This window comes from Nocardia sp. CA-290969 (genome assembly GCF_050936135.1).
In the GTDB taxonomy this organism is placed as follows: domain Bacteria; phylum Actinomycetota; class Actinomycetes; order Mycobacteriales; family Mycobacteriaceae; genus Nocardia.
Window position 1 is genome coordinate 52,828 of record NZ_JBNJNJ010000001.1, and the last position, 56,765, is coordinate 109,592.

General features: G+C 66.8%; 57 protein-coding genes (2 of these 57 only partly in view). 31 read left to right on the forward strand and 26 right to left on the reverse strand.

The features are described from left to right. Both ACQEVO_RS00365 and ACQEVO_RS00370 read right to left on the reverse strand, forming a co-directional pair. On the reverse strand, positions 1-75 hold the beginning of the coding sequence (locus ACQEVO_RS00365; protein ID WP_432907465.1) for an SGNH/GDSL hydrolase family protein. 798 nt of this gene lie to the left of the window's left edge; the window shows 75 of its 873 coding nt (coding positions 1-75); its start codon is at positions 73-75; its stop codon lies beyond the left edge, outside the window. Between the two features lie 110 nt (positions 76-185). Beyond that, positions 186-647 carry a hypothetical protein gene (locus ACQEVO_RS00370; protein ID WP_432907468.1) on the reverse strand — a complete coding sequence of 154 codons (462 nt, stop codon included), beginning with the start codon at positions 645-647 and terminating at the stop codon, positions 186-188. Between the two features lie 115 nt (positions 648-762). Between ACQEVO_RS00370 and ACQEVO_RS00375 the strand changes: the two genes are divergently transcribed. After that, positions 763-2,154: a cystathionine beta-synthase gene (locus ACQEVO_RS00375; RefSeq protein WP_432907471.1), complete on the forward strand. Its 1,392-nt coding sequence runs from the start codon at positions 763-765 to the stop codon at positions 2,152-2,154. 106 nt (positions 2,155-2,260) lie between these two features. Then, positions 2,261-3,199 (forward strand): mechanosensitive ion channel family protein, encoded by a 939-nt coding sequence (locus ACQEVO_RS00380; protein WP_432907473.1) that lies wholly within the window; start codon positions 2,261-2,263, stop codon positions 3,197-3,199. A 142-nt stretch (positions 3,200-3,341) separates the two neighbouring features. Here the strand turns inward: ACQEVO_RS00380 and ACQEVO_RS00385 are convergent, their stop codons facing one another. The 3 genes from ACQEVO_RS00385 to ACQEVO_RS00395 all read right to left on the reverse strand — a co-directional run bounded on the left by ACQEVO_RS00385 (position 3,342) and on the right by ACQEVO_RS00395 (position 5,660). Next, a complete protein-coding gene (locus ACQEVO_RS00385) occupies positions 3,342-3,665 on the reverse strand; it encodes a DUF6401 family natural product biosynthesis protein (protein ID WP_432907474.1) in 324 nt (107 codons plus the stop codon). A 78-nt stretch (positions 3,666-3,743) separates the two neighbouring features. After that, on the reverse strand, positions 3,744-4,265 hold the full coding sequence (locus ACQEVO_RS00390) for a DUF4254 domain-containing protein (protein ID WP_432907480.1): 522 nt from the start codon (positions 4,263-4,265) through the stop codon (positions 3,744-3,746). A gap of 219 nt (positions 4,266-4,484) precedes the next feature. Further along, entirely contained in the window at positions 4,485-5,660 is a 1,176-nt protein-coding gene (locus ACQEVO_RS00395; protein WP_432907483.1) for an acyl-CoA dehydrogenase family protein, read from the reverse strand. A 171-nt stretch (positions 5,661-5,831) separates the two neighbouring features. Between ACQEVO_RS00395 and ACQEVO_RS00400 the strand changes: the two genes are divergently transcribed. Further along, the gene (locus tag ACQEVO_RS00400) at positions 5,832-6,974 is read left to right on the forward strand and encodes a cystathionine gamma-synthase (RefSeq protein ID WP_432907486.1); all 1,143 of its coding nucleotides are present in this window, start codon (positions 5,832-5,834) and stop codon (positions 6,972-6,974) included. Positions 6,975-7,071: 97 nt separating this feature from the next. Here ACQEVO_RS00400 and greA read toward each other — a convergent pair whose 3' ends face one another. Next, positions 7,072-7,566, reverse strand: a complete 495-nt coding sequence (gene greA / locus ACQEVO_RS00405; RefSeq protein WP_280402730.1) for a transcription elongation factor GreA — start codon at positions 7,564-7,566, stop codon at positions 7,072-7,074. 321 nt (positions 7,567-7,887) lie between these two features. Beyond that, positions 7,888-8,394, reverse strand: coding sequence for a DUF4307 domain-containing protein (locus ACQEVO_RS00410; RefSeq protein WP_432907489.1), 507 nt, complete (start codon positions 8,392-8,394; stop codon positions 7,888-7,890). A 121-nt stretch (positions 8,395-8,515) separates the two neighbouring features. On the opposite strand from ACQEVO_RS00410, the gene mca reads away from it, so the two are divergent. Together mca and ACQEVO_RS00420 are read left to right on the forward strand one after the other, a co-directional pair. After that, entirely contained in the window at positions 8,516-9,382 is an 867-nt protein-coding gene (gene mca / locus ACQEVO_RS00415) for a mycothiol conjugate amidase Mca (RefSeq protein WP_432922180.1), read from the forward strand. Continuing rightward, positions 9,382-9,684, forward strand: a complete 303-nt coding sequence (locus ACQEVO_RS00420; protein ID WP_432907492.1) for a hypothetical protein — start codon at positions 9,382-9,384, stop codon at positions 9,682-9,684. Before mca ends, ACQEVO_RS00420 begins: the two co-directional genes overlap by 1 nt. 69 nt (positions 9,685-9,753) lie before the next feature. On the opposite strand, the gene ACQEVO_RS00425 is transcribed toward ACQEVO_RS00420, so the two are convergent. Next, positions 9,754-10,152: an NUDIX hydrolase gene (locus tag ACQEVO_RS00425; RefSeq protein WP_432907495.1), complete on the reverse strand. Its 399-nt coding sequence runs from the start codon at positions 10,150-10,152 to the stop codon at positions 9,754-9,756. A gap of 36 nt (positions 10,153-10,188) precedes the next feature. Then, positions 10,189-11,430: a lipase family protein gene (locus ACQEVO_RS00430; RefSeq protein ID WP_432907498.1), complete on the reverse strand. Its 1,242-nt coding sequence runs from the start codon at positions 11,428-11,430 to the stop codon at positions 10,189-10,191. A gap of 382 nt (positions 11,431-11,812) precedes the next feature. Between ACQEVO_RS00430 and ACQEVO_RS00435 the strand changes: the two genes are divergently transcribed. Further along, a complete protein-coding gene (locus tag ACQEVO_RS00435; protein WP_432907500.1) occupies positions 11,813-13,213 on the forward strand; it encodes a lipase family protein in 1,401 nt (466 codons plus the stop codon). An 82-nt stretch (positions 13,214-13,295) separates the two neighbouring features. Continuing rightward, positions 13,296-15,353: a thioredoxin domain-containing protein gene (locus tag ACQEVO_RS00440; RefSeq protein WP_432907503.1), complete on the forward strand. Its 2,058-nt coding sequence runs from the start codon at positions 13,296-13,298 to the stop codon at positions 15,351-15,353. 74 nt (positions 15,354-15,427) lie between these two features. Here ACQEVO_RS00440 and ACQEVO_RS00445 read toward each other — a convergent pair whose 3' ends face one another. Beyond that, positions 15,428-16,954 (reverse strand): adenylate/guanylate cyclase domain-containing protein, encoded by a 1,527-nt coding sequence (locus ACQEVO_RS00445; protein WP_432907506.1) that lies wholly within the window; start codon positions 16,952-16,954, stop codon positions 15,428-15,430. Positions 16,955-17,084: 130 nt separating this feature from the next. Beyond that, positions 17,085-17,771, reverse strand: coding sequence for a PAQR family membrane homeostasis protein TrhA (gene trhA, locus ACQEVO_RS00450; RefSeq protein WP_432922183.1), 687 nt, complete (start codon positions 17,769-17,771; stop codon positions 17,085-17,087). A gap of 466 nt (positions 17,772-18,237) precedes the next feature. Between trhA and ACQEVO_RS00455 the strand changes: the two genes are divergently transcribed. Beyond that, positions 18,238-19,050 (forward strand): isoprenyl transferase, encoded by an 813-nt coding sequence (locus ACQEVO_RS00455; RefSeq protein ID WP_432907509.1) that lies wholly within the window; start codon positions 18,238-18,240, stop codon positions 19,048-19,050. 7 nt (positions 19,051-19,057) lie between these two features. On the opposite strand, the gene coaA is transcribed toward ACQEVO_RS00455, so the two are convergent. Continuing rightward, a complete protein-coding gene (coaA, locus tag ACQEVO_RS00460) occupies positions 19,058-19,990 on the reverse strand; it encodes a type I pantothenate kinase (protein ID WP_432907511.1) in 933 nt (310 codons plus the stop codon). Between the two features lie 266 nt (positions 19,991-20,256). Here coaA and ACQEVO_RS00465 point away from each other — a divergent pair, with 266 nt between their 5' ends. From ACQEVO_RS00465 to ACQEVO_RS00475, 3 genes are all read left to right on the forward strand, one after another. After that, the gene (locus ACQEVO_RS00465) at positions 20,257-21,447 is read left to right on the forward strand and encodes a DUF885 domain-containing protein (protein ID WP_432907513.1); all 1,191 of its coding nucleotides are present in this window, start codon (positions 20,257-20,259) and stop codon (positions 21,445-21,447) included. Positions 21,448-21,536: 89 nt separating this feature from the next. Further along, positions 21,537-22,832 carry a serine hydroxymethyltransferase gene (gene glyA, locus ACQEVO_RS00470; RefSeq protein ID WP_432907516.1) on the forward strand — a complete coding sequence of 432 codons (1,296 nt, stop codon included), beginning with the start codon at positions 21,537-21,539 and terminating at the stop codon, positions 22,830-22,832. Positions 22,833-22,918: 86 nt separating this feature from the next. Beyond that, on the forward strand, positions 22,919-23,332 hold the full coding sequence (locus ACQEVO_RS00475; protein WP_432907519.1) for a limonene-1,2-epoxide hydrolase family protein: 414 nt from the start codon (positions 22,919-22,921) through the stop codon (positions 23,330-23,332). Positions 23,333-23,512: 180 nt separating this feature from the next. Here ACQEVO_RS00475 and ACQEVO_RS00480 read toward each other — a convergent pair whose 3' ends face one another. Then, positions 23,513-24,862 carry a PhoH family protein gene (locus ACQEVO_RS00480; protein WP_432907522.1) on the reverse strand — a complete coding sequence of 450 codons (1,350 nt, stop codon included), beginning with the start codon at positions 24,860-24,862 and terminating at the stop codon, positions 23,513-23,515. A 459-nt stretch (positions 24,863-25,321) separates the two neighbouring features. Next, entirely contained in the window at positions 25,322-25,705 is a 384-nt protein-coding gene (locus ACQEVO_RS00485; RefSeq protein ID WP_432907525.1) for a DUF488 domain-containing protein, read from the reverse strand. A gap of 105 nt (positions 25,706-25,810) precedes the next feature. On the opposite strand from ACQEVO_RS00485, the gene ACQEVO_RS00490 reads away from it, so the two are divergent. Then, positions 25,811-26,083 carry a hypothetical protein gene (locus ACQEVO_RS00490; protein ID WP_432907528.1) on the forward strand — a complete coding sequence of 91 codons (273 nt, stop codon included), beginning with the start codon at positions 25,811-25,813 and terminating at the stop codon, positions 26,081-26,083. Between the two features lie 5 nt (positions 26,084-26,088). Here the strand turns inward: ACQEVO_RS00490 and ACQEVO_RS00495 are convergent, their stop codons facing one another. Together ACQEVO_RS00495 and adh are read right to left on the reverse strand one after the other, a co-directional pair. Next, positions 26,089-26,490, reverse strand: a complete 402-nt coding sequence (locus ACQEVO_RS00495) for a DUF779 domain-containing protein (RefSeq protein ID WP_432907531.1) — start codon at positions 26,488-26,490, stop codon at positions 26,089-26,091. After that, positions 26,490-28,007 (reverse strand): aldehyde dehydrogenase, encoded by a 1,518-nt coding sequence (gene adh, locus ACQEVO_RS00500; protein ID WP_432907534.1) that lies wholly within the window; start codon positions 28,005-28,007, stop codon positions 26,490-26,492. The genes ACQEVO_RS00495 and adh overlap by 1 nt, the downstream gene beginning before the upstream one ends. A gap of 306 nt (positions 28,008-28,313) precedes the next feature. On the opposite strand from adh, the gene ACQEVO_RS00505 reads away from it, so the two are divergent. From ACQEVO_RS00505 to ACQEVO_RS00535, 7 genes are all read left to right on the forward strand, one after another. Next, entirely contained in the window at positions 28,314-29,510 is a 1,197-nt protein-coding gene (locus tag ACQEVO_RS00505) for a Fic family protein (protein WP_432907537.1), read from the forward strand. 383 nt (positions 29,511-29,893) lie between these two features. After that, the gene (locus tag ACQEVO_RS00510; protein ID WP_432907539.1) at positions 29,894-30,262 is read left to right on the forward strand and encodes a hypothetical protein; all 369 of its coding nucleotides are present in this window, start codon (positions 29,894-29,896) and stop codon (positions 30,260-30,262) included. Then, positions 30,259-30,891 (forward strand): DUF3558 domain-containing protein, encoded by a 633-nt coding sequence (locus tag ACQEVO_RS00515; protein ID WP_432907542.1) that lies wholly within the window; start codon positions 30,259-30,261, stop codon positions 30,889-30,891. Before ACQEVO_RS00510 ends, ACQEVO_RS00515 begins: the two co-directional genes overlap by 4 nt. 3 nt (positions 30,892-30,894) lie before the next feature. Continuing rightward, entirely contained in the window at positions 30,895-32,238 is a 1,344-nt protein-coding gene (locus ACQEVO_RS00520; protein ID WP_432907544.1) for a hypothetical protein, read from the forward strand. Beyond that, positions 32,235-32,960, forward strand: coding sequence for an ESX secretion-associated protein EspG (locus ACQEVO_RS00525; protein WP_432907547.1), 726 nt, complete (start codon positions 32,235-32,237; stop codon positions 32,958-32,960). Before ACQEVO_RS00520 ends, ACQEVO_RS00525 begins: the two co-directional genes overlap by 4 nt. Before the next feature lie 312 nt (positions 32,961-33,272). Beyond that, positions 33,273-34,133 (forward strand): helix-turn-helix domain-containing protein, encoded by an 861-nt coding sequence (locus ACQEVO_RS00530; protein WP_432907550.1) that lies wholly within the window; start codon positions 33,273-33,275, stop codon positions 34,131-34,133. A 4-nt stretch (positions 34,134-34,137) separates the two neighbouring features. After that, positions 34,138-34,335, forward strand: a complete 198-nt coding sequence (locus ACQEVO_RS00535; protein WP_432907553.1) for a DUF397 domain-containing protein — start codon at positions 34,138-34,140, stop codon at positions 34,333-34,335. Between the two features lie 142 nt (positions 34,336-34,477). Here ACQEVO_RS00535 and ACQEVO_RS00540 read toward each other — a convergent pair whose 3' ends face one another. Both ACQEVO_RS00540 and ACQEVO_RS00545 read right to left on the reverse strand, forming a co-directional pair. Next, positions 34,478-35,320, reverse strand: coding sequence for a hypothetical protein (locus ACQEVO_RS00540; protein WP_432907556.1), 843 nt, complete (start codon positions 35,318-35,320; stop codon positions 34,478-34,480). Between the two features lie 4 nt (positions 35,321-35,324). After that, positions 35,325-35,642 (reverse strand): hypothetical protein, encoded by a 318-nt coding sequence (locus tag ACQEVO_RS00545; RefSeq protein WP_432907559.1) that lies wholly within the window; start codon positions 35,640-35,642, stop codon positions 35,325-35,327. Between the two features lie 210 nt (positions 35,643-35,852). Between ACQEVO_RS00545 and ACQEVO_RS00550 the strand changes: the two genes are divergently transcribed. The 8 genes from ACQEVO_RS00550 to ACQEVO_RS00585 all read left to right on the forward strand — a co-directional run bounded on the left by ACQEVO_RS00550 (position 35,853) and on the right by ACQEVO_RS00585 (position 43,129). Beyond that, entirely contained in the window at positions 35,853-36,173 is a 321-nt protein-coding gene (locus ACQEVO_RS00550) for a hypothetical protein (protein WP_432907560.1), read from the forward strand. Next, a complete protein-coding gene (locus ACQEVO_RS00555) occupies positions 36,166-38,592 on the forward strand; it encodes a hypothetical protein (RefSeq protein ID WP_432907562.1) in 2,427 nt (808 codons plus the stop codon). Before ACQEVO_RS00550 ends, ACQEVO_RS00555 begins: the two co-directional genes overlap by 8 nt. A gap of 93 nt (positions 38,593-38,685) precedes the next feature. Next, a complete protein-coding gene (locus ACQEVO_RS00560) occupies positions 38,686-39,282 on the forward strand; it encodes a DUF3558 family protein (RefSeq protein ID WP_432907565.1) in 597 nt (198 codons plus the stop codon). A 261-nt stretch (positions 39,283-39,543) separates the two neighbouring features. Continuing rightward, positions 39,544-40,530: a hypothetical protein gene (locus ACQEVO_RS00565; protein WP_432907568.1), complete on the forward strand. Its 987-nt coding sequence runs from the start codon at positions 39,544-39,546 to the stop codon at positions 40,528-40,530. A 50-nt stretch (positions 40,531-40,580) separates the two neighbouring features. Further along, on the forward strand, positions 40,581-40,805 hold the full coding sequence (locus ACQEVO_RS00570) for a type II toxin-antitoxin system VapB family antitoxin (RefSeq protein ID WP_432907571.1): 225 nt from the start codon (positions 40,581-40,583) through the stop codon (positions 40,803-40,805). Between the two features lie 171 nt (positions 40,806-40,976). After that, positions 40,977-41,225, forward strand: a complete 249-nt coding sequence (locus ACQEVO_RS00575) for a type II toxin-antitoxin system VapB family antitoxin (RefSeq protein ID WP_432907573.1) — start codon at positions 40,977-40,979, stop codon at positions 41,223-41,225. After that, positions 41,222-41,650, forward strand: coding sequence for a PIN domain-containing protein (locus ACQEVO_RS00580; protein ID WP_432907575.1), 429 nt, complete (start codon positions 41,222-41,224; stop codon positions 41,648-41,650). The genes ACQEVO_RS00575 and ACQEVO_RS00580 overlap by 4 nt, the downstream gene beginning before the upstream one ends. 78 nt (positions 41,651-41,728) lie before the next feature. Beyond that, a complete protein-coding gene (locus ACQEVO_RS00585; RefSeq protein ID WP_432907578.1) occupies positions 41,729-43,129 on the forward strand; it encodes a class II fumarate hydratase in 1,401 nt (466 codons plus the stop codon). A gap of 171 nt (positions 43,130-43,300) precedes the next feature. Here the strand turns inward: ACQEVO_RS00585 and ACQEVO_RS00590 are convergent, their stop codons facing one another. The 3 genes from ACQEVO_RS00590 to glpX form a co-directional block, all read right to left on the reverse strand. Continuing rightward, entirely contained in the window at positions 43,301-44,158 is an 858-nt protein-coding gene (locus ACQEVO_RS00590) for an acyl-ACP desaturase (protein ID WP_432907580.1), read from the reverse strand. A gap of 224 nt (positions 44,159-44,382) precedes the next feature. Beyond that, positions 44,383-45,009, reverse strand: coding sequence for an LGFP repeat-containing protein (locus ACQEVO_RS00595; protein ID WP_432907583.1), 627 nt, complete (start codon positions 45,007-45,009; stop codon positions 44,383-44,385). Between the two features lie 217 nt (positions 45,010-45,226). Continuing rightward, on the reverse strand, positions 45,227-46,270 hold the full coding sequence (gene glpX, locus ACQEVO_RS00600) for a class II fructose-bisphosphatase (protein ID WP_432907586.1): 1,044 nt from the start codon (positions 46,268-46,270) through the stop codon (positions 45,227-45,229). A gap of 131 nt (positions 46,271-46,401) precedes the next feature. On the opposite strand from glpX, the gene ACQEVO_RS00605 reads away from it, so the two are divergent. Next, positions 46,402-46,962, forward strand: coding sequence for a DUF4245 domain-containing protein (locus ACQEVO_RS00605; protein WP_432907589.1), 561 nt, complete (start codon positions 46,402-46,404; stop codon positions 46,960-46,962). A 10-nt stretch (positions 46,963-46,972) separates the two neighbouring features. Here the strand turns inward: ACQEVO_RS00605 and ACQEVO_RS00610 are convergent, their stop codons facing one another. From ACQEVO_RS00610 to ACQEVO_RS00620, 3 genes are read right to left on the reverse strand one after another with little or no spacing between them, the layout of a single operon-like run. Continuing rightward, positions 46,973-47,206, reverse strand: a complete 234-nt coding sequence (locus tag ACQEVO_RS00610; RefSeq protein ID WP_432907591.1) for an exodeoxyribonuclease VII small subunit — start codon at positions 47,204-47,206, stop codon at positions 46,973-46,975. Positions 47,207-47,209: 3 nt separating this feature from the next. Next, a complete protein-coding gene (xseA, locus tag ACQEVO_RS00615) occupies positions 47,210-48,559 on the reverse strand; it encodes an exodeoxyribonuclease VII large subunit (RefSeq protein WP_432907594.1) in 1,350 nt (449 codons plus the stop codon). Further along, positions 48,556-49,311, reverse strand: coding sequence for a lipid droplet-associated protein (locus tag ACQEVO_RS00620; protein WP_432907596.1), 756 nt, complete (start codon positions 49,309-49,311; stop codon positions 48,556-48,558). Before ACQEVO_RS00620 ends, xseA begins: the two co-directional genes overlap by 4 nt. Before the next feature lie 237 nt (positions 49,312-49,548). Between ACQEVO_RS00620 and ACQEVO_RS00625 the strand changes: the two genes are divergently transcribed. Continuing rightward, positions 49,549-50,556 carry a 4-hydroxy-3-methylbut-2-enyl diphosphate reductase gene (locus ACQEVO_RS00625; protein WP_432907599.1) on the forward strand — a complete coding sequence of 336 codons (1,008 nt, stop codon included), beginning with the start codon at positions 49,549-49,551 and terminating at the stop codon, positions 50,554-50,556. A gap of 16 nt (positions 50,557-50,572) precedes the next feature. Here ACQEVO_RS00625 and ACQEVO_RS00630 read toward each other — a convergent pair whose 3' ends face one another. After that, positions 50,573-51,544 (reverse strand): DUF6542 domain-containing protein, encoded by a 972-nt coding sequence (locus tag ACQEVO_RS00630; protein ID WP_432907602.1) that lies wholly within the window; start codon positions 51,542-51,544, stop codon positions 50,573-50,575. 290 nt (positions 51,545-51,834) lie between these two features. Between ACQEVO_RS00630 and ACQEVO_RS00635 the strand changes: the two genes are divergently transcribed. Both ACQEVO_RS00635 and ACQEVO_RS00640 read left to right on the forward strand, forming a co-directional pair. Continuing rightward, entirely contained in the window at positions 51,835-53,025 is a 1,191-nt protein-coding gene (locus tag ACQEVO_RS00635) for an exonuclease SbcCD subunit D (RefSeq protein ID WP_432907604.1), read from the forward strand. Continuing rightward, complete coding sequence (locus ACQEVO_RS00640; RefSeq protein ID WP_432907607.1) at positions 53,022-56,666, forward strand: AAA family ATPase; 3,645 nt, start codon at positions 53,022-53,024, stop codon at positions 56,664-56,666. The genes ACQEVO_RS00635 and ACQEVO_RS00640 overlap by 4 nt, the downstream gene beginning before the upstream one ends. Before the next feature lie 88 nt (positions 56,667-56,754). Here the strand turns inward: ACQEVO_RS00640 and ACQEVO_RS00645 are convergent, their stop codons facing one another. Continuing rightward, positions 56,755-56,765: the 3' end of a methylated-DNA--[protein]-cysteine S-methyltransferase gene (locus ACQEVO_RS00645; RefSeq protein WP_432907610.1), read on the reverse strand. 529 nt of this gene lie beyond the right edge of the window; 11 of the gene's 540 nt are visible here — the last part of the coding sequence; the start codon falls outside the window, past its right edge; its stop codon occupies positions 56,755-56,757.

The following is a 56,765-nucleotide window of genomic DNA, read 5'->3' on the forward strand; positions in this document are numbered from 1 at the left end:
CGCCCCGGAACCGAACGCCACCGTGGCGGCCCCGGCCACCGCGGCCGTGCGCCATCCGATCCGAGTCTCGCCCATGTGCAGCGATTTTATTCGGGCGCCCGGCCTCGTGCGAGTGCGCGCGTACGTCGAGGGACGCGTCGTTCACGGTGGCGCGGCCGCGGGGCCCTGCCTCGGCACGCGGCGCGCTATGCCGGGACGACGAAACTGCCGTGGGCGGGGATGCTCGCGTGATTCGTGGTGACGATCACGGCCACGCGGCCGGGGCCGGTGTCCTGGAACAGGGAGTACTGGATGCTGCCGTAGATACCGGTGACCACGTTGTTGACGTAGGTTCCGGTGGCCCCGGTGTCCAGGTTGCGCCAGGACACCGTGGTCAGCACCTCGCACAGCGGAGCGAAGGGGTACGAACCGGTGCCCACGCCGAGGACGGGGTTCGCGCGGACATTGATCACCGCCCGGCCCGGCCATTGAGGGCTGGTGTCCGCCCAGGTCCGGATGCTGGTGCCGCACAGCCCGCCGTAGGCCAGGGTGGGGACGTCCGGGAACGACTGGGTCGTGGCGCCGGCCGGGGCGCCGGGCGCGGCGATCAGCGCGAACACCGATCCGGCCAGGATCACGGTGGTGCGCGCGAACTTCGGCAGCCTCATAGCTCCGAGATCCTAGATGCTCGGGCGCGTGGTCGCCGGATTTACCGACCGCGACCGGGGTGCCGCGGCGGACCACGCCGAGGCCGCCGGCAACGCCTCTGCAACGATGGGGGGTATGCGCATCGCGGATCATGTCGTGGACCTCATCGGCAACACCCCGCTGGTCCGGTTGAACTCGGTGGTTCCCTCGGGTGCCGGGCTGGTGGCGGCCAAGATCGAGTACCTGAACCCGGGCGGGAGCTCCAAGGACCGCATCGCGGTGAAGATGATCGAGGCGGCCGAGAAGTCGGGCGACCTGCGGCCCGGCGGGACCATCGTCGAACCGACCTCCGGCAATACCGGCGTCGGCCTGGCCCTGGTGGCGCAGCAGCGCGGCTACCACTGTGTTTTCGTCTGCCCGGACAAGGTGAGCGAGGACAAGCGCAATGTGTTGCGCGCCTACGGCGCCGAAGTGGTGGTGTGCCCGACCGCGGTGCCGCCGGAGCACCCGGACAGCTACTACAGCGTGTCCGACCGGCTGGTGCAGGAGATCGACGGCGCCTGGAAACCGGATCAGTACTCCAACCCGGGCGGCCCGGACAGTCACTACGAGACCACCGGCCCGGAGATCTGGCGCGATACCGAGGGCACGGTGACCCATTTCGTCGCCGGTGTCGGTACCGGCGGCACCATCACCGGCGCGGGGCGCTACCTCAAGGAGATGTCCGGCGGAAAGGTGCAGGTCATCGGCGCCGATCCGGAGGGTTCGGTGTACTCCGGCGGCACCGGCCGGCCGTATCTGGTCGAGGGCGTCGGTGAGGATTTCTGGCCGTCGGCCTACGATCCGGCGATCCCCGACGAGATCATCGCCGTCTCCGACGCGGACTCGTTCGATATGACCCGGCGCCTGGCCCGGGAGGAGGGCCTGCTGGTCGGCGGTTCCTGCGGGATGGCCGTGGTGGCGGCGCTCGAGGTCGCCCGGCGCGATCCGGACGCCGTGGTGGTCGTCTTGCTGCCCGACGGCGGGCGCGGCTATATGTCGAAGATCTTCAACGACCGGTGGATGAGCTCCTACGGGTTCCTGCGCACGCCGCTCGACGGGTCCACCACCGAAACCCTGGTCGGGGATGTGCTCCGCGGTAAGTCCGGGGAACTGCCCGATCTGGTGCACACCCATCCCTCGGAGACCCTGCGCGATGCCATCGAGATCCTGCGCGAGTACGGGGTGTCGCAGATGCCGGTGGTGGGCGCCGAACCGCCGGTGATGGCCGGGGAGGTCGCGGGCAGTGTGTCCGAGCGGGATCTGCTGTCGGCGGTGTTCTCCGGACGCGCGCAGCTCACCGATTCGGTCGCCCAGCATATGAGCGCGTCGTTCCCGCTGATCGGATCCGGGGAGCCGATCTCGGCGGCCACCAAGGCGCTGTCGGATACCGATGCGCTGATGGTTGTCGAGGACGGTAAACCGGTCGGTGTGATCACCCGCCACGACCTGCTGGGCTTTGTGAGCACCGGCCGGGCGGCCCATTAGCAATTATTCCGCAATCGCAGGTTCAACCAGCTCCGGAGGGGTATAACGAGACCGACACCGTTCGTGGCAACTGCCACGTTCGTTCGGAGAGCGAAGGGAAGGGCTTGTGCGAACCTCGAGTTTGGCAATCGATTTCCAGCAGGGTTTCTCTGACGCGTGGAGTTCGGTCGCGACCTTCGTCCCGAAGCTCGCCGGCTTCCTGGTCATCCTGCTCATCGGCTGGATCATCGCCAGAGTGGTCGCGAAGATCGTCGACAAGGTGCTGGAGCGGGTAGGTTTCGATCGGCTGGTCGAGCGGGGCGGGATCGAGCGGATGCTCTCGCGCAGTAAATACGACGCCTCGGACCTGCTGGCGAAGGTCGCGTACTACGCGATCCTGCTGATCACCCTGCAACTCGGCTTCGGGGTGTTCGGCCCGAACCCGGTGAGCGATGTGATCGACGGAATCGTCGGCTGGCTGCCCAGTCTTGCGGTCGCGATCCTGATCATCTGCATCGCGGGTGCGATCGCGCACGCGGTGAGCGATCTGGTGACCAACGCGCTCGGCGGTCTCAGCTACGGCCCGATGATCGGCCGGATCGCCACCGTGTTCATCTGGGGTATCGGCATCATCGCCGCGTTGAACCAGATCGGGGTGGCCACCGCGGTCACCACGCCCATCCTGATCGCGGTCCTGGCCACCCTCGGCGGGATCCTGGTGGTCGGCGTCGGTGGTGGTCTGGTGCGGCCCATGCAGCAGCGCTGGGAGTCGTGGCTCGGCGGCCTGGAACAGGAGTTGCCCGCGATGCGCGGCCACGCCGAGGCCTATCAGCGCGGTCGCGAGGACGCGTCCCGGGAACGGGAGCGGATGGCCGGCCGACAGCCGGCGCCGGGGGCCCGGAATCCGCAGTGGGACCAGCCGCAGCCCGCGCAGGGCGGTTTCCGCGGTGAACCCGGTGAGTTCGGACAGCAGATGCCCCCCACCGATTACCGCCAGCAGTACGGCAACCCCCCATACGGTGGTCAGCCGCCCTACGGTGGAGGCGAACCACGCCACCTGCGGTAACGGCACACGTGCGTCCACATCCGATGGTTCGGGGCCCGTCTCGTTCTGGAGCGACGGAGCGGGGGAGCGAAGCGGAGGAGCGGAGGAGTGAAGAACGAGACCAAGGGGGCCCCGAACCCCGCGCCGCCGGAGGCGGCGCAAATCAACACAGCAGGCAGGCGCCGGCGAGGCGCAGATGCAACCACTCGGCGGTGGCCCAATCGGCGGGCTCGGCAAGCGGCACGGTCAGTTCGTCCATCAGGCCGCGCATATACCCGGCCACGAGAACGGTCGAGGAGACCTGCCCCGCCGAGTCGATACCGAGGTCGAGGATGTCGCGGACCGCGGCGGCATGCTGATCGAGTACTGCCGACAAGCCCGGAAGCGCCGCGGCCGCGGCGCGCGCCGGGGCCCCGTGGGTCCGGTGGACACCCTCCAGGAAACGGCGGGCGGAAACTTCGAACACACGGGGACCCAGGGCGAACATGTCCCAATGGTAACAACGCGCCGCTATATATCGAATTGTGATATACAGCGCATTTGTGCAGGTAGAGCCGCTGAAAGATCAGGTTCTGCGGTGCACGGGCTCGGCGCCGGTGACCAGGTCCGTCCATTCGTCGGCCAGTAGCGCCAACCGGTACCACGCGGCGTGTACCCGGTCGTCGGATACGCGCTCGCAATGATGCAGCAGATGGTTCGCGTGCACATGTGCGGCGGCCATCCGGTCGATTGTCGTTCCGAGCGAACCCGCCCGCGGCCGGCGGGCGCGCGCCGCGGTGGCCCGGTCGCCGACCCAGCGGTCGATCAATTCGACGACTTCGGCGCGGCGGCAATCTATTCCGGCCGTCGACAGCGGATCGCCGTGCCGGCGGCGGTGCAGATGAGCCAGGGTGTTCGCCCAGGCCAGCAGCGGCTGACCGGTCTGCGGATGCTCGGCCGCGGTGAAGGCGGCGACGAGTTCGCGCTGATCGGGTAATCGTAGGGCGGTAGCGCGGTCGCGCGAATTCCGCGCGACTTTCGAAGCGGCGGCGGATTTCGCCGCGATAGCCGGTCGCCGATTGCCCGGTCCGGGCGACTGCGAGTTCATAACGCACCTCCGTGTACTTCACCCGGGACGCTTTCCCGACCCGCCCCGGGTGCGCATATCAGAGTGCGCCGTCTGCCCGGCTCATGGGTGACACGAAGATGGCTCGAGGATGACAGTTGGTAACAATGTCCTCCGCACGCGCGGAACGCGTTGTGAGGCAGTGTATTCACCGGTAACCGCGAGTGGACCGAGATGAAATGGCAAGTGGCTCCGGCGCGCTCAGCGAAATGCCGCGCTGCCCGTCAATGCCTTGCCCAGTACCAGTTGATGGACCTCGGCGGTGCCCTCGTAGGTGAGTACCGATTCGAGATTGTTCGCGTGCCGCAGCACCGGATAGTCGAGGGTTATTCCGTTGGCGCCCAATATCGTGCGGCATTCCCGGGCTATCGCGATCGCCTCGCGGGTGCTGTTCAGCTTTCCCGCGCTCACCTGTTGCGGCGTGAGTTCGCCACGATCCTTCAAACGCCCGAGATGCAATGCCAGCAGCTGGCCCTTACCCCATTCCACGGCCATATCCGCCAATTTCGCCTGCGTCAGTTGATACGCGGCCAAGGGTTTGTCGAAAACCTCGCGGGTGCGGGCGTAGTCGATCGCCGCCTGCAAACAGTCCCGGGCCGCGCCCAGGGCGCCGAAAATGATGCCGAACCGGGCTTCGCTCAGGCAGGACAGCGGTGCCGAGAGCCCTTCGGAGCCGGGCAGGACCGCCGTGGCGGGCAGCCGGACCTCGTCCAGCGTCAGTTCGGCCGTGATCGAGGCGCGCAGCGAGAGCTTCCGGGTCATCTCCCGGGCCGTGAAACCGGGGGTGCCGGCCGGTACCAGGAACCCCCGGACGACCTCTTTGCCCTCGACATCCACCTTCGCCCACACCACGGCTATATCGGCCACCGAACCGTTGGTGATCCACATTTTCGACCCGTTGAGCACCCAGTCGTCGCCGTCGCGTCGCGCCCGGGTGCGCATACCGCCCGGGTCGGACCCGAAATCCGGTTCGGTGAGCCCGAAACATCCCAGCATGCGGCCGGCGGCCATCTCCGGGAGCCATTCGGTTCTCTGCTCCTCGGAGCCGAACTTGTGGATCGCGGTCATCGCCAGCGACCCCTGCACCGATACCAGCGAGCGCAGCCCGGAATCGGCCGCCTCCAATTCCTGGCAGGCCAGGCCGTAAGCGGTCGCCGGGAGTCCGGCGCAGCCGTAACCCTCCAGATGCATCCCCAGCACACCCAGTTTCCCGAGTTCCGGTGCGATCTCGCGCACCGGGAACGTGCCGGCCTCGAACCATTCCGCGATATTCGGCCGCACCCGGCGTTCGGTGAACGCCGCGACGGTATCGCGGATCTCCCGTTCCTCGCCGGTGAGCAGGGTGTCTGTCGCGAAAAGTTCGGCCACGGTCTGCATGCGCCCAGCGTAATCCGAGCCGGGCGGACCGACCGTTTCCTCGATGCCGCTCCGGACCTGCGTCACGCGGCGGAACCGGGCATCCCGCCGCGGCCCCCGAAACGACCGGCGACCCGGCCGGACAAGCGACCGGCGTGCAACGATCCGGAACCCGACGTTTATGGTGGGGCTATGAGCGAACTGGGATTCACCACCAGGGCTGTCCACGCCGGTTACGATCCCGATCCGCGCACCGGCGCGGTGAACGTTCCCATCTACGCCAGTTCCACCTTCGCCCAGGACGGCGTGGGCGGGCTGCGTGGCGGGTACGAATACGCCCGGACCGGCAACCCCACCCGCACGGTTCTGGAAGCCAACTTGGCCGCCCTCGAGAACGGCCGGTACGGCCGCGCGTTCGCCTCCGGGATGGCCGCCACCGACTGTGCGCTGCGCGCGATGCTGCGGCCCGGCGACCATATCGTCATCCCGGACGACGCCTACGGCGGTACCTTCCGGCTGATCGACAAGGTCTTCACCGGCTGGGGTATCAGCTATACGGCGGCCGCCGTCGCCGATATCGACGCGATGCGTGCCGCCATCCGGCCCGAAACCAAGCTGATCTGGGTGGAAACGCCCACCAACCCGCTGCTCAATATCGGTGACATCCCCGCGCTGGCCGATATCGCGCACACCTCGGGCGCCAAACTGGTGGTCGACAACACCTTCGCCACCCCGTACCTGCAGCAGCCGCTGCTGCTCGGCGCCGATGTGGTGCTGCATTCCACCACCAAGTATCTGGGTGGTCATTCCGACGTGATCGGCGGTGCGCTGATCACCGACGACGCCGAACTCGACGCCGCCTTCGCGTTCCTGCAGAACGGCGCGGGCGCGGTACCCGGCCCGTTCGACGCTTTCCTAACCCTGCGCGGCACCAAAACCCTGGCGCTGCGGATGGACCGCCACTGCGACAACGCCGAAACGCTCGCCGAGTTCCTGTCCCGGAATCCGGCGATCAGCAAGGTCATCTACCCCGGTATGCCGGAGCATCCCGGCCATGCCGTGGCCGATAAGCAGATGCGGCGGTTCGGCGGGATGATCTCGGTGCGGCTGGCCGGCGGATTGGAAGCCGCCCGCGACCTGTGCTCGCGCACCGAGGTGTTCACCCTCGCCGAATCGCTCGGCGGCATCGAATCGCTGATCGAACATCCCGCGGCCATGACCCACGCCTCCACCGCAGGGTCCGACCTGGAGGTGCCGGCGGATCTGGTGCGGCTCTCGGTGGGGATCGAGGACATCAGCGATCTGCTGTCCGACCTCGAGCAGGCACTGAGCTGAGCGACCGGGAATGAACGAGCGGCCGTATCCGGGAAGTCGGATGCGGCCGCTCGTGTCTTCGTCCGGCTGCCCGGCGCGAGGCGCCGGGGCCGTCACATCAGCTGTGGTAGGGCTCGGCGCTGACCAGCGTCACTTTCATGGTGTTGCCGTTGGGCAGGGTGTATTCGCGGGTCTCGCCGACCTTCGCGTCGATCAGCGCGCCGCCCAGCGGAGAGCTGGGGGAGTAGGTCTCGAGATCGGGGTTGCCCAGGCCCTCCTCGCGGGTCGCGATGAGGAAGGTCTCGGTGTCGTCCTCGTCACCGTCGTAGTAGACCTTCACGACAGACCCCGGCAGCGCGACACCGGACTTGGTGGGCGCCACGCCGACCTTGGCGTTGTTCAGCAGTTCCTGCAGCTGCCGGATCCGGGCCTCCTGCTGGCCCTGTTCCTCGCGCGCCGCGTGGTAGCCGCCGTTCTCCTTGAGGTCGCCCTCTTCGCGGCGCTCGTTGATCTCGGCGGCGATGACCGGACGATTGGCGATGAGCGCGTCGAGTTCGCTCTTGAGCCTGTCATGCGACTCCGGGGTCAGCCAGGTCACTTGGGTCTCAGTCATCTCGATCACTCCCTAGTAGTTGTCCCCGGCAGGCCGGGATTCCTGATCACTGCCGCACGACCCACCCGCGGGCAGGCATGCTTCAGCCGACGGCTATCGCGATCTGCGGGAAGTTCGAATCACCCCGACAGCCTGATGCCGGACCCTTTCGACTACCCGGCATCGACCGCGTCGGCCGCCAATGCAGCAAACACGGCTCCGTGCCCCGGAACCGTGTGTGAAGCCATTTTAGCATGAATCACAAAAATGCAGGTCGGGCTAGTTTTTACCCGCGGGTCTGTAATTTTGGAGACGCTGCGCGTCGCACTGGGTGATGGGACTTTATTCGGTTCGCAGGTATCCGGGGACGCTGTCGGTGCAGGTGTAGATCGCGGCCGAGGACGGGCGTTCACTGGCCTCGATTACGGTGCTGATCCGGACCGTTTCCTCGGCACCCGAGGGCTGGATCAAGACTTCGCGGCGGCCTACTTCGGTGAGGTCACGGGACATGGCGCGGACCACGCAGACCACCGGCACCGAGGGGTCCGCGCGGGTGAGCAGGATGCGCAACTCGACCGAGGAATCGTCGAGCACGGTGTAGCCGAGCTGTTCGGATTCGATGTCCTTCGGCCCGAAATTCTTCCAGCCCACGTAGGCGATGCCGATACCGGCCAGCACCACCACACCGGTGAGCAGCGCACCCCACCGGCGCCATCGTTTCGGGCCAGGCGTGCGGCCGTAGCGGTCGGCGTAGCGGTCGGTTCCGGAGCCCGGGCCGGCCGCCCCGGAGGGCGCGTCGGCGGACCCTGCCGCCACGGTGTGCCCGGGTTCCGGCGTGGGCTCGGTCATGATCTGGTGCTCCCGGGGGGTAGGTCGGAACAGAATGGGTCCGGATGGAACTATAGGTAATGAAGTCCGAACACCCGCGACCGAGAGCGACGGTGAACGAGAAGTGAGTGGCCTTCGCCTCATGGCGGTGCATGCCCACCCCGACGACGAATCCAGCAAAGGCGGTGCGACCACCGCCCGCTATGCCGACGAGGGCCATGACGTCCTCGTCGTCACGCTGACCGGCGGGGAACGCGGCAGCATACTCAACCCGGCCATGGATACCCCCGGGGTGCTCGAGCGTATGGACGAGATCCGGCGCGAGGAGATGGCCGCCGCGGCCGCCGCGCTGGGCGTGCGGCAGACCTGGCTCGGGTTCATCGACTCCGGGCTGCCCGAGGGCGACCCGCTGCCCCCGCTGCCCGAGGATTCGTTCGCGCTCGTCCCGCTCGAGGTGGCCACCGAGGCGCTGGTGCGGGTCGTGCGCGAGTTCAAACCGCATGTGATGACCACCTACGACGAGATGGGTGGCTATCCGCATCCCGACCACATCCGCTGCCACGAGGTCTCGGTGGCGGCGTTCGAGGCCGCGGGCGACCCGGAGAAATTCCCGGATGCCGGGGAACCCTGGACGCCGCTCAAGCTGTACTACGACCACGGGTTCTCGATCCGGCGGATGGAGGTTTTCGCCGAGGAGTTCGCCCGGATGGGTGAACCGTTCCCGCTGCAGGAATGGCTGGACCGCTCCCGTAAGTACGCGGTGGAACGCGGCGACATCATGGCCCGGGTCACCACCCAGATCGAATGCGGTAAGTACTTCCCGCGCCGCGACGACGCGCTGCGCGCCCACGCCACCCAGGTAGACCCCAACGGCGCATTCTTCGCCATCCCGCTGGAAATGCAGCAACGGCTGTGGCCGACCGAGGAGTTCGAACTGGCCCGCACCCGGGTAAGCACCGATATCCCGGAAACCGACCTGTTCGCCGGCATCACCGATGAGCACCGCTGATGATCATGACGCAGCTCTCCGTCTACGCCTCCGGGCTGCTGGCGCAGACCCCCGGCACCCCGACCGGCCCGGAATTCGGTAAGGCCTCCCCGCTCGGCCTGGCGGTGGTCCTGATTCTGCTCGCCGGGACATTCCTGCTGGTCCGTTCGATGAACAAACATCTGAAAAACCTGCCGGAAACCTTCGAACCGGATCATCCGGAACCGGACCAGGAGGCCGACGAGGGCACCGACCCCGGCACGGTCCGCCGTGCGGAGGGATCCGCGAGCCCCACCGCCGACGGTTCCGAGCGGCCTTCGTAGCCGACGGCCCGGTGTGTGCCGCTGACCGCCGGATCGTGGGCAGCGCTGTTCGGCGGAAGCGGCGGCGGATCACCAGTCGATCAGGCCGAGCCGGTGCAGTTGCCGGAAAACCAGCAAAGAACCCGGGGCGACCTCCGGCATGGCGGCGTACTCCCCGCCGGTGAAATACCGGAACTCGGCGATTTCGCCTGCCGGAGCCGGTTCGGCGGTGACCTCACCCAGGAAACAGGTCATATGCAGCTGGGTACCGGCCGCGTGCCCGTACGCCTCGGCCTCGAAAACACCCAGCCGGCTGACCCCGGTGACGCCGACACCCAGCTCCTCCCGGACCTCCCGGTGCAGTGCCTGCAGGGCCGTCTCCCCGGCATCGATCTTCCCACCGGCCATATAGAACACGGTCTTGCCGGTCGACCGGGTCTGGATCAGCCGGCGATCACGAATATGGGCCAGGGCAGCGGTTCTGATCACGGGTCCACGATAGGAGGCCGCTCCCCGGCCGGCCGTTCAGCATTCGTTCGGCGCGGGTTCGCCGCGTAGCCGCGCGTCGATCCAGCCGCTGAGCTCGGGATAGCCGCTGACGTAGCCGAGCAGGTGCTCACCGCCTACGACACGGAAGACACCGGGGACGCCGCGGTCGCACTGTTGCCGATACATGTTCTGGGCGTCGTCGAGCGGAATCCACGGATCGTGCAAGCCGTGGTAGATGAACAGCGGTACGGCCGAGGTCCGGCCTTTCAGGTCCAGCTGCTCGAAGGTCCGCGCGGCGAACGGGGTGTCGAGCGCGTTCGCGGTATTCGCCGCGACATCGATCGGAATACCGACCACACCGAGCGGCCCCGAGGAGTCGCCGCAGATATCGCGTAGCGGCGAGGACGCCACCCATTGCCCGAGATGGTTCATGTACTGCAAGATCTCGGGACGTTCGCGCGAAACCGCCAGCGCCACCGTCAACAGGATCCCGGAGGAGATATTGCCGTTGAACTGGTGGGCCACGCTCGAATTGTCGGTGACCAGGCCACCGGCCGCCGCGCCCACCAGCGAATCCGACAGCTCCGGCGCGTACTCGTCGAGCAGCATGGCCGTCGCGTAGGCGGCGATCGCGCCCCCGGAATAGCCGACGGCCACATATCGGCTGTCACCGAATTCGGCCGGTGCGAAGGCGCGGACCGCGCGAATCGAATCGAGCATGACGTGTCCGGCGATATTCGGTTCGGCGTAGGCCATCAGCGGGCCCTCGTGATCCGGCATGAGGACCGCGTAACCCTTGCTCAGCGCCAACCAGACCGACGGCAGGAAAACCGGGAAATCGCCGTTGGGCCGGTCCAAGAGGTCGTGCGACAACTGGAAACCGGGGGTGCAGTGCGTTCCGAGTGAATTGATCGGCATCGCGTTCACCTCCACCGGCCGGGGACCCGGGCCGGGCCATTCGGCCGCCGGCACGATCAGGGTCGCGGTGCCGAAGGTCGGTGCACCGGTGGCGGAGGTGGACCGGAATTTCAGCAATGTCGCGCGCGCGATGGGGGTGGCCATGCGCACGGCGGTGGTCGCCGTGATGTCTCGTGTTTCGATGATCTGACCGGGTGCGCGCTCCGCGAGGCCGGCGGGCCACGAGTCGAAGATCGGGTCGCCGACCGCCGAGGGCAACACCCCGCGCCACAGCGCCTCGTCCGGTGCGCTGTCCCCGAACTGTGGGGGAGCCGGGATCGTATTGTCGATCCACTCCTGCAACGGGGACGGATTCGACACGTCCGGCTCGGTGGCGGGCTCCGCGTACGCACGGGGCAATTGCCCGACCGATGCCGCACAACCCACAAGCAACGTAACCATGATCGCCCGGAACGGCTTCATGCGGACCCTCACCCTCTGTTCACCACGTTCTCCCGAGTATTGGCAGCCACTGTCGGCGATCCGCAAACCGGAGCGGAAGATCGGTGCAATGTCACATGAATAGTGTTCATGCACTGTGGTTTTCGCCACGATACCGCTCGATCATGATCAGTAGAATGGCGACGCTGTTCGAAACGCACAGTGCGTCATAGCGTTCGGCGATGAGACGGCATCGGTCAACAAGGCTCCCTCACCCTGCTTGTTGCCACGGACCTGTTCACCGATTGCTGAAGGAACCGGAATGAACGATCGACATGCGCGGCTGTCCCGCGGATGGTTACCACGTATCGTGCTGATCACGAGCACGATCAGCTGTCTGCTGCTCACCGGACAACCTCTTGCCGCTCAGGTACACGCCGAACCGGCGGCGCCCTCCGACCTGCAGCAACAGATCGACGACGCGATACCCGCACCGCCCATACCGCCGGCAGCCGCACCGCCGCACGCCGAGATGTCCCCCGAACTCGCCGCCCTGTGGCGTGCGGTGCAATCCTCGCCGACCGGCGATCCGATCTTCGATACCTGGCCGGAGCGGCTGGCCGATTCGGCACCCGGCGATATCCTCGAGCAGCGTGATGTGACAGCCACAGCGGCCGAGGTGCTGGCGACGCCGGTCGGCCGCGCGCAGTTGCTGAAATACCGTTCGACCTCCGCGAACGGCGAACCCTCCTACGGCACGGCGACCCTGGTCACTCCGCCCACCGCGTGGCCGGGGCCCGGCGCGCGGCCGGTACTGGTCGACGCGCGGCCGATCAACTCCCTGGGCAAGCGGTGCACGCCCGGTTATGTGCTGGCACATGGGATGCTCAGCGGCGGCAACGTCAGCGGCAGCAGCGCCACCGACGCGTTCCCGCCGACCGCCGCCTCCGCGCTGAACCGGGGCTACGCGGTTCTGATCCCCGATCACGAAGGCCCGTGGATGGCCTACGCGGAACCCAATGTCGCGGGGCAGGTCATCCTCGACGGGATGCGCGCCGTGCGGTCGCTGCCCGGCGCCGAATTCGGTGACAGCCGTTTCGCCGTCGGCGGCTACTCCGGCGGCGGTATCGCCTCCTACGCGACGGCCATGCTGCTCGACGAATACGCGCCGGAGCTCTCCGAGGTCGTCGTCGGCGTGAGTACCGGCGGACTCGTCACCGACAACCGTGATATCGCCGACCGGTTCAACGGCAATTTCGCCTCCGGGGTCCTGCTGGTGGTCGTACTCGCGATGGCGCGGGAGCATCCGGAGATCCTCGGGCACCTGAACAACCTGGCCCAATGGGCGGCGACCTCTCCTCTCAAGGACGCCTGCGGGGAGATCGCCGGCCCGATGGGGGTGATCGGCATACCGATCGAGGTCACCGCGAATATCACCGACCCGCTCGACAGCGATGTCGCCGAACAGGTCTTCACGGCGACGGACCTGAGCGGCCGTACCTCCGGGGCGCCGCTGTACATCTACCATGCGGCCCACGACCTGTGGATCCCGATCGAAGGAGCTCGCGAACTCTTCCGGCAGCAGTGCGCCCGCGGTGTCACCGCGGTGTTCCGCAGCGAGCCCGGCGAGCACGTGACCGGGCTCGGCACCGGCTTCCCCGGTTCCTTCGCCTGGCTCGACGCCCGGTTGCGCGGGGAACCCGCTCCCGACGAATGTCACTGATCGGGTGTGCCCGGCCCGGCCCGGTCTCATGGGGCTGTGTGGCTCGGAGCGGCTCCCGGGCGGGTGTGGAAGGCTGGAGAGTATGAACCGATTGGCCGGTGCGACTTCGCCATATCTGCGCCAGCACGCGGACAATCCCGTCCACTGGCGGGAATGGGATGCCGATGCGCTGGCGGAAGCCGCCGCGCGCGATGTGCCGATTCTGCTGTCAGTGGGGTACGCCAGTTGTCACTGGTGTCATGTGATGGCGCACGAATCGTTCGAGGACGAGCGGACGGCGGCGCAGATGAACGACGAATTCGTCTGTATCAAGGTCGACCGGGAGGAACGGCCGGACCTGGACGCCGTGTACATGAACGCCACCGTCGCGATGACCGGGCAGGGCGGGTGGCCGATGACCTGTTTCCTCACCCCGGCCGGCGAGCCGTTCTACTGCGGTACCTACTACCCGAAGATGCCCCGCGGCGGGATGCCGTCCTTCACCCAGTTGCTCACCGCGATCACCGATACCTGGCGTAACCGGCGCGCCGATGTCGACACCGCGGCCGATCAGGTTGCCGAGGCACTGCGGGCGCAGGCGAGCGGGCTGCCGAAGAGCGAACTCGAGATAACCCCCGAACTGCTGGATCATGCCGTCGCCGCGGTGCTCCGCGATTTCGACGAGGTGCACGGTGGTTTCGGCGGCGCTCCGAAGTTTCCGCCTGCGGCACTGCTGGAGGGGCTGCTGCGCAGCTGGGAACGTACCGGCGACCCCGAGGTGCGCACGGTGGTGGACCGTACGGCCGAGGCGATGGCCCGCGGCGGTATCTACGACCAGCTGCGGGGCGGTTTCGCCCGCTACTCGGTGGATGCCGCGTGGGTCGTCCCGCATTTCGAGAAGATGCTCTACGACAACGCCGGTCTGCTGCGCTTCTACGCACACCTGGCCCGGCGCACCCCCGGCGATCCGCTACCTCGCCGGATCACCGAGGAACTGGTCGGATTCCTGTTCGACGATCTGGCCACCGCGAACGGTTTCGCCTCCGCTCTCGACGCCGACACCCAGGTCGAACCGGGTGCGCCCGGGATGGAGGGCGCGACTTACGTATGGAACCCCGCCGAGCTGGTGGGCGAACTGGGCCCGGTCGACGGCGCCTGGGCGGGGGAGATCTTCGGGGTCACCACGGCCGGCAATTTCGAACAGGGCAGTTCGGTACTCACCCGGCTGCACGATCCCGAGGACACCGAACGTTTCGAGCGCGTCCGGACCGCTCTGCGCGCGGCGCGCGACCGGCGCCCGCAACCCGAGCGGGACGACAAAATGGTCACCGCCTGGAACTGTATGGCCATCACCGCGCTCTGCGAGGCCGCCCGCGCGCTGGACCGCCGCGACTGGTTCGACGCGGCCTACGAACTCTCCCGGGTGATCCTCGATGTCCATATGACCGGCGACCGGGTGCTACGCGCCTCGCTCGGCGGGGTGGCCGGGACCGCGCCCGGCGTGCTCGAGGACTACGCCTGGCTGGCGACCGCGCTGCTGGCCCTGCACCAGTACTCGGGTTCGGCCGGCTGGCTGCCCGATATCCACCGAGTCCTGGACGCGGCGATCACACATTTCGCCGACCCGGACGAACCCGGCAGCTGGTTCGATACCGCCGACGACGCCGAGACCCTGATCGCGCGTCCCCGGGACCCGATCGACGGCGCCACCCCGGCCGGTGCCTCGGTGCTCGCCGAAGCGCTGCTCACCGCCTCCGCGGTGGTCGAACCCGAGCATGCCGCGCGCTACCGGGAACTGGCCGACCAGACGCTGGCCCGCGGTGCCGTGGTGCTGGCCAGAGCGCCGCGTTCGGCGGGGCAATGGCTGACGGTCGCCGAAGCCGCGTTGCAGGGGCCGCTGCAGATCGCGATATCCACCACCGGATATGTCCCGGTGGGCGATGTGGAGTTGCTGGAGGTCGCCCGGGATCACGCGCCCGGCGGGGCGATCATCGTGCGGGCCACCGCGGACACCATCCCGTTGCTCGCCGATCGCCCCGCGATAGAGGGCACCGCCGCGGCCTACGTCTGCCGCGGCACGGTCTGCGATCTGCCGGTGACCACACCGGAGGCCCTGCGTGCCGCGCTCACCCGGGTATCCGCCGGGCGCCCGGCCGAGTGACCGGGCGTGCCCCGTGTCGGGCCACGGGCTCCGGCCTCGAGGGACGCGCAGTTCCCGGGACCGGTCGGCTCCGCCTACGGTGCCGTTTCGGGTTCCCGGTCGGTCCACGAGGACGTGGGCTCGTTGATACCCCGCAGTGCGACGGCGCCGTACTTCACCCAGTTCGCCCGCTCGTCCGCCGCGGCGGCGTCGATCACGCTCTGCGACACCAGGATGCGCCGCGGGACTTCCTTGGCGCGGGTGGTGAGCCGGGCCGCGGCGTTCACCGCGTCGCCGATCACGGTGTACTCGCGGCGGGTGTCGGTGCCGAGGTCACCGGCGAATACCCGGCCCATCGCCACGCCGATGCCGATATCGAGTTCCCCGGCCGCCGCGACCTCGTCGCGGATCCGCCGTGCCGCCCGTAACGCCGGTGTGGCGTTGTCCGCCAGCGCGATCGGGGCGCCGAAAATGCACAGCGCCGCATCGCCTTCGAACTTGTTGACCAGGCCGTCGTTGTCCTCGGTGGCCGCCACCACGGTGGCCATCAGCCGGTTGAGTTTGGCGACGAACTCCTGGGGCGGCAACCCGGTGGAGATCGCCACCGACCCGGTGACGTCCACGAACAGTGCCGTGACCTCCCGCACATCGCCGGTGAGGTCGATACCGCCCGACAGCGCGCGTTCGGCGACCTCTTCGCCGACGTGCCGGCCGAACACATCGCGCATCCGCAGCCGTTCGCGCAGATTCGCCGACATCTCGTTGACCGAATGTTCCAACCGGCCGATCTCGCTGGCGCTGCCCACCGGCACCCGCACGTCCAGGTCGCCCCGGGTGATCCGGTCGACCGCCTTCCGCAATGTCCGCAGCGGGGTGGCGACGGCCCGCGCCAGTGCCCAGGTGGCCGCCGCGCCGACCACCAGGCTGATCGCCGCGAGGTAGATCCCGGTGCGGATGCGATGGTCCTCGGTACTGGCCGGATCGGCCAGCACCACGATCAACGCGCTCAGCGGCATCGCGCCGGATACCGCCCAGGCCAGTGCGACCCGGACGAATACCGAGGAACTCCAGTGCATGGTCGCGCCCAGCACCCCGGCCACGATGGGTACGACCGGCCGGATCACCCGGTCGACGACGAGGTAGGTGAGCCCGGCCGATTCGAGCCCGCCGATGGTGAACATGGCGAGCAGGACGACGAAATCGTTCTCCTCGGTGAGCCGGGCCAGCAGGATCGCCGAGACCAGTACCCCCGGTGCCCACATGGCGATCGCCCGGAGCGCGACGGCGATGGGCAGGTGCAGCAGCCGGCGCGCCTCGCCGGGGGTGGGTTTCCGCGATTGGTCGAGCCAGCCGAAATAGGCCATCCGGTCGCGGACCGCGAGACCGATCCCCGCCAGTATCGCCAGCGCCGGGTAGATCGTGACGGCGGCCATCCCGCCCAACTGGTCGGCGCCCACCCGGCTCGGGAAGCCGATGAGCCACAGCTCGGTGACGATTACGGCGAGACCGGCGAAATGCGCGGCGATAACCATCACCGACAGGCCCCAGCGGGCGCGGACGCTCCACAGCATCAGCCGGGAGATCGCTCCGGGCCGACGCCGGACCGGGCTGGCGTCGCTCATCGCCGGACTATCCGCGGCAGCCGCGGTCGCGTGGGCGGCCGGTATGGGAGGACACGAGTAAGCAGCCTAATCGACATATCCGGTCGTCCGCCCGCGATCGGCCCGTGAACCGGCGCACGGCGGCGGCCGGTCAATCCAGCAGCACCAGCCAGATCGCCACGTAGTGGCACAGCGCCGCGAGCACGGTCGCGGCGTGGAAGAACTCGTGGTGGCCGAAGGTGGTGGGCCACGGGTTCGGCCATTTGGTGGCGTAGAGCACCGCGCCGATGCTGTAGGCAAGACCGCCCGCCACCAGTAGCAGCACCGCGGGCAGGCCCACCGATCGGTAGAGGTCGCCGCCTACCGGCACGACCGCCCAGCCGAGCAGCAGATACAGCGGTACCCCCACCCAGCGCGGGGCATGCGGCCACAGCACTTTCAGCGCGACCCCGGCCAGCGCACCCGACCACACGACCGCCAGCAGTATCGAACCGGTCGGGTCGGGCAGTCCGAGCAGGGCGAACGGGGTGTAGGTGCCGGCGATGAAGAGGAAGATCATCGAATGGTCGGCGCGTTTCATCCGGACCCGGGCGCGCACGGTGGTCCAGGTGATCCGGTGGTAGACGGCGCTGATCCCGAACAGGGCGCAGATGGTGAGGCCGTATACCGCGGTCGCGACCACGGCGGTCGTCGAAACGGTGGTGGCGGCGGCGACCAGCGCGATCACCGCCACTGCCGCGACGGCGGCCGCCCAGGTGTGGATCCAGCCGCGCATCCGCGGCTTGACCAGCGCGACCAGCGATTCGGCGGGGTTGGGTACCGGATCTTCGGGATCGATGCGGGGTTCCCCTGGGTGGTCCTCGACGAAGGTGCGGCCGAGGTCCCCGGCGGGCGTGAACTGCCCGCTGCGGCCGGAACCGGGCGGCCGGCTGTCGCCGGGAATCGGCGGTTCACTCCGGGCGGACGCGGAACTCGTGTTCTCGGTGGGCGTGGCCGCCCGGCGGTTGCCGGTGGTTTCGCGCGGCCCGCCGGCGCGCGGCTTCGACGGCTTGTTGTCGCCGGGTCTCGGATCTGCCGAGTCGAACACGGAACCTCCTGGATCGGCTGGGCACGGCGACGTCGCCACGGCGCCGGCTCGGACTGCTGTTCACGCAGGGCCTCGGTGGTTCGCCACCCTGGACCGCCGAGCAGTCCTTGACTCGCGGGTAACCTACGACAGCGTAGGTTGCACTTGTTGTTACTGTACCGGTTTCGTCGCGAACGCGGGCGGCTGTGGCCGGGCACACGTCCGGCGGCAAGTGCGGATGACTGCGGGAACAGGCGTACTGTTGGTCGTCGTGGAATTTCCGAGTCGGCTGCGGGGCTTTCCTTATCGCATCTACGAGGCCCGTCTGGCCAAGCAGCTTGCGGGTAAACAGCATCCGCGCCACGTCGCGGTGGTGTGTGACGGCAACCGCCGCTGGGCCCGGGAGAACGGGTTCACCGATATCACCCATGGGCACCGCGTCGGTGCCCTCAAAGTCGCGGAATTGGTCAGTTGGTGTGAAGCCGAAGGCATCGAACTGGTCACCGTGTATCTGCTCTCCACCGAGAATCTGCGCCGCGGTCAGGAAGAGCTGGAAACCCTGTTCGAGGTCATCACCGATGTCGTCGAGGAGCTGGCCGCCCCCGAGCAGAACTGGCGGGTCCGCATCGTCGGTGCCCTCGACGGCCTGCCCGACCTCGTCGCCAAACGGATGCGCACCGCCACCGAACGCACTCGCGAACGTACCGGAACCCACGTCAACGTCGCCATCGGCTACGGCGGCCGCCAGGAGATCGCCGACGCGGTTCGCCAGCTGGTCCGGCAGGAGATCGCCGCCGGCGAAACGGGCGAAGACCTGGTCCAGTCGATCACGGTCAATGCCATCGGCCAGCACCTCTACACCTCCGGCCAGCCCGACCCCGACCTGGTGATCCGCACCTCCGGCGAACAGCGCCTCTCCGGTTTCCTGCTCTGGCAGAGCGCCTATTCCGAGATCTGGTTCACCGAGGTCTACTGGCCCGAATTCCGGCGCGTCGATTTCCTGCGTGCGCTGCGCGACTACGCCGCCCGCCACCGGCGCTACGGGACCTGATCGAGCGCTACAGCTTCCGCAGCCGCAGGCGGTTGATGCTGTGGTCGGAATCCTTGCGCAGCACCAGGGTCGCGCGCGGACGCGTGGGCAGAATATTGTCCACCAGATTGGGACGGTTGGTGGAATGCCAGATATCCTTCGCCGCGGCGGTCGCCTCGGCGTCGGAGAACTTCGCGTAGTGGTGGAAATGGGCTTTCGGGTCGGCGAAACCGGTGGCGCGCAGGCTCAGGAACCGCCGCACATACCAGTTCTCGATATCCTCGAGCCGGGCATCCACGTAGATCGAGAAATCGAACAGATCCGACACCATCAGGCGCGGGCCGGTCTGTAAAACGTTCAGGCCTTCGACGATCAGGATGTCGGGCTGGCGGACGCAATGGAATTCGCCCGGCACGATGTCGTAGGAGATATGCGAATACACCGGCGCGCACACTTCTTCGGCACCCGATTTGACCTCGGTGACGAAACGCAGCAGTTTGCGCCGGTCATAGCTTTCCGGGAAACCCTTGCGATGCATGATGCCGCGGCGGGTGAGTTCGGCGGTGGGATAGAGGAATCCGTCGGTGGTCACCAGATCGACCCGCGGATGGTGATCCCACCGAGCCAGTAGCGCCTGCAGGACGCGGGCGGTGGTGGATTTGCCGACGGCCACACTGCCGGCCACCCCGATCACGAACGGCACCTGTTTGTCCGGGTGCGCTTCCCCGAGGAAGGTGGCGGTCGCGGCGAACAGCCGCTGTTTCGCGGCAACCTGCAGGTGGATGAGTCGCGCGAGCGGCAGATAGACCTCCGCGACCTCCTCCAGGTCGATCTGCTCGCCCAGGCCGCGCAGCCCGATCAGTTCCTCTTCGGTGAGCACCAGCGGAGTCGATTTGCGTAGTTCGCGCCATTGCTTCCGGTCGAATTCCACATACGGACTGGGCTCGCTCGCCTTGGCCATCTACTCAGCGCTCCACTCTGCCGGACACTCGTATCCGCGGTGCCGTACCCGTGAAATGCCGTGCTCACGGTGACCTCGACTGCGGTCGGTCCGGCGCTCTGGCTGTGCCCTCATGGCTGAATTCTGCCCCTCCGGTACGAGCACACCGACGAGGGGGTCCATTACGAGTCGGTATAACCACAGCGTTCCGGGGCTATCCGAACCGGTAGCCGGGCGTGCGCCGGGCGGGCCCGCGCACGACCTCGTTCGCGGCTATCGTCGGAGAGATGCAAGCCCATCCTCTGGTAACGGAATACCTGCGGCTCGGATTGGCATTCGACCGGCTCGAAGAGGGATTCGTCGACGCCTACACCGGCGCTCCGCAGTTGCGCCGCGACGTCGAGAACGCGCCCCGGCCCGAACCGCGGGAACTGGCCCGTACCGCGACCCGGTTACGTGCCGAACTCCTGGCCGCCGGATTGGGTCCCCGGCGCACCGCGTTCCTAGACGCGCACCTGCGCGCACTGGAATGCTCGGCGCGCAAATTCGCGGGGGAGGAGATCGGCTTCGTAGACGAGGTCAGCAGATATTTCGACGTGGATATCGCGCCCGGCGACCCGGCCGAATACCAGGAGGCGCACCAGAAGATCGACCAGGTGCTGGAGGGTACGGGTCCACTCGCGGAACGGATGGCTGCCCACCGCAAAGCCGACGAGATCCCGCCCGAGCGGCTCGAGGACTGCGTGCACGCGTTCTCCGGGGCGCTGCGCGAACTGGTGCGTGCGCGCTACCCGCTGCCCGACCACGAACACGTCACCTACGAGGTGGTCGGTGACAAACCGTGGTCGGGTTTCAACTACTACCTGGGCAACTACCGCTCGAAGGTCGCGATCAACTCCGATCTGCCCCAGCACATGGCGGTACTGCCGAAGCTCATCGCGCACGAGGCCTACCCCGGGCATCACACCGAACACTGCCGCAAGGAAGCCGGGCTGGTCGCCGCCGGACACGGCGAGCAGACGATCTTCCTGGTGAATACCCCGCAATGCCTGATGGCCGAAGGCCTCGCCGATCTGGCGTTGCAGTCGATCATCGGCCCGGGCTGGGGGAAATGGGCGCAGGAGATCTACGCGGATCTGGGTCTGCGTTTCGACGGCGAACGCGCTGAACGGCTGTCCGAGGCGTCGGCGCAGCTGCTCGGCGTACGCCAGGACGCGGCGCTCATGCTGCACGATCAGGGCAAGGACGCCGACGAGGTGGCCGGTTTCCTGGAACGCTGGTCGCTGACCACACCCGACCGGGCCCGCCAGTCGCTGCGTTTCCTGTCGTCTCCGCTGTGGCGGGCCTACATCAGCACGTACGTCGAGGGCTACAAACTGCTCGGCGGCTGGCTGGACCGCGCTGCGGACGCGGATGAGCGGGCCGACCGGTTCCGCCGGTTGCTGGACGAGCCCCTTATCCCGTCTGCCCTCCGGTGAAGTAGCGGCGTGCCGCCGTGGTTGCGTGCGAATTTCGGGCGTCCTACCCCGGGACGCCGGAGGCGGCACCAGGAACATAGACTGGCGCCGTGACGCAGACGACCGCCTCTGTCAATACCCAATCTCTCGGTGAGCTCGATCCGGAGCTCGCCGCCGCGATGGCGGGTGAGCTCGCCCGTGAGCGCGACACCCTGGAGATGATCGCGTCGGAGAATTTCGTGCCGCGCGCGGTGCTGCAGGCGCAGGGCAGTGTGCTCACCAACAAGTACGCCGAGGGTTACCCCGGTCGCCGCTATTACGGCGGTTGTGAGCATGTGGATGTGGTGGAGAATCTGGCCCGCGAGCGCGCGAAGGCCCTGTTCGGCGCCGATTTCGCCAATGTGCAGCCGCATTCGGGCGCGCAGGCCAACGCCGCGGTGCTCATGTCGCTGCTGGACCCGGGCGACCGGCTGCTCGGCCTCGATCTCGCCCACGGCGGCCACCTCACGCACGGTATGCGGCTGAACTTCTCCGGCAAGCTGTACGACGTCCACTCCTACGGTGTGTCCAAAGAGGATCACCGCGTGGATATGGACAACGTCCGGGCGATCGCGCGCGAATCGCGGCCGAAAGTGATCGTGGCCGGCTGGTCGGCGTATCCGCGGCACCAGGATTTCGCGGCGTTCCGGGAGATCGCCGACGAGGTCGGCGCCTACCTGTGGGTGGATATGGCGCATTTCGCCGGGCTGGTCGCGGCCGGGCTGCACCCTTCGCCCGTCCCGTACGCCGATGTCGTCTCCTCCACCGTGCACAAGACCCTCGGCGGGCCGCGGTCCGGCCTGATCCTGGCGAAGCAGGACTACGCCAAGAAGCTGAACAGCTCCGTGTTCCCGGGCCAGCAGGGTGGCCCGCTCATGCATGTCATCGCCGCCAAAGCGGTCGCCTTCAAGATCGCGGGCACCCCGGAGTTCGCCGAACGGCAGCAGCGCACGATCTCCGGCGCGAAGATCCTCGCCGAACGGCTCACCGGCGCTGATGTCGCGGGTAACGGGGTCAGCGTGCTCACCGGCGGCACCGATGTGCACCTGGTGCTCGTCGACCTGCGCAACTCCGATATCGACGGCCAGCAGGGTGAGGATCTGCTGCACGAAATCGGTATCACCGTGAACCGCAACGCCGTCCCGTTCGACCCCCGCCCGCCGATGGTCACCTCCGGCCTGCGCATCGGCACCGCCGCCCTGGCCACCCGCGGCTTCGGCGATACCGAGTTCACCGAGGTCGCCGATATCATCGGCACCGCCCTCGCCGGCAACGCCGACCTCGACGCCCTGCGCGCCCGGGTGACGAAACTGGCCCAGGATTTCCCGCTGTACCAGGACCTGGAGGACTGGAACCTCCTCGGCTGAGGACGTCGCGCACCGAACCGGCTCGGGCATACGACGTCCGAGCCGGTGGGGTAGGCACGCGGGCCGCAACGACCTAGGCTCGGGTGATGGATACCGAGTTGAACCAGGATGCCGTCACCACGGTCCGCGAGTTCTTCAACGCCATGGAGATCGGCGCGATCGACGAAGCGCTGGAGCTGGTGCATCCCGATATCGTCTGGAAGAACACCTCGCTACCGGATGTGCGGGGTGCGCGGCGGGTCGGGAAGCTGCTGCGCGGGCTGGACCGGGACAACTTCGGGTTCTCCGCGACCATGCACCATATCGCCGCCGACGGTGCGATCGTGCTCACCGATCGCACCGATTTCCTGCGTTTCGGGCCCGTGACCATCGAGTTCTGGGTGATGGGCACCTTCGAACTCGTGGACGGCCGGATCATCCTGTGGCACGACCACTTCAGCTGGGAGAACTTCCTGCGGGGTACCGCGGTGGGCATCGGCAAGGCGCTGCTCGGCCGCTGAACCCGGCCGCTCCGCTCGCCGGGTGGCTTCCGCGGCGGATGCCCGACGCTGAGGTCGGCCGTTCGAGGGCGCCTCGTGGGCAACCCTCGAACGGCCTGGTCAGGTGGTTTTTCGCCGGGCCGGCCGGTGCTCTCCCGTGCGCCGTCCACGGTCAGGGAAGGCACCGGCCGGCTTCGGCACTCACGCGTTGGGCGCGTATTCCTCCAGCATCTCGGTGACCAGCGCCGCGATCGGCGAGCGTTCGCTGCGGGTCAGCGTGATATGGGCGAACAACGGATGCCCCTTCAATTTCTCGATCACCGCCGCGACCCCGTCGTGCCGGCCGACGCGTAGGTTGTCGCGTTGCGCCACATCGTGGGTGAGCACCACCCGGGAACCGCTACCCAACCGGCTGAGGACGGTGAGCAGCACATTGCGTTCCAGCGATTGGGCTTCGTCCACGATCACGAACGAATCGTGCAGCGACCGGCCGCGGATATGGGTCAGCGGAAGGACTTCGAGCATATCGCGGCTGAGGACCTCCTCCATCACCTCGCGACTGGCCAGCCCGTCCAGGGTGTCGAAAACGGCCTGCGCCCACGGGCCCATTTTCTCGTGCTCGGTACCGGGAAGATAGCCGAGTTCCTGCCCGCCTACCGCGTACAGGGGCCGGAACACCACGACCTTGCGCTGAGTGCGCTTCTCCAGCACCGCTTCCAGACCGGCGGTGAGCGCCAGCGCCGATTTGCCGGTGCCCGCGCGGCCACCGAGCGAGACGATCCCGACGCTTTCGTCGAGCAGCAGATCCAGCGCGACCCGCTGTTCCGCGGACCGGCCGTGCAGCCCGAACGCCTCGCGTTCGCGCACCAGCTGTACCCGTTTGTCCGCGGTCACCCGGCCGAGGGCGCTCGAACTGTTGCCGAGCAGCCGAACCCCGGTGTGGCAGGGCAGTTCCCGGGCCTCGTCGAGATCGACCACGGATTCGCTGTAGAGCTGGTCGACGATTTCGGAGGCGGTATCGATCTCGACCATGCCCGACCAGCCGGAGGTCACCACGTCCTGTGCGTGATATTCCTCCGCGCGCAGACCTACCGCGCTGGCCTTCACCCGCATCGGGATGTCCTTGGATACCAGCACCACGTGCCGGCCGTCCGCCGCGAGGTTCAGCGCGCAGGCCAGGATGCGGGAATCATTGCTCTCGGTGCGGAAGCCGACCGGTAACACCGTGGGATCGGTGTGGTTCAGTTCCACCTGGATCGTGCCGCCGTCGGTGCCGATCGGCAGCGGTTCGTCCAGCCGGCCGTGTGCCAGGCGCAGATCGTCGAGCATGCGCAGGGCTTCACGGGCGAACCAGCCGAGTTCGTGGTGGTGCCGTTTACCTTCGAGTTCGCTGATCACGACCAGCGGTAACACCACGTGATGTTCGCCGAACCGGGTCACGGCCCAGGGGTCGGACAACAGCACGGAGGTGTCGATGACGAAGGTCTTCAAACCTTTCTGAATGGAGCGAGAAGTCGCCGAGGGGGCGGATACGGAGCGATTATCAGTCACGGTAGGCTCCTATGGTCTGCGCGGCACCCACACAGACAGTCTCGCTGGGCCGGTAGGTCCGGATGACGGCTGGCGCAGTGCGTCAGCGGCCACGAGGACCGGGTGCCGGCCCCCTCGTACTGAGTTTCTCAGTCACGGTCAGGACCTCCCGAGCGAGCCGCAACGCGCGACCCGCCATCTCGAAGCTACCCCGTACCAGGCCCTTCGCGCTCGAAGAAATGCGGGAGGGTTTGATGAATTCGGTGTGAACGCACCCTGTGAACACACTGTTTTCGCAGGTAGAACGCGGTATTCGACGGTTCGGACCGATATTGATCGGGTATCGCCGTCGCAGGTTGGCCGAGGGCCGGGTTCGCTCCGTGTTCGCCTCGATCGACACCGGTCGCTCGATCGGGGTCCCGTGGCGCGACCGGCGCCGGCCATGCGCGGGGATTGCTCCCGCGAGCTCCTGGGTGACGGCTATTCGCCCAGCGCCTGCATCAGCACGGGGATATGGCTTCTGCCCGGATCTTTGACCGCGGTAACGAGTGTGACCGGCGGTTTGGTCCGCGCCAGCCCACGCAGCCGTACTAGTGTTACCCGGGACGCCGTGACGGCCAGCTCTTCGCGGTAGCGGTCCGCGAATTCGTCGCGACGGCCTTCCGGGTCTTCGTGGAACCAGCGGCGCAGCTCGGTCGACGGCGTGATCTCCTTGGCCCATTCATCGATATGGGCCGCTTCCTTGGTCACGCCGCGGGGCCACATCCGGTCGGCCAGTACTCGATAACCGTCGTCCGGCTCCGGTGCCTCGTATGCCCGTTTGACCTGGAATCCGCTGGGGATGGTGAAGTCGTCGGTCACCACGCCATCGCATCATGCGGGCGGGCGGTCCGGCAGGCGCCACGCGGTGACGGCCGCCGCGCCCGGAAAGGCGGACGGCGCCCCCCGCGCGCGATTAGAGTCGGCGGTATGAGCACGAACGAGGAGTTGGAAAGTCTCTCGTCGAAGGAACTGCACGACCGTGCGGTCAAGCTCGCGGTACGGCACGGTGATATCCGTTTCCTCTGGCAGCTGCTCACCCGGATACCCGCCGCAGAGGCCACGGCGGGCCGGGCCGGGGAGAGCGAAGCCGATATCAAATGGGTGGTGCCCATGCTCGACGATTACATCCACGCCGGTGACGGCGACCTCGCCGAGGCGTTGCGCGGCTTCTATCTGGACTACCTGCGCAAGCATTCCTGACGGGCTCAGTCGTCGATATCGACGCCCGTCTTCGGCGCGGGCGCCGCTTCGAGCCGCAGGAATTCCTCGTCGGTCAGCAGGCGGGAGCGGATCAGGAAACGCAGCCCCTCGGGCGCTTCCAAGGAGAAACCGCTACCGCGGCCCGGCACCACATCGACCGTCAGATGAGTGTGTTTCCAGTACTCGTACTGGTCGGCGCTCATCCAGAACGGGGTGTCCGTATCGACATGCCCGAGCAGCACGTCCTGCCCACCGACCCGGAACTCGCCGCGCGGGTAACACATGGGCGCGCTGCCGTCGCAGCAGCCGCCGGACTGGTGGAACATCACCGGGCCGTGCCGCTCGATCAGTGTGTGCAGCAGATCGGCGGCGGCCGCGGTGAGTTCCACCCGGTTCGGGTCCGGCATCAGAAGAATCCGAGCTTCTGCGGTGAGTAGCTCACCAGCAGGTTCTTGGTCTGCTGGTAGTGGTCCAGCATCTGGGCGTGGTTCTCCCGCCCGATACCCGATTTCTTGTAGCCGCCGAACGCCGCGTGCGCGGGGTAGGCGTGATAGCAGTTCGTCCAGACCCGTCCCGCCTTGATACCGCGGCCGAGGCGGTAGGCGGTGTTGGCGTCGCGGGTCCATACGCCGGCGCCCAGGCCGTAGAGGGTGTCGTTGGCGAGTTTCAGCGCTTCCTCGGTGGAATCGAAAGTCGTGACCGAGACGACCGGGCCGAAGATCTCCTCCTGGAAGATCCGCATATCGTTGCTGCCCTTGAAGATTGTGGGCTCCACGTAGTAACCGTTCGGGTACCCGGCCACCGACCGCGGGCCGCCGCCGGTCAGGATTTCGGCGCCCTCCTTCTTGCCGATATCGATATAGGACATGATCTTCTCGAACTGGTCGTTACTGGCCTGCGCGCCGATCATGGTGGCGTCGTCGAGCGGGTCGCCGCTGACGATCGCTTTTGTCCGCTCCAGGCAGCGGGCCATGAATTCGTCGTAGATCGAGGAATGGATCAGCGCCCGCGACGGGCAGGTGCACACCTCGCCCTGGTTCAGCGCGAACATCACGAAACCCTCGACAGCCTTGTCCAGGAAATCGTCATCGGCCGCGGTGACATCGGGCAGGAAGATATTCGGGCTCTTCCCGCCCAGCTCCAGCGTCACCGGGATGATGTTCTCGCTGGCGTACTGCATGATCAACCGCCCGGTGGTGGTCTCCCCGGTGAACGCCACCTTCGCCACCCGCGGGCTCGACGCCAGCGGTTTCCCGGTTTCCACCCCGAACCCGTTCACCACGTTCAGCACCCCCGGCGGCAGCAGATCCGCGATCAGCTCGACCACTTTCATGATCGACGCCGGAGTCTGCTCGGCCGGTTTCAGTACCACCGCGTTACCCGCCGCCAGCGCGGGCGCCAGTTTCCAGGTGGCCATCAGGATCGGGAAATTCCACGGAATGATCTGCCCGACCACCCCCAGCGGCTCGTGGAAGTGATAGGCAACCGTATCGGCGTCGATCTCACTTATCCCGCCCTCCTGCGCCCGGATCGCCCCCGCGAAATACCGGAAATGATCGACCGCTAGCGGCAGATCGGCCGCCTTGGTCTCGCGGACCGGTTTCCCGTTCTCCCAGGTCTCCGCGACGGCCAGCGCCTCCAGATTCTCCTCGATCCGGTCGGCGATCTTGTTGAGAATATTCGCGCGCTCAGTGGTGGAGGTTGCGCCCCAGCCGTCGGCGGCGGCATGCGCGGCATCCAACGCCAGCTCGACATCGGGCGCGGTGGACCGCGCCACTTCACAGAAGGTTTCGCCGTCGACCGGGGACGGATTGTCGAAGTACTTCCCCTCGACAGGCGCCGTCCACTCACCACCGATGAAATTGTCGTACCGATTCGCATAGCTGACGATGCTGCCGTCGGCACCGGGCTTGGCGTAGGTCATGACGAGCTCCTCGTTCGATGCGGGCGCAGTAATACACACCTGGATTGCAGGGTGATGTAACTCACTATGCCGCTCCTGGGCGATGGGTGCACGGGGTTCTCCCGTAATGGGAGGTCGGGTCATCCGCCATCGGTTGGCGCCGCGACGCCGGCGCCCGCTACCGCGTCCCGGTCATCTCGCCGATCAACCGACCTACTCGGAATGCGGCCGCCCGTGCCTCGGTAAGTCGGATTAGTCCACTCACTATTCCGAGTTTAGGATGAAACTCGGAATAAGAACCGTCTTGTTCCGAGTTTCGGAGGAGCTATGGCAGACGCAGGCTGGCCCCCGCACGAGCGCCAGGTGGTCCCGTGGCACCAGCAGTTCAGGGGCGGGACCCGCGACGATCGGACAATGCGGGAGGTGAAGGTCAGCCTGCCCCCGTTCATTGCAGGCTCCGACGTTCGACTGTCCTCGCGCCTCTCCACCGAGATGGAAGCGGCGTTGCAGGAAATCACCGCACTCGACGCCGAGCATCCCGCAGTGCTCGGCGCCCTCGGGACCCTACTGCTGCGCACCGAGTGCGTCGCCTCGTCTCGGATCGAGGAGATCGACGCCGCGGTCGACGACTATGCGCGAGCCCTGCACGGCGTGAAAGCCAACCCGTCGGCCACATTGATGGTCGCCGCGACGACCGCCACCGACGTACTTCTGACCAAGGTCACCACCACCCGGAGAATCGAACTGGCCGACCTGACGGCAGCCCACCGCGAACTCATGCGGGACGACCCGACGGACGGCGACTACGCCGGACGCGTTCGCGACATGCAGAACTGGATCGGCGGCAGCAAGTACTCGCCGCGCGACGCCCTGTACGTTCCTCCGCCGCCGGAAACCGTCGACGAATACCTCCAAGATCTCATCCGGTACGCCAACCGGGACGACATCCCCGCACTGGCTCAAGCCGCGATCGCCCATGCCCAGTTCGAATCCATCCACCCGTTCACCGATGGCAACGGCCGTATCGGTCGAGCGCTCATCAACAGTGTGCTCCGGCGGCGAGCTGTGACGAACACCGTTGTGGTCCCGTTGGCCTCGGCACTTGTAGCCCACCGGGACCGCTACTTCGACGATCTGTCCGCCTACCGCAGGGGCGATCCGGAGCCGCTGATGCACTCGTTCACAGCCGGTTCACGTATAGCTGCTTCCCAATCCCGCAGGACCGCGCGTCATCTAGCCGGCATCCCAGAACAGTGGCGCGAGTTGACCGGTCCGGTACGCAGCCACAGCGCGGCCGCCAAGATCATGGCGTCGTTGATCGCCATGCCCGTCATCACCGCAGAAGACGTCTCGGACCGGCTCCAGCTCAGCACGAGCAGTGCCTACGCTGCCATCGATCGGCTGCACGAGGCGGGAGTGCTGCGCCCCCTGACGAACCGGAAGAGGGAACAAGTATGGGGCGCCGGTCTCGTCCTCGACGAACTGGACGCACTCGGCGCGCGGATCAAAAAGGCCGCCACCTGAACCATTGCTGCGTGCGGCAGAGCTATCGCACCAAGACGAGCTCCTCGGTGGTGAGGCAACTCGTCACGCCGCCCCGCCGGGTGTGGGGTGGACGGGGTTCTGATGGAGGACCGGTCACTGATTTGGCGCGGCAGTGGGCTTCCGCTGGGTGGCCGGAAATCTTGGCTCGGCGGTGCGGCGAGCGCTGACGGGTGGTCTTGCCGGACCTGGCATCGGCTGCCGCGGATAGTGGCTGCGGGTGGGTAGTCGAAGGTTTCGGCGGCCGTGCGGTGAGCCTGAGGAGCCGGGGCGATCGAGTCCAGCAGGGCAGCCGAGGGAACCAGGATGTGCCGAGATGCGTCCAGTAGGGTGAGTGCAGTTTTACGAAGGGTGGGCCGAGCGCTATGGATGTGGGGCAGGAAACCGCGAACGGGCTGTATCAGCAGGCGGTAGCGGGGACGTTCCGAATGGAGCGGGGAGCGGCGGAACGGTGCGCGGCGGTGTACACCAGGTTGGTGGACACCTGCCTGGACAAACAGATCACGAACTCCAAACGTCTGCAGGAACTCTCAGGCTTCGGGGGATTCGACTCGGCACAGGAGCTCCAGGGAAAGTTCGTAGAGAAAGGGGCTTCGGCGACCGAAGCGCTTCTGGGGATCAAGGAAGCCGCGTTACGTATGGCTGCCGCTTACCTGCATGCCGGTGGCGCGTTCGAGGAAGCAGATGCGATGAACAGCCGCGCGCTGACTGTTGCAGGAGAGGCTGGGGAATGAATCCTTGGAAGCTGGGCGTGGTGGTGATTGCTGCGACGGGCGTTCTCGGAAGCCTGGTGGCATGTTCGACCACTACGGAGCCGAGTGGGACGGGCGCGGCTGAATCGACGCAGCAGGAATCGGCTCAAACGAGTTCGTCGCGGACGACCCTGACCGAATCCCGGTTGCAGCCGCCGGAGCAGCAGAACGAGTACACAACCAGGGGGCGACCGGAAGTAGTGTTCGATCCCTGCACCTGGATCAGTGACGCGGCTGTCGAGAAGGCAGGCCTAGATCCGACTACTCGCCGCCGAGGGCAAGACATTGTCGCGGAGTACACGTTCTTGACCTGTGATTTCGAGGGCAATCTCCGAGACCTGTCGGTGAACTCGGGCAACGTGACGTGGGAAGAGGACCTGCAGAAGAACGGCGGGCACAGCGAGGCGATGACTGTGAACGGCCGCGAAGCGCTTCTCGTGCAGGATCCGGCGCTGGAAAGTGTGTGCAGTGTTCATGTTCGCACCGAAGCGGGGCTCGTCATGTTCAGCTCTTCGCGAACCCATGAAGGGCAGGAGGCCGGACTACAACGTTGCGACGGAGCTGTCGAGATCGCGACGGCTTTGGAACCGGAAATCGGGGCGGAGAACTGAACGATGAGTGATGGAACCCCCGGCTCGCCGTTCGGAATGTTCGGCCCTGCGCTGGGTATCGCCCCCGAGTCCGTGGAGGATCGGCTGTCAGGCCAGGAGAGCCTGAGCGGCGCTCAATATTTCGGTTCCCAGGTTTCTCACGGTGGGCAGGATCCCGCCTACATCACTCGGATGGAGCTTTTCGAAGGGCTTTCGCATGAGGAAATCCACGCGAAGGTCAGCGAGATGTTGCCCGGTGTCATGCATGCTGTGGCGGAAAACTACCAGTCCATCGCCGACTCGCTGGGCGGTGCCCTGTTAGGTCATTTGCTGTCCATTCAGCGCGAGCTCTCCGACGGTATGGCAGGTGAATTCGCGGACGCGGCGAATCAGGCCTCGCGAACCTTCTTCGACCAGGCCACCGATGTGCAAGAGGTCATCAATGCCGTGGGTATGCGAATCCATGCCGCCGCCTACGGCGCCGAGGTGGTGAAGAAATCCGTTCCACCGCCGCCGACTCAGGCGCCGGGAGGAGGCAATCCCGCCGTGACCACCGGCGTGGTCGATCCGGCGAAGGTCGCGGAAACCGTCGTCGCCGCGACCGATCCGGCGGCCGCGGCGGCTTTCGCCGCGTACAAGGAAGATCAACGGCTGGTCGCTGTCGAAGTGATGAATATGGCGTACAAGCCGACCTATCAGCCCGCGGGCGAGGGGGTGCCGGCATTTGTCCCGGTGCAGGCGCCGGGTGACCAGCCCGGCCCTGCCGTCCCGAACGGCGTTACCAGCAGTGGTCCCGGCGGGACCACGCCCGGTCCCGGTACGCAGGCACCGGGTGGTGAGACTCCAGGGGAGAACGAGACCGAAGAGCCAGGGCAGCAAACGCCCGGAACCGAAGAGCCACGGACGACAACGGCCGGTACCAACGAGACCCCGACCTCGCAGCAGCCGGGCACTACGCCGGGCAGTCCCGCCGGTGATCCCCAGCGCACTTCGCCGTCGACCACTACGCCCGGTTCGCCCGGGGCGCCCGCGGGTACGCCCGGGATGCCCGGCGGTACTCCGCAGAGCCCGACGCCCGGAAAAACCGTTCCGGGCTCGCCCGGCGGTGCGCCGAACAGTCCGTCCGGTGTTCCGGCGGCGTCGACTGCTGCGGGAACCAACAGGGCGATGTCGGGTATGCCCGGGATGATGGGGCCCGGCGCAGGTGCGCGGCGCGGTGAGGACGACGACGAGCACAAGGTGCCCGACTACCTGATCCATGATCGGGAAGAAGAGTTGTTCGGCGCGCCGCCCCAATTGCTGGACGGCGTGCTGGGCGGCGACGCCCCCGCCGCGCAGCCGGCCGATCACCGCGGAGAACGCTGGTGAAATGGGAATTCACCCCGGACGAGTTCATGCACGTCTGGAAAGAGACGGGTAAGGATCGCTACCCGTTTCCCCTCGAATTGCGTTCGTCGGTGCGTTGGGAGGACGAGTTCTACCGATTGGCCGCGCGGATCGAGACGACGTATCCGCGCGGTGCCGACCCGGACCTCACGGTCGCGCTGCGGGTAGCGGCGGAACCCCAGGCGACACTTGCTCTCTCCGGTAGCCGGCGGCGCCGGATCCGATCGTACGGAGCCTTCTCGGGTAGCGTCGGTGTGACCGTCGTGCAGTTCCCCGGTACCGAAACGGATTTCGACGGCAAGTTCGTCGTCCAGATCGGGTCGCCGGCCATCGTTCCGCGGATTTTCCTGCAGATTCTCGGTGAACTGCCCAAGGGCACCCACCCACCGCTGGTGGAGAGTATCGACCGGATGCGCGACACCTACGAGGTCTGGAACGGTGGTAAACCGCAACCCGCGGATCGGATGCGCCGACTGCTGAAGGCGCCGCGGGTGGGCTCGGGTTTCCTGCAGGCGTGCCATCGCCTCCGCGACCCGCAGCCGCCGCAGCCTCGCTACCTCAGCTGGTTCGATGTCGCCGACGACGGCCGCTATGTATACCAGCACCGATACCAGGACTTTCACCTCGAACCGGTTTCGCACGACGAATTCAAACATGCACTCACCCGCTTGATCGGCCCACACTGGGCCGAGCCCGCGCAGTAGCTGTCGTTCCCGTTTCGGCGCACCAGGTCGCCTGTGTCCGGTGTGCGGCCCGTTGCTGGCGCAGAAGTGCCATCTTGCAACATCTTTCACTCCTCGGGTTAGTCTTGGCATACGCCCGGAGCAGGATCCGACGGGGGCACATGGACGGTGCTGGACCTCCTCGCTGGGCGTATCTCCAGTAGATAGGACGGATTCGCGGTCGCGCCCGTTCTGAACCGAGCAAATGCCGTGGAACAGCCGACTTTCCACCACGGCACCTTCCATATCGAGACAATCCGGTTAGCGAGGGTAACTATTGTGAGTAGTGGGTCCATGCTTCCCCGTCGTGCTTTGGGGCGCCAGCTGCGCAAGATGCGCCTGCGGGAGGGAATATCACAGTCCGGTGCGGCGCGCGTCGCAGAGATATCGCCGCAGTCCTACGGCCGATTGGAGGACGGCCTCAAAACAAAGATCACTGATCTGGCGATGAACGCGCTGTGCAATGCGTTCTCCAGTACCGATGAAGAGCGGCTGCTGGTACTCGACCTGGCGCAAACGATCAGGAAATCCGCTGGCTACGATGGTGCCTGGTGGTTGTCGAAAAGTGCAGTACCAGGCGATTTTCGCGACTTTATCGCCTTGGAAGAAACTGCAACACAGATCTTTTCGTGGGAGACCTGCATCGTTCCCGGCTTGCTGCAAACCAGGGAGTACCGTCGTGCCTTGCTCTGGGCGGAGTACCCGGAGATGCCGACACCTGAGGTCGAGGCGAGTTTGGATGTCGTCATGCGACGGCAAGAGCTGTTGAGCAAGACGGACCTCCACTTCGAAGGGCTGATCGCTGAATCCGTACTGACCACAGTCGTTGGAGGTGCGGCTGTTCTCGCGGATCAGTTGTCGCATCTGCTCGAGGCTTCTCGCCGACCGAATGTCGCCCTGCGGGTTGTGGGCAGAAATGCGAAGGATCAGGTCGGTGTGGTCACCGGGCCGTTCGTGCTGTTCGACCTGCCTCCCTTGCCGATATCACGGCTACGGCAGGCGCCGGTAGTCTATGTGGAAGGATGCTTCGGCCGGATCTACCTCGATCATGAGTCAAAGGTCGCCGAGTACGCCCGGATAAGGGAAAGGCTGCGGCGGGCGGCATATTCGGAGGAGGTCTCTGCCGAGCTGGTGCTGGAGGCATTGAAGGAGTGAGTCCATGAGTGAACTAACCGCTGCCCAGTGGTTCAAGAGTAGCAAGAGCCAAGGGCAGGGCAACTGCGTGGAGGTCGCCTTCCTGGGTGACGGGCTGGTCGGTGTGCGCGATTCCAAGAACGCCGCTGGCCCGGCCCTGGTCTTCGGTCCAAAAGAATGGGACGGTTTCCTCGCGGGACTGACAGGCTGGGGCTCCGTGTAATACCAGGGCTGGCACGGCGTACGCCTACCGCGTAAGGGTCGATCCAGCAATAGGAGGTCGAGCGCCACCCGCCGGACACGAAAGTCCACCGCTGGACGATCACGAAGATCACCGGGCGGGTGGAATTGAATCCTGCGGTCGGCTAAACGGTGGCCCAGCGGTTGAGTGCCGCTGGGGTTCCGAGTTCCATCCGAGCCTCGGGAGTGTGGGCGTAAAAGGTCAGGAATCGGAATAACCGGTGGGGATCGGCGGCGAGACGAGGACATTCGAGGACGACCGCTCCGTCCGGCGCCTGAACTTCCAGTTTCCAGAACCGATACGAATTGCTGCCGAATCGGATGGACGGCGTGCGCAGGTGATTACGCGCAGCTCCATCCCAGCCGATAACGCATATCAACGGGGTGTTCTCCATCGACGCAGCAAGCACACCGGTCACGTCCGACCACGGCAGACTCGTCCGGGAACTCCAGCCCTCGTAGACGATCTGCTGTGGCGTGAGCACGAGACTTGCCCTGCGAATCCGACCGGCCAGAGCGAGACCTGGTGTGAACGCGAGGAATAATCCCATGCAGAACAACACGAGCGCAGGAATCCAGAGAATCGACCGCCCCGATACCGCGATTTCGAGACTCGCTCCGAGCAGCAGCACCGCGAAACAGAAGCACATCAATTGGTACAAAGCGAAGGCTGGAATCGTTCCGGGAATGGCGGTGGCGCCTGTGCCGTCCACCGAGTCCAGTCGGATCCTGCTGGTGCTACGTGTTCGCGCGATAAGCCCCGCGATTCCCGCGACCGCGAGGACGAGCATCGCGATACCCAGTAGAGCCACGTATTTCGAGGCGGCATGGCCGAACTCGTCGGCGCTCCGCCAGCCGGCCGTTGCCAGCACGAAGCACATGGCCGCCAACCCGGCCAAGAAGACAGCCGACAGCAGTATCGTTCCGACATAGCGACCCGAGGTCCGCCAAGCGGTAGGAATCATCATTCGGTCAGAAGAGCGCATTCCACGCCTTCGACACCCCACCACCGATGGCATCGCCCGTAGCCTCGAACGCATCGATACCTCCGTTGATCGCACTGCTTACGCTGAGACCATCCTGGTACAGAGCATCGACAGCACCAGAAGTGAAAAGCCCAGCGCCGGCGCCGACGACTGTCCCCACTGCGGCGCCGGCAACGTTACCAACCCCCGGAAAGACGCTGCCGATGATCGCTCCCGTGGCAGCACCCGCGGCAACGGATGCACCGAAGCCCGCCGCGCCCGATACAACTGCCAAGTGCTCGACCCCGAGTTGCTCGCCGCCCACGTCGTAGTCTACCCGGGCGCATGGCAGACAGGACTGTCTGCGGTGGGCGCCGGTAGCCGCTGCAGTCGGAAAATAAGAATGAACTGCTGGTGAACGCTTGGTGTGCTTGCACGCCGAATCGCGCCGGAAGGCGTTCCGTGCCGGTCCGGCGCGCTGCCCGATTGCTACGATTCGCGCCAACGGCTCGTTCGAGAAACATGGGGGCAGAGGGTGCTTCAGGCCGATATAGACCAGATCCACGCATTGGCGGGAAAGCTCCGTGGGGCCGGTGACCGCATCGATGCCATCGACGTACGCACAAAGGCCAAAGAGCTTCCGGCTGCCCTGCCGGAATCACCCGGTGAGGCCGCCGTTTCCGGTATTTCACAGGCATTGGAACAGGCGGCGGAGTTCGTGGAGGGCGCATACCTGCGGGCTGCGGATCGCTTCCGGCTGGTCGCCACGACGTGTAGCCAGTGTGCGGACTCGATGGAAACCACGGATACCGAGTTCTCCGGCAAGTTGTCCGCCATGGATGTGCAAAGTGCTTAAGCGTTCGACAGTCGCCAACTGGAATTTCGAGACCGTCCGCGCATGGGTGACCACACTGGCCGAGTCGCGCAACAGCCTCATGGCGGAGGCGGACGGCACAGTCAAGCACTTCCAGGAACTCGGTACATCTTGGTCCGGGGTGGCCTACAACGCGGCATACGATCGCGTCGCTCAAGACCACGATCAGGTCCGCAAACTCGCCCTCGAAATCGATGAACTGGTTGCGGTCGCCAACCAGGAGATCGGTTCGGTCGAATCGCACCTTCGAGTAGTTCAGGGCAAGGTGGCCGATGCCCAAGGGCTCGGCATGACAGTCGACGACGCGTGGAAGGTTATGGACTACGAGAACGTCGACGCGGAAACCCGCAAGGCCCATCAGGACCTGATCAACAGTGCGTTCTGGGCGTTCGAGAATGCGGTAAGCCAGGCGGCCAAGAATATCTCCGAGCAGGCGGTGGAGATCCGTTCCGCGGGTGACCTGCTGGGCTCGGGTCTCGATGTCGCTGCCGCCGATACTCAGGCGGCGCGCTTCGGTAAGGACGACGGTACTGCCCTGGCCCAGGCGGTAAAGGCCGGCGACCAGCAGGCTATCGATGAGATCTTGGGTCAGATGCCGCAACCGGTTCTCACGCAGTTCGAACTGGATGCGCTCGCCCGCGGCGAAGAGGTGAGCACACTCCCGGCGAGCACCCAGGATTATTACAAGGCGTTCTTCAACGAGGCCGGCAAAGACGGCATCCTCGGTCTCAACGAACATCTTCTCAACAAGGAACGCGCAGGGGACGTCACCGCCGCCACCCAGCGCGATGGCCTCGCCAACGCCCTGCTTGCAGTCTCCAACGAGAAGGTCGGCACCAATACCGGCAGCAAAGGCGCGTTCCAGAATTTACCCCCCGATGTCCAGCAGCTCCTGGCAACCAGGCCCACCGAGAACAACCTGGACGGCCCGATGGCAGTCGGCGAGCACTACCGGGAGGTGAGCGCCCTCGGTGAACTTCTCGGCCAGTCGAGCCCCGGTATGGAACCCGGCCATCAACTCGGCGTCGAAATGGGACGGCAATCCCAGGATATGGCCGCCTACCTGGACAATGTCAAAGCGAATATGGGTGGCACGATGCCACCCGGCTTCATGGACGGCGACAAAGAAGCCATGGAGACCGGCGCACAGGCCATGCTCGGTGTCGCCACCCGCAACGAAGACGTCAGCTATTCGCTACTCACCGGAAACGATATGCCGCCGGCCACCGACCCCGGACTGGGCGAGAAACCACAACCTTTCGATCCCGAAGAATTCCGCAAGGAAGTTTTCGGGCACGAATGGGCCGATGATGGCGACGCAGCATCGAACCTGTTGGGTTGGGTCGCCGAGGACACTCAGAAGGAAGGTCCCGAAGGGGATCGGGCTCGCCAGGTTCTGGTGGACCTCCCGAACTATTTCGCTCCCGAAAGCAACCCTGACGATGACTCGGTATCGGGAAACAGACCCCTTAAAGAAGGGGTATACGAAGACTATGTGAAGGCGTTCAACACCAACCCCAAGCTTTCAGAAACGCTTGCCCACGTAATGGGTACGAATATCGAGTCGCATCTCAACCCGAATGCCACAGAATCGGTCTTGGGGCCGCGCGGTCCAGTTCTGAGCGTCACCGACGCTAATCACTTGCTCGCCCTTGCCAGTCAATCGGAGGAAGGGCGCTTCATCCTCGAAGCAAGTAGGCAGGGGTATCAGACCGAGATGCTTACACAAGCTCTACTGGAGAATCCGCAGAACCCGAAGGCATGGCTCGACCAGAACGCGGAACACCTGGCAAGTCTGGATGGCCGGTACACGGTTGCCATTACCAACGGTCTCACGGCCGCGGACGAAGCGACCGCGGACGATAAAGAAGCCGCACAGCAAGCCGCCTGGCAGAACAGACAGCAAGTAGCCGAAGTCGTGAAGTCTTTGACGCTCGATATGGTCGAAGTGCCGGGTAAAACACCGGCCGGCCTCGTGGCCAACGAAGTCGTGGGTGTTATCAAAGATCAAGGGTTCGATGCGGCGATGGCGAAATGGAACCCTGAACCACCACCGGTCGGCGTTACCTACCCGAACCTGGCGACCGTTAATGCCCAAGCTCGGACGGAAATAGAGCAGCAGCTATTCCAAATACTTCACGAACAAGGAAAACTACCCGAATATGGCACCGCCCCAGACGGAACGCAAGTTCCATTTGTCGGTGCTAACGGTGAACCGGTCGACGTATCAACTCTAACGGACGAGACCGCCAATAGGGCAGTCAACGCCTACTTTGCGCAATTGGGCCTTCAAGAATTCCTCACCGGATATTCTGTCCAGTATGGTGGTGTTCTGAGTAGCGGCCTTGCGCTGGAACCGGGTGATACGGAACAGCAGGTAACCGGAAAGGCTGCTGGCTGAGATGCGTCAATCGAGATCGGCTCATGAGTCAGCGATGGAGTTTGATTCCATGGCAGCTCGATTTCTGCGGCCGGGGCGGCAGGTGGGTCAGAAATGTCTTGGTTGAAATCGAGTTCACTTCGGTACGAGTCCGGAATCGGATGGAAACGGATTGCAATTGTCGCGCTTTTGCTACTGGCAGCAGGATGCGGCACGTCGACCGAGGGGCGTGCACCGGTGCCGGTAGCGCCTCGTACGCTCCCGACAGGCTTCGACCCGTGCGCTGACCTTTCCGGGGAATTCGTCGAGCAGCACGATGTGAAGCTGCAATCCAGACTCGGGCCGGAATATACCTCGGCAGAAAACCCTCCCGATACTGTTGGGTGTGAATACAAGATTTCGTACGAGCGCTACCTCAGAATTCTCCTTTCGATACAGATCGTCGGCCAGGATCCACCATGGCTCCGTGCTGACTTCACAACACTGGAAATCGGTGGCCGCAAGGCTGCTATAACGCGTCCAGAAGATGCCAGCGATGCCAACCCGCTTCCGGGTAGTCAATGTGTGATGCAGTTGGAAATGCATGGCGGATCTTTGAATCTGAACCTGAACGGCTGGGGTCCTGAACTATGGGAAAACGAAGGTGACCCATGCTCGGTTCTCACTGAATTAGCGACGGAAATAGCGGTTCTGCTTCCCCCGCTTGAATAGCTAGTACTCCGGAAACTGGATCGCGATGCTGCGACCCGGACTGCTCGGTTAGCCTGGCCGGCGCACAGGATGCTGTTACCCTGGCGCCGTCCACTCCGTCGCCATACGGTCCGCTCTACGCGACAAGACGCAGTCGGTCCGTGTAATGGATCAGGCTCGGAGCGCATTGCGGGTCAATGCGACAGGGGGGCTTTTCAGATCTGAGGGCGGGCAGTGCCTTGTACGGATCGGCTGAGATTTAGGCCGTCTGAACGAGGGAACATGAATATCTGGCGCGATCTGGACCCTTCTGTCCGGAAGGCACTACTGGAGGGACGGCCGGTCGGCGATCTCGAGACCGACCGGATCGGGCGGGCGTATGCGGAGCAGAGGCTCGGCCGCTCGCAGCCCCGGAACTTTCTGGTCGGCATCCTCATCGGCCTGGGTGTGGGACTGCCGCTGGGGTTGTTGGTGGTGCTGGACGTGCTGTCGATGGCGGCTACCGGGCTCGTTGTGATTGCGATGTGGCTCGGCTACTTGGTTTACGAGGTTCGCCGTAAGGCCGCGCTGATCCGCCTGTTGAACGTCAGCAACGGGGCGCCGCGAGTGCCGGTGATGCCCGTGATGCCCGGGCCGCCGGGGAGGCTGGAGATAAGGGTTCGGACTCGCGGCGTCCTGCGAATGATGGCGCCCTTTCTCGGGCTCGTTGCCATACCGGTTGCTGTCGGACTGGCGTACTCGGTGCCGGTGCCCGCGATCGCTGCGCTGGCCGTCGTTCCGGCCGTTCTGGTGATCGCGTATCTCGGCCATTTGCTGTCCTGGTCGATTCCGGGACGCCCCACCATCCTCGACGCCGACGGTTTGCACTCGCCGAAGGACGGAGTTCGGATCGGCTGGGAGGCGGTACGTGAGATCAGGATCGTCCTCCTCCGGGCGACGGCCGGCGACCGTAGGCACGTGCTCGCCTTCCTGCTCCACGACGACCAGATCTACCTGCGCCAACTCTCGAGCTGGCAGGTTTTGCTCGGGAAGATCAACAAGAAGACCTACCTCTCGCCACTGGTCCTCATGGACGGTATGTACGACAGGTCGATGGTGGAGATCGCCGCATCGGCGGCCGCGTTGTCGGGCATCCCCTATCCACGGCACCGAGGCAACTCCAGTAGTTGCGCGAACGCCCGCCGCGACTCCACGCGATCTGCACCGCGGTCGCTCCTGAAGCGGTCTTCGCTGTCCGAACATTCGACGCCGCCGAATGGGTGGCGCTGAACCGCTGGGGATCTACTGTCGAAAGAACATGTATATCCATGGGAGGGTTCATGGTGAAGACTCTGATCGACATTCCGGACGAGCTGATGGAGCAGGCCAGGAAGATCACCGGCGGGGCTACCAAGACCGAGACCGTGTGTACTGCGCTGCGATTGCTCGTCCGTCAGCAACAGCAGCATGACGCCATCGCATGGTTCGCTGACCACGAACCATTCCTATCCGGTCTATCCGAGTATGAGATCGCTGGGGAAGGTTACGGACAGTCAGTGCGGTGACCTCGGCAGTCCGTGTCCTGCATCTGGCCGGCCACCGCGCAGCTCCCGCATCCAGCGTCAACAAATCGGTTCGCGAGGCGTTCGACCGGCTCAACGGGTTTGTTCGGGGTACGTATCCGAGTATTCTTGATGTTGGTACTTCTGATACATCACCAACATGCTGGAGGGGCGATGACCGTTACTCAGGTGGATCTCGACGACGGCGCCCTCGCGGAGGCGATGCGCCTCATGGGTACGACGACAAAGAAGGACACCGTCAACACGGCCTTGCGTGAGTACGTGAAGCAGCTGAAACGTTTGGAAGCGTTTGATGCACTGCTGGCCATGGGTCAGCGTGGCGATTTCGACCAGGCGGCCGAAGCGCACGCTGCAGAGCGGCGCGCCCGTAAACAGTCTTGGGGAGGTGACGTGACCGAGTGATCGGTTACGTTCTCGACACTACGGCCCTCTGGTATCTGTTCCGGAATCCGGCGGCGGCCGAACGGTGGCGCGAACCCGCCCGGGTCGGTGCGCTGCGAATCAGCGAGCCGACTCGTGCCGAGTTCCTGTTCTCGGCTGTCGGCCCCGCGCATCGCGACGAGCTGACCGATGCGCTGGATACGCTGTGTGATCCGGTAGCGGTTCCGAAATCCGTGTGGCGGTGGGTCGACACCGCGCAGTACAAGCTGACCCAGCGGGGTGAGCATCGATCGGGGGGAGTGATCGATCTGGTGGTGTGCGCAACCGCGGTGCACCACGGTATGACGATCCTGCACACAGACAATGATTTCGCGACAGTCGCCAGGGCGCTGCCCGAGGTGCGTGAGCGCGATATCCGGCGCGAGGACACCGCACACATCGAATGAGCGCCGGCGGATGTGCCGGTGATCCAGACCTCACGCGTGGCACCCCAACTTCGGTCGGTGCGCGCATAGGGTCGGGCTATGAGCGAGGAGACGCAGTATCGGATCGAGCACGACACGATGGGTGAGGTCCGGGTTCCGGTGGACGCATTGTGGCGGGCTCAGACGCAGCGGGCGGTGGAGAACTTCCCGATCAGCGGGCGGGGGCTGGAGCGGGCGCAGATCCGGGCGCTCGGGCTGCTGAAAGGTGCCTGCGCTGTCGTGAACCGGGACCTCGGGCTGCTCGATGCCGAGCGGGCCGAGGCCGTGATCGCGGCGGCCGCGGAGATCGCGGAGGGGCGGCACGACGACCAGTTCCCGATCGATGTGTTCCAGACCGGGTCCGGGACCAGTTCGAATATGAACGCCAATGAGGTGATCGCGTCGATCGCGGCGAACAACGGCGTCACCGTGCATCCGAACGATCACGTGAACATGTCGCAGTCGTCGAACGACACCTTCCCGACGGCCACTCATCTGGCCGCGACCGAGGCCGTGATCAAGGATCTGCTGCCCGCGCTGGAGCATCTGCGGCTGGCGCTGCTGGACAAATCCCAGGAATGGCGGACGGTGGTCAAATCGGGGCGAACCCATCTGATGGATGCCGTACCGGTGACGCTGGGCCAGGAGTTCGGCGGGTATACGCGACAGGTGGCGGCGGGGATGGAACGACTGCTGGCGACGCTGCCGCGGCTCGGGGAGCTGCCGATCGGCGGGACCGCGGTCGGTACGGGGCTGAACGCGCCCCCCGGGTTCGGTGCGAAGGTGGTGGAAGAATTGGTGCGCACTACCGGAATCGACGCGCTCACCGAGGCCGAGGACCATTTCGAGGCGCAGGCGGCGCGGGACGGGTTGGTGGAGGTTTCCGGGGCCCTGCGCACGGTCGCGGTGAGCCTGACGAAAATCGCCAACGATATCCGCTGGATGGGTTCGGGGCCGTTGACCGGGCTCGGCGAACTGCAGTTGCCGGATCTGCAGCCGGGCAGCTCGATCATGCCAGGAAAGGTGAATCCCGTTCTGCCGGAAGCGGTTACGCAGGTCGCGGCGCAGGTGGTGGGTAATGACGCGGCGGTCGCGTTCGCCGGCGCGGGCGGGCATTTCGAACTGAATGTCTACATTCCGGTGATGGCGCGCAATGTGCTGGAGTCGATTCGCCTGCTGGCGGCGGTATCGCGGCTGTTCGCCGACCGGTGCATCCACGGGCTCACCGCCAATGCGGAACGCCTGCGCACGCTGGCCGAATCCTCGCCGTCGATCGTGACGCCGCTGAATTCGGCCATCGGCTACGAGGAAGCGGCCGCTGTCGCCAAACAGGCACTGCGGGAACAGAAGACGATCCGGCAGACGGTGATCGATCGCGGGCTGATCGGCGAGAAGCTCAGTGAGGAAGAACTGGACCGGCGCCTGGATGTGCTGTCCATGACGAATATCGACAAGGACTGAGCCTTTCGATTTCGGCGGAGCCGCGACTGTCGAAGCCGAATGCGGCAGTGCTCCGGGCGGGAAGGTTGACCACCCGGAGCCTCGTCGCGCCGCTCACCGGAATCAGTGAGCGGCTGCGGACGGTGCGCACACACCCACCGCGTCTGTGCGCGGGGTGTCAGCGGACCGTGGTCAGGGGCGGAAGCGGGCGAGTTCGGCGCGTGCCGCCTCGCCGGTTTCCCCGAGATCGGTGCGGCCGAAGACGTCCCAGCGCTGCAGCAGCGGGGCGAACACCAGCTCGTCCTGTTTCGCCGGATCGTAGATTCCGGCTTCGGCCAGGACCTCGTCGCTGCTGCGGCCGTCGGGCAGGGTGAGCGCGGGCACCTCGAACGCGGCGACCTGATCGGCGACGGCGCGCATCGCCTGATCCGGTACCTCCTTGAAACCCGCCGCGACCAGATCGGCGAATACGTCGGCCTGCCTCTCGTCGTCCTTGGCGATCCGCTCACCGATGGCGGTGACCAGCGGGTTCTCTCCGAGCGCGGCGGTATTGCGATGCCGGATCGCCGACGCCGTCTCCTCGAACGCGCACGCGGCCAGCACATCGAGCAGGTGCAGCGGGGGGCGGCGGAAGCCGGTGGTCATATGGTCCATCCGCAGCCGTTCCAGTTCCACCGGATCGCAGGCGCGGGTGACCATCAAGTAATTGCGGATGAGGACGGAATGCCGGGCTTCCTCGGCGGTCCACCGGCCCACCCAGCGCCACCACGCGCCGGTGCGCAGGTATTTTCCGATCTCCCGGTGGTAGGAGGGCAGATTGTCGGCGATCAGCACGCTCACGGTGAGCGCCAGCCGGGCCGTATCGCTCAACTCGGACTGGGCGGGGTCCCAGTCTTCGCCGCCGAGGAACGCGAAGTTGCGGCCGTCGTCCCAGGGGACGAAGTCGTGCGGCTGCCATTCGTCGGCGGTTTCGGTGTGGCGCCGCATGGCCAGTTCCACCTCGAACGCGAGGGATTCCAGCAGGTCGCGGTCGGTCAACAGATTCTGCACGCACACACGGTAGCGGGTCGGGTGGGAGTTCGGGTGCACACCGGGTCGGGTTGGGAGTAATCGGTCAGAGGTCCAGTTCTGATGGTGATCGCACACCGTTTCCGGAACGGCCGGGAAGTGAGGGGGCATTCTTTTTCGGGCTCATGGCGGGCCGTTCTTCTCGGCCGGTTCCACCGGCACAACGAAAGGGGCGCCCGCCATGGCGGGCGCCCCTTCGCCGATGATCAATTCTGGGTGACGGTGGTGGAGCGGTCGGAGGAATTCCAGGTGATCGTGCCGCCCTCGAATTCGCTCTTCTTGCCCTCCGGGGTGTCTTCCTCGTCGGAGGTCGGGAATCCCAGTTCGCCCTCGGCGCCGCCGTTGGCCTCCCAGGCTTCCCGGATATCGCCCCACACGATGTGGGCGCCGGTCTCCTCACTGAAGAAAATCGTGCCGCCGACGAAGTTCTGGTAGCGGCCGCCGTCACCGGCAACCTGCTCCTCGCCCTCGGGCATACCGAGCGTGCCGGCCGGACCGCCCGCTTCGGTGTACTTCTGATAAATGCTGCCGGATACGGTGACCTCCGTACCGTCCGGCGTCTGCACCGTGGTTTCGCCGGCATCGGCGTTGGGGTCCTCGTCGGGGGTGGGTGACCCCTCGGCGCCGGTGGTTTCGGTGGGCGACCCCTCCGCCCCCGGGGACCCGGTCGGTGACTCGCCGGTGCCGGTGTTGTCGCCGGGCATCACCGCCGAGGTCAGCGAGCCGACGCTATCCGAGACCGAGTTGTCGTCGTCGCCGCAACCTGCCACGAGCAGGCCCGCGGCCGCGAGCGCAATGGTGAATCCAGCCGAACGTCGAGCGAAGTGATGCATATCCATCCTCTCGCGACAGGCCGGCGTGATCCGCAGTCGCGGGACTCATCACTCCGGCTCAGTGAGGTGGCAACGCAACGGCAACCCATCGCGAGATCCGTAGCGCTACCGCTTCGGTGGTCACGGGGATCGTACCCGGAATCGGAAGGAGCATGATCGGATGCCCGATATTTGCTGGATGCAGTGCCGGCGCGTGTTCCACGCCGGCACCGCACGATCACGGCAGGGGTGGGTTGGCGTGTTCGTCGCCGTGGAAGTCGACCGACGAGTACTCGCGCAGTTTGGTCAGGCGGTGGTAGGCGTCGATCATCCGGACGGTGCCCGATTTCGAGCGCATCACGATGGAGTGGGTGGACGCGCCGCCACCGTAGTAGCGCACGCCGCGCAGGAGGTCGCCGTCGGTGACACCGGTGGCGCAGAAGAAGACGTTGTCGCCGGACACCAGGTCCTCGGTGACGAGCACGCGATCCAGGTCGTGACCGGCGTCGATGGCCTTCTGGCGTTCGTCGTCGTCCTTGGGCGCGAGTTTGCCCTGCAGTACGCCACCCATACAGCGCATCGCGGCGGCGGCGATGATGCCCTCGGGGGTGCCGCCGATGCCGACGAGGATATCGGTGCCGGAGTCGGGGCGGGCGGCGGCGATGGCGCCGGCCACGTCGCCGTCGGAGATCAGCCGGATCCGGGCGCCCGCGTCGCGGACCTCTTGGATGAGGTCGGCGTGCCGGGGCCGGTCCAGGATGCAGACGGTGATATCGGATACGGACATGCTCTTGGCCTTGGCGACCTTGCGGATGTTCTCCGCGATCGGCACCGAGATATCGATCACATCGGCCGCATCGGGGCCGACCGCGATCTTGTGCATGTAGAAGACGGCCGAAGGATCGAACATGGCGCCGCGTTCGGCGACCGCGAGCACCGAGATGGCGCCCGGGGAACCCTTCGACATCAGGGTGGTGCCGTCGATCGGGTCGACCGCGAAGTCCACATCGGGGCCGGTGCCGTCACCGACGTTCTCCCCGTTGTAGAGCATGGGCGCCTCGTCCTTCTCGCCCTCGCCGATCACCACGACACCGCGCATCGATACCGAGCTGACCAGCTGCCGCATGGCATCCACGGCCGCCCCGTCGCCGCCCTCCTTGTCGCCGCGCCCGACCCAGCGGCCCGCCGCCATCGCACCGGCCTCGGTGACGCGGACGAGTTCGAGCGCGAGGTTGCGGTCGGGCGCCTCGCGGCGGCTCGAAGGGGTCGCGGATGCCGTCATAGCGGGTGCCTCCTTGGCGTCGGAACTTCGGGGTAATTGTCGCATTGACCTGTTCCGCGGAAATGATCAGCTGGTACGGCAGTACCGGGGGCGGGCCCGGTCGCACCTCTACCACGATGGATACTGAGAACGTGCCGAACAAGAAGCCACGCATCATGAACGACTACCGGGATCTGGTCTGGTCGCTGATTCCGTTGGTGCTGATCGCCGTGGTATTCGCCGGACTCACCAGCCAGTGCAGTTTCGCCGCCAACGGGCCGACGACGGGCACGATCCCGAGTTTCGACGCCGCCGCGGCGCTGCGCTCGGACGCGGAGAATCTGTCGTTCCCGGTGCGCGAGCCGGCGCTGCCGGAGAACTGGCAGCCGAATTCGGGGAGCCGCGACACCATCACCGGCACCGGCGGCGGCGCGGTGAGCACGATCGGCTACATCACCGGCGCCGGCACGTATATGCAGCTCAACCAGAGCAACGCCACCGAGGACGTGCTCGTCGATCACATCGTGGGCCGCCGCTACGCCACCGGAACCCAGGAGACCGGCGGCCAGAAATGGGTGGTGTACGACGAACCGGACGCCGAAGCCGCCTGGGTCGCCGATTTCGGTGACAGCCGGGTGCTGATCCGCGGCGCCGGCGACAGCGCGGCCTTCGAGACACTGGCCGCCGCGGTCACGTCCGCACGACCTCTGTAGAGCCGGGTCGCTACTCCTGATCGGAGTCGGCCAGGGCCTTCTCGATCCGCTGCCGGGCACCGGCCAGATGCTGTTCGCAGCGGTTGGCCAGCGCTTCGCCGCGCTCCCACAGTGCCAGCGCGTCGTCGAGGTCCATACCGCCCTGTTCCAGCATCTTCACCACGTTGACCAGTTCGTCGCGGGCACGCTCGTAGCCGAACCCGGCGATCTCGGCCAGTTCGTCGTCGGTGCTGGTATCGGGCACGTGTCAGGTCCTCTCGGTGTCGTCGGGGTGGTTCCCGGCCCCGGGCTCGCGCGCCGCGTCGCGGCGCTCACCCAGCGGTGTGCTGCCCAGACCGGCGGCGGAAATCGCGCCGTCACCGACGCGGATCCGCAACTGGCTGCCCGGGGGCGCGTCCTCGATACTGCGCACCACATGGCGTTCGGTGCCGGCCAGCCGCTGCACGACAGCGTAGCCGCGGGCCAGGGTGGCGGCCGGGCCCACGGCGGTCAGCTGACGCCGCAGGTGATCGGTACCGGTGGTCTCGGTGCGGATCAGGTCCGAGACGGTCCGGCGGGCGGCGGTGCGCAGGCGTTCGATCTCGTCGTGCCGGTGCCCGAGTTCCCGCAGCGGGTCGGCCAGGACGGGACGTGACCGCAGCTGCGCCAGGGCGGCGGCCTCCCGCTGGACCCAGCCGCGCAGAGCGGCCGCCGAGCGGTCGCGCAGTTCCCGGATGAGCGCGATTTCGGCGGCGGCGTCGGGAACGATGCGTTTGGCGGCGTCGGTGGGGGTGGCGGCGCGCAGGTCGGCGACCAGGTCGGACAGCGGGGAATCGGGTTCGTGACCGATCGCGCTGACGATCGGGGTGGTCGCGGCGACGATCGCGCGGCACAGGGTTTCGTCGGAGAACGGCAGCAGATCCTCGACACTGCCGCCGCCGCGGGCCAGCACGATCACCTCGACGGCCGGGTCGCGGTCGAGGCCGGCCAGCGCGTCCAGAATCTGCGGGACCGCGGACGGACCCTGTACGGCGGTGTTGCGGACCTCGAAACACACCGCCGGCCAGCGCGCCCGGGCGACGCTCAGCACATCGTGTTCGGCGGCGCTGCCGCGGCCGGTGATCAACCCGACGGTCGCGGGCAGGAAGGGGACCGGGCGTTTGATCCGTTCGTCGAACAAGCCCTCCGCGGCCAGCAGTGCTTTGAGCCGCTCGATCCGGGCCAGCAGTTCACCGACCCCGACCGGGCGGATCTCGGTGATCCGCAGCGACAGGGTGCCGCGGCCGGTGAAGAACGCGAGTTTGCCGTACACCACCACCCGGCTGCCTTCCTGCAGCGGTACGGGGGCGTTGCGGAGCAGGGCGGGGTCGCAGGTCACCGACAGCGACATATCGGCGGCGGGGTCGCGGAGCACGAGAAAGGCGGTGCGGGTGCCCGGTCGCAGGTTGATCTGGGTCAGCTGTCCCTCGACCCAGATACTGCCGAGCCGGTCGATCCACTGGGCGACCTTCATCGCCACCGAACGCACCGGCCACGGCTGCTCGGCGGAGTTGGCGGGCGCGGCCGGCCGGCCGGAATCGGCGCGGCCGGCCGCGGCGCCCGGTTGGGCTTCCGTCACTGGGCGCGCACGGTGGCGATCCGGTTGGTCAGCATGGTGACGAACGCCGCGCGGTCCCGGGTGCGCTGCTCGTAGTCGAGCAGGGCGACCAGATCGGCGACGGTGAGGGTGCGCAGCCGGCCGCGCAACTGGGCCAGCGTCATGTTCGGGTAGTCGTAGCGGGCGCCGACCTCGGGAAGTTCGGGTTCGGGGTCGCCGGCCGCCGCCGGCTCCGCGGGCGCGGGGTCGTCCGTGGTTTCGGCGGCAGGCTCCGGGGCAGGCGCGGTCCCGGCCTCCGCAGCGGCGTCGGCCGCCGGCTCGGCGTCCGGCTCGGCCGCGATCCGCGCCTCCCATTCGCCGGTATCGAAGGTGGTTGCCTCGGGTACGGCATTGCCGTTCTGTATTGCGCGCAGCCCGGCGAGGGTCTCCTGCAGCGCCAGTTCCACCTCGGCCGGATCGGCGTCGAACCGGTCGAACTCGCTGTCCCGCCCGGGCACGGGGGCGCTGGGCGTACGCACCGGCAGATCTTCGTCCTCGTCGAACGTGGCCCATTCCGGCTGCTGCTCCGGACGGTTGATGATCCGGTCGAAAACCGAATCTCCCTTGATCGCGAGACTGGTGACGAACTGCTGGACGTGCATACCGGTCTGCAGCAGCTGGCTCACCGCGGTGACGGGAAACTTCACCGCCGCGGAAGGCAGCCGGCGCGTCTCCTCGAGGACGTAGACGGCGGCGCCGGCGGCGACACGGGCCAGGAACGGTGGTCGAAACATGCTACTAGCCTGCCCGATATCACACGGTCCGCAAAAGAGGGTGTGCCCTCCCGGCAAGCCGCGGCGCGGGCCGGGGCGTGCACCCGGTGCCGCGGTGATCGGCGCGTCGATCGTGACCGGCATCTCCCCGCAGGTCAGCGCCCTGCCGCCGGGGTGGAGGCGACCCGGGGCGGCGGGCCGGGTGTGCCGCGGCGCACGCCCTCGGCGGTGCCGGAGTCACGCACGTATCCTGTCGGCATGTCCTCGGCAATACCGTTGAACGTCGGAATCACTCGCTCGGCCGGCACCGCCACCGCGGTTCCGGAAGGGAAACGAGTGCTACTCGCCGAACCGCGCGGCTACTGCGCGGGTGTGGACCGCGCGGTGGAAACCGTGGAGAAGGCGCTGGAGAAACACGGCGCGCCGATCTACGTCCGCAAGGAGATCGTGCACAACCGCCATGTGGTGGAGACCCTGCGGGAACGCGGGGTGATCTTCGTCGACACCACCGACGAGGTACCCGAAGGGGAACTCGTGGTGTTCTCGGCGCACGGTGTCTCCCCGGCGGTGCACGCCACCGCCGCCGAACGCAATCTGCGCACCATCGACGCCACCTGCCCGCTGGTCACCAAGGTCCATCAGGAAGCCAAACGCTTCGCTCGCGACGACTACGACATCCTGCTGATCGGCCACGAGGGTCATGAGGAGGTCGAAGGCACCGCCGGCGAGGCCCCCGATCATGTGCAGCTCGTCGACGGGCCGGACGCGGTCGACGGGGTTCGGGTGCGCGACGAATCCAAGGTGATCTGGCTGTCGCAGACCACGCTCAGCGTGGACGAGACCATGGAGACCGTCTCCAGGCTGCGGGAGAAGTTCCCGGCGCTGCAGGATCCGCCCAGCGACGATATCTGTTACGCCACGCAGAACCGGCAGGTCGCGGTGAAGGCGATGGCGCCGGAATGCGATCTGGTGATCGTCGTCGGCTCCCGGAACTCGTCCAACTCGGTGCGCCTGGTGGAGGTCGCGCTGGGCGCCGGCGCCAAGGCGGCGTACCTGGTCGACTACGCGCGTGAAGTGGATCCGGCCTGGCTGGAGGGTGTGCGCACGGTGGGGATCACCTCGGGTGCGTCGGTCCCGGAGATCCTGGTGCGCGGGGTGCTGGACATGCTCGCCGAACACGGTTTCGGTGAGGTGCAGCCGGTGACCACCGCGAACGAGACCCTGGTATTCGCCCTGCCCCGGGAACTGCGCGCCGCCCGGCGCTGACGCACTGCGGTACGGGTCACATACGTTCCGGCCGCCGGCGTTCCGGAATCGGTTCCCGATCGCGGAACCTGGCGACCTGGGGCTGGCGTGGTGGTTCGCCGCCACCTCGACGGGGCCGGGCCCGCGCCGGTTCCTCCTGGACCGGTGCCGCCGGCCGTGGTGGGCGCTGCGGATGCACTTCGCGGGACCGCGCCGCGCGGCCCGGCTGCTCCGCTGCGGCGCGAGCGCGGCCACGCGGGGGTTCGGGGGCGGGATCGCGGGTGTAATCGGGCTCGGGTTTCTCGGGCCGCTTGGGCCGGGGGGATTTCGCCTTCGTCCGCGAACTCGCCTTGGACCGTGCGGCCAGGGTTTCGGCGCGGGAGGGTTTACTCCCGCGCGCCGGTTTTCCCTCGCCGCCGACGGGCCGTTTGGTTTGACCGCGGCCGGGGCGTTTCGCGGTGTCGCGGCGTGGCCGCTCGGTTCGGCTCCGGGGCTCGGCTCGATTCGCGCGGCGTTCGCTGCGCCCCCAGCTCGTCCCGCGCCTTGCTTCGGCGGTCTCGCGTGCCGCTTTCTCCGACCGGTCCTGCGCGATCCGGATACCGGCGATGATCAGTACCAGTACGGTGGCCAGCATCATCGGCGGGAAGCGGTGGACCAGCGGGATGGCGAGGTTCAGCAGGATGTCCTTGAGCGAGGCGGTGCTGCTCCCGGTGAGCTGGCGATACGCGATCGGAACCGCGACGAACAGCAGCAGCGGCGGTAGCACCATCGTGGTGAACAGGCCCCGGAACCGGACGGCGGCCGCGGCCGCGAGGCAGCCGAGGATATAGAACGCGCTGAAGGTGCCGGTGAGGTCCGCGACGTCGCCGAGGGCATCGATGAGGAAGCCCACGAATGTGCACGCCACCGCGATCAGAACCGCGGCGTAGGCGGGCACGCCCGGCACCGTCGGCAGTAACGAACGTTGCGGCGCGGGCACCCGGGAATTCACTCGTTGGGAAGCAGCCACGTAATGAACACTATCGCTCGGAGTGGTCGCCCGTGTTACGGCACGGCGGGTCCGGTGCCAGGATTGTGCGGAAACCGTGCTCGGCGGGCGGTTTCATAACCGTCAAGGGCGCTGCGTGGCGGCCGCCACTGTGGCGCAATAGAGACAGTGGTCGTATTGGGACATGGCGCAGGGTGCGGGATCGGCAGGATGGTCGGGGCGGCAACGGTGTCGGCGTGTTGCCGGTGTGGCGTTGCCGGTAATCGGATTCGCATTGAAAGCTGTCGGTGGGTTGCCCTAAGTTCGCGGTCATGCGAATCCTGCATACGTCGGACTGGCATATCGGGCGCACCTTTCACGGCGTGGACCTGCTGGCCGACCAGGCGCGGGTCCTCGGGGCGATAGCCGAACTCGTGGCCGCGGAGGGGGTGGACACCGTTGTGCTCCCGGGCGACGTCTACGACCGCTCGATCCCCAGCGCCGATGCTATCGCGGTGTGCAACAGGGGATTCGAGGCGATCCGCGCGGCCGGTGCCCGGATCGTGGCCACCTCCGGTAATCACGATTCGCCGGCCCGGCTCGGTGCCGGAGCCAGCTTCGCGGCCGCGGGTGGTCTGTATCTGCGCACCACCGTGGCCGATTCACACCGGCCGATCCTGCTCGCCGATGCCCACGGCGAGGTCGCGTTCTACGGGATCCCGTACCTCGAGCCGGAGATCTGCCGGGCCGAACTCGGAGTTCCGCAGGCACGTTCCCACGCCGAGGTACTGACCGCCGTCCTCGACCGCATCCGTGCCGATGCGGCGGAGCGTCCGGAAGCCCGGGTGGTGGTACTGGCGCACGCCTTCGTCGTCGGCGGGATCGCCGGCGGTTCGGAACGTTCGATCTCGGTGGGCGGAGTCGAGACGGTGCCACTGCAACTGTTCACCGACCTCGGGGCCGACTATGTGGCCCTGGGGCATCTGCATTCTCCGCAGACTCTCGCCGAAACGGTGCGCTACTCGGGTTCGCCACTGCCCTACTCCTTCGGGGAGAGCTCGCATCGGAAAAAGGTGTGGCTGGTGGATCTGGATGCCGCCGGCCCGGTCCGGGTAGGCGGGCACGACCTGCCCGCGGTCCGCGGTCTGAGCAAACTCACCGGCACGCTGGACGAGCTGCTCACCGATTCCGCCTGGGCGGCGGCCGAACAGCACTACGTATCGGTGGTGCTCACCGATTACGCCCGCCCCGTGGATGCCATGCGCAAACTGCGCGAACGTTTCCCCTACGCGGTGCATCTGGAATGGGAGCGGCCGCAGACCGGCCCGGTGCTGAAATACCGGGAGCGGGTGCGCGGGCGCGACGACACCGAAATCGCCCGCACCTTCCTCACCGACGTGCGCGGCGAACCCAGCGAGTCCGAGATGCAGTGGCTCACCCGAGCGATGGCCGCGGCGGTGCGTGAACCGGAGGCCGGTGGCGCCGCGGAACCGGCGGCCGCCGGAACGGGACTCACCGCATGAGGTTGCACCGGCTGGAGATGACGGCGTTCGGCCCGTTCGCCGGCACCACCGAGGTCGATTTCGAGGCACTCGGCACGGACGGGTTGTTCCTGCTGCACGGCCGGACGGGGGCGGGCAAGACCACGATTCTCGACGCCATCGCCTATGCCCTCTACGGCCGGGTGCCGGGTGCGCGTGGTGACAAGCGGCTGCATTCCGATCACGCACCGGCGCAGACCCGGCCGGAGGTGATCCTGGAGGCGACGCTGGGCGGGCGCCGGGTGCGGATAACCCGCAGCCCGGAATTCGAACGGCCGAAACTGCGCGGCAGCGGAACCCGGGTGGAAAATGCCAAGGCCACGCTCACCTGGCTGGACGGCCGGGGAACCAACCTGTCCCGGATCAACGAGATCGGTGACGAGGTCATCCGCCTGCTCGGGATGAGCGCCGACCAGTTCTTCCAGGTCGTACTACTGCCGCAGGGCGATTTCGCGAGATTCCTGCGCGCCGAGAACGAGGACCGGGAGCGGTTGCTGGAGAAGTTGTTCGATACCGGCCGGTTCGGCACGGCCGAGCAGTGGCTCGCGGCGCAGCGCAAGAACTCCGGGGAAGAGATCGGCGCCCAGCAGCGCAACGTCGAGGAACTGATCACCCGGGTCGCGGTGACCGCCGGGATCGACCGGACCGAACGGATCGACATTCTCGACGCGGTCGAATGGTCGCAGGATCTGCTGGGCACCGCCCGCGGCGATCTCGAGATGGCGCAGCGGGAACTGGAACTGCGCCGGGAGGAATCGGCGCACGCCGACGGCGAGGCCGAAAACGAGCGCCGCGCGGCCGAACAGCGCCGCCGCCTCGCACTCGCCCAGCGGCAACTCGACGACTATGCCGCCGGCGCCGCGCAGCGGGCGGCGGACCGAGCCGAACTGGATCGCGCCCGGCGTGCCGAACCGGTAGCCGCTGCGCTGATGGAGGCGGAAGCGGCGATGGAGGTCGCGCGAGGGTGTGACGAGGAGGCGGATACGGCGGCGCGGCGGCTGTTCCGGCTGGCGGACGAGCCGGAAAGCGGGGATATTCCCGGCATTCATCTGGTTCGCCCGGAGGGTGCCGGCTCCGGGCCCGAGGACGGACCGGGTGACCGGGCCGAATACCCGGACCCGGCGGGAGGCGATCGCGTCGCCGCGGTGCGTGGCGACAGTGGTCCTGCCGTGAGTGATCGCAGGGACTCGGCGGTGAGCGATCACCGGACCGGCGAGATGGACAGCGGCCGGGGTATCGCGCAGGGCAGCCCCGGCACTCCCCGGAGTTACAGCAGCACCGAGGATGAGGACGACTTCGCACTCTTCGCGCTCGAACGGGTGGCAGTACGCCGATCATCCCCCCGACCCTCTTCTGACGCTGACGCTGACGCTGACGCTGACGCTGACGCTGACGCTGACGCTGACGCTGACGCTGACGCTGACGCTGACGCCGCGGCACGCCTGGCAGCGGGCACCCCTTCCGGCCTCGACGAGGATTTCCGGCTGGATACCGCGATCCGCGGGTGGAGCGCCGTATTGGGGAAACTCGACGAAATCCGGGCCGATGCGGCTGTGGCCGAGAAACTGCGTATCGAACTCGGCGAATTACGCGGCGCCGAGGTGAAACTGCGGGACAGGGTGGCAACCCTCACCGAGCGACGGGTGCAGTTGCCGGAGATCGTCACGGCCGCACGGGCCCGAGCGCGCGAGGCGGGCGAAGCCAAGGCGGCGCTGCCCGGGCTGCGGGCCGAACACGAGCGGTTGCGGGCGGCGGCCACCGCGGCGGTCGAACTGGCGGGAGCACGAACCCGGCTCGACCGTGTGCGGGTCGACGCCGACGCCGCACGTGCGGCGCATCTCGAGGCGCGCGAACGGGTCCTGGACCTGCGGGAGCGGCGGCTGGCCGGGATGGCCGCGGAACTGGCCGGACATCTCGTCGACGGGCAGGCTTGTGCCGTCTGTGGCTCCGCCGACCATCCCCGGCCCGCGCGTCCGGGGAATTCCGCGGTCTCGGAGGGCGACGAGGCAGCGGCGGTCGCTGCCGAGCACGCGGCCGAGCTGACGAGGGACCGCAACCAGACCGCTGTCGCCGAGTTGGAGCGCGATATCGAGGCGTTGATCGCGCGGGGTGGCGGCACGGACCCGGTGGAACTCGCCGCGGCTCTGGACCGAGCTACCGACCGGTGCGCGGACGCCGAGGAATTGGCGGCCACAGCCGAGGAATGCGCCGCCGAGGTCACTCGTCTGGCCGCCGACGAGAACGAACTGCACGATGCCTTGCGGGACGCGGAGACTCGGGCCGGTGCGCTCGCGACCCGGGTCCAGGCCACGCAGGCGCGGCTCACCGAAATCGAACGGAAGTTGCGTACGGCGGCGGGCCGGGACGCGACGATCGGCCGCCGCCGCGAACGTCTGTATGCGCTGATCGCAGCTGCCGGCGACCGGCGTGAGGCCTACGCCGCTGCCCGGGCGGCCTGGGAGAAGGTGGCGGGCTGTGTTGGGCGCGTCGAAAGACTCGCGGTCGCGGCAGGATTCGCGCCCGCCACACGTTCCGCCGGGAAATCGGCCCTCTCGGACTCACCCACTACCGCCGGGGCCCGGGCAACGGGCGTCCCCGGGTGGGAAGACGTCGAAGCGCCGGACGCGGACGGACAAGCGGATGTGGTCGCTGCGGTAACGGAATCGGATGCGCCGGGAATCGCGGGCGCGCCCGGTGCCGCCGAACCTGCTGGGATACGCGGTGGAGCCGGGACACCGGAGGAACTCCGCGCGGTCCTTCGCGGGTACGCACCCGTTGTCGCCGCCGCCTCCCGCACCCGGGACCGGCAGGCGGAGATCGAGGTGGCGCTGACGGCGGCCGAGGATGTGCGGGCGGCCGCGCAGTCCGTGGTGGACGAGCCGGAGATGCGGGCCGCCGCGGCTGCCGAACCCCGTGACGAGGCCGGTCTCGCGGAAGCGGTGCACAAGGCGAGGCAGGCACTGGACGAGGCCGTGGCCGTGCACGGTGCCGCCGTGCAGCGGGTGACCCGGCTGGAAACTCTGTGCGGGCAGCTATGGGCGGCGGTGGACTTGATCACCCCGGCCCAGCGGGCGCATCGGGATCTGGCGGATCTGGCGGAGGTGGTGGCCGGTCGCGGGGAGAACAACCGCCGGATGTCGCTGCGCTCCTACGTGCTCGCGGCGCGATTGGAGGAGGTCGCGGTGGCGGGTTCGGCACGGCTGCGCCGGATGTCGGGCGGCCGTTACGAATTCGTGCACACCGATCGCGCCGGTACGCACGGCCGGCGCGGCGGGCTGGGCCTCGATATCCACGACGACTACACCGGTGCGGTCCGCCCCGCCCGCACGCTCTCCGGCGGCGAAACCTTCATGGCTTCCCTCTCCTTGGCGCTGGGACTGGCGGATACCGTCGCGGCCGAGGCGGGCGGAATCATCCTGGACACGCTGTTCATCGACGAGGGGTTCGGCAGCCTGGACGCCGACACCCTGGACGCCGTGATGGGTGTACTCGACGAATTGCGCGCCGGAGGCCGAGTGGTGGGTGTGGTGAGTCATGTCGACGAGATGCGCCAGCGCATCCCCACCCGGCTCCATGTGGTCCGCGGCCCCCAGGGTTCGCACGTAGAGGCCATCCTCGTCTGACCCCTACAGGCCCGGCCGGGTTCGGTTGCGGTACTGCCGGGCCCGTGCGGTACCCGCCTGATTCGATGTATCGGCCGAAGCGGATGCGTCAGGCGGCGG

Coding starts and splice junctions, on each gene's coding strand:
- coaA (WP_432907511.1), bottom strand. CDS start 19,990: ATGGCCAAGGCGAGCGAGCCCAGTCCGTATGTGGAATTCGACCGGAAG.
- ACQEVO_RS00475 (WP_432907519.1), top strand. CDS start 22,919: ATGGATACCGAGTTGAACCAGGATGCCGTCACCACGGTCCGCGAGTTC.
- ACQEVO_RS00535 (WP_432907553.1), top strand. CDS start 34,138: ATGAGTGAACTAACCGCTGCCCAGTGGTTCAAGAGTAGCAAGAGCCAA.
- ACQEVO_RS00510 (WP_432907539.1), top strand. CDS start 29,894: ATGGATGTGGGGCAGGAAACCGCGAACGGGCTGTATCAGCAGGCGGTA.
- ACQEVO_RS00585 (WP_432907578.1), top strand. CDS start 41,729: ATGAGCGAGGAGACGCAGTATCGGATCGAGCACGACACGATGGGTGAG.
- ACQEVO_RS00410 (WP_432907489.1), bottom strand. CDS start 8,394: ATGACCGAGCCCACGCCGGAACCCGGGCACACCGTGGCGGCAGGGTCC.
- ACQEVO_RS00465 (WP_432907513.1), top strand. CDS start 20,257: ATGCAAGCCCATCCTCTGGTAACGGAATACCTGCGGCTCGGATTGGCA.
- adh (WP_432907534.1), bottom strand. CDS start 28,007: ATGACCTACGCCAAGCCCGGTGCCGACGGCAGCATCGTCAGCTATGCG.
- ACQEVO_RS00565 (WP_432907568.1), top strand. CDS start 39,544: ATGAATATCTGGCGCGATCTGGACCCTTCTGTCCGGAAGGCACTACTG.
- ACQEVO_RS00515 (WP_432907542.1), top strand. CDS start 30,259: ATGAATCCTTGGAAGCTGGGCGTGGTGGTGATTGCTGCGACGGGCGTT.
- ACQEVO_RS00570 (WP_432907571.1), top strand. CDS start 40,581: ATGGTGAAGACTCTGATCGACATTCCGGACGAGCTGATGGAGCAGGCC.
- ACQEVO_RS00435 (WP_432907500.1), top strand. CDS start 11,813: ATGAACGATCGACATGCGCGGCTGTCCCGCGGATGGTTACCACGTATC.
- ACQEVO_RS00530 (WP_432907550.1), top strand. CDS start 33,273: ATGCTTCCCCGTCGTGCTTTGGGGCGCCAGCTGCGCAAGATGCGCCTG.
- ACQEVO_RS00620 (WP_432907596.1), bottom strand. CDS start 49,311: ATGTTTCGACCACCGTTCCTGGCCCGTGTCGCCGCCGGCGCCGCCGTC.
- ACQEVO_RS00395 (WP_432907483.1), bottom strand. CDS start 5,660: ATGCAGACCGTGGCCGAACTTTTCGCGACAGACACCCTGCTCACCGGC.
- glpX (WP_432907586.1), bottom strand. CDS start 46,270: ATGACGGCATCCGCGACCCCTTCGAGCCGCCGCGAGGCGCCCGACCGC.
- ACQEVO_RS00635 (WP_432907604.1), top strand. CDS start 51,835: ATGCGAATCCTGCATACGTCGGACTGGCATATCGGGCGCACCTTTCAC.
- ACQEVO_RS00640 (WP_432907607.1), top strand. CDS start 53,022: ATGAGGTTGCACCGGCTGGAGATGACGGCGTTCGGCCCGTTCGCCGGC.
- ACQEVO_RS00385 (WP_432907474.1), bottom strand. CDS start 3,665: ATGTTCGCCCTGGGTCCCCGTGTGTTCGAAGTTTCCGCCCGCCGTTTC.
- greA (WP_280402730.1), bottom strand. CDS start 7,566: ATGACTGAGACCCAAGTGACCTGGCTGACCCCGGAGTCGCATGACAGG.
- ACQEVO_RS00375 (WP_432907471.1), top strand. CDS start 763: ATGCGCATCGCGGATCATGTCGTGGACCTCATCGGCAACACCCCGCTG.
- ACQEVO_RS00560 (WP_432907565.1), top strand. CDS start 38,686: ATGTCTTGGTTGAAATCGAGTTCACTTCGGTACGAGTCCGGAATCGGA.
- ACQEVO_RS00390 (WP_432907480.1), bottom strand. CDS start 4,265: ATGAACTCGCAGTCGCCCGGACCGGGCAATCGGCGACCGGCTATCGCG.
- ACQEVO_RS00520 (WP_432907544.1), top strand. CDS start 30,895: ATGAGTGATGGAACCCCCGGCTCGCCGTTCGGAATGTTCGGCCCTGCG.
- ACQEVO_RS00495 (WP_432907531.1), bottom strand. CDS start 26,490: ATGCCGGACCCGAACCGGGTGGAACTCACCGCGGCCGCCGCCGATCTG.
- ACQEVO_RS00490 (WP_432907528.1), top strand. CDS start 25,811: ATGAGCACGAACGAGGAGTTGGAAAGTCTCTCGTCGAAGGAACTGCAC.
- ACQEVO_RS00440 (WP_432907503.1), top strand. CDS start 13,296: ATGAACCGATTGGCCGGTGCGACTTCGCCATATCTGCGCCAGCACGCG.
- mca (WP_432922180.1), top strand. CDS start 8,516: ATGGCGGTGCATGCCCACCCCGACGACGAATCCAGCAAAGGCGGTGCG.
- ACQEVO_RS00595 (WP_432907583.1), bottom strand. CDS start 45,009: ATGCATCACTTCGCTCGACGTTCGGCTGGATTCACCATTGCGCTCGCG.
- ACQEVO_RS00400 (WP_432907486.1), top strand. CDS start 5,832: ATGAGCGAACTGGGATTCACCACCAGGGCTGTCCACGCCGGTTACGAT.
- ACQEVO_RS00575 (WP_432907573.1), top strand. CDS start 40,977: ATGACCGTTACTCAGGTGGATCTCGACGACGGCGCCCTCGCGGAGGCG.
- ACQEVO_RS00370 (WP_432907468.1), bottom strand. CDS start 647: ATGAGGCTGCCGAAGTTCGCGCGCACCACCGTGATCCTGGCCGGATCG.
- ACQEVO_RS00420 (WP_432907492.1), top strand. CDS start 9,382: ATGATCATGACGCAGCTCTCCGTCTACGCCTCCGGGCTGCTGGCGCAG.
- ACQEVO_RS00625 (WP_432907599.1), top strand. CDS start 49,549: ATGTCCTCGGCAATACCGTTGAACGTCGGAATCACTCGCTCGGCCGGC.
- ACQEVO_RS00505 (WP_432907537.1), top strand. CDS start 28,314: ATGGCAGACGCAGGCTGGCCCCCGCACGAGCGCCAGGTGGTCCCGTGG.
- ACQEVO_RS00455 (WP_432907509.1), top strand. CDS start 18,238: ATGACTGCGGGAACAGGCGTACTGTTGGTCGTCGTGGAATTTCCGAGT.
- ACQEVO_RS00445 (WP_432907506.1), bottom strand. CDS start 16,954: ATGAGCGACGCCAGCCCGGTCCGGCGTCGGCCCGGAGCGATCTCCCGG.
- ACQEVO_RS00540 (WP_432907556.1), bottom strand. CDS start 35,320: ATGATGATTCCTACCGCTTGGCGGACCTCGGGTCGCTATGTCGGAACG.